This window comes from Sphingopyxis sp. H050 (genome assembly GCF_001468265.1).
In the GTDB taxonomy this organism is placed as follows: domain Bacteria; phylum Pseudomonadota; class Alphaproteobacteria; order Sphingomonadales; family Sphingomonadaceae; genus Sphingopyxis.
Window position 1 is genome coordinate 1 of record NZ_LNRZ01000011.1, and the last position, 55,590, is coordinate 55,590.

Genomic DNA, 55,590 nt, shown 5'->3' on the forward strand with positions numbered 1-55,590 from the left:
ATGGCGGGACGTTCGAGCAGCTCCAGTCGGCGACCGAGCGCCTCCAGATCGTGGTGCCGCTCGTTCTGCTGCTGATCTTCGGCCTCTTGTTCATGCTGTTCGGGTCGGTTCGCGATGCGGCCATCGTCTTCTCGGGCGTGCCGCTGGCGCTGACGGGCGGGGTCGCGGCGCTGGCGCTGCGCGACATTCCGCTCTCCATCTCGGCGGGCGTCGGGTTCATCGCACTCTCCGGGGTCGCGGTGCTCAACGGCGTGGTGATGCTATCCTTCATCAAGGATCTTCGCGAACGCGGAAAGGCGCTCGTCGATGCAATCCGCGAGGGCGCGCTGACCCGCCTCAGGCCGGTGATGATGACCGCGCTGGTTGCGTCGCTCGGCTTCGTACCGATGGCGCTCAATGTCGGGGCAGGATCCGAGGTGCAACGGCCGCTGGCGACCGTGGTCATCGGCGGGATCATCTCATCGACGATCCTGACGCTGCTCGTCCTGCCCGCGCTGTACCTCATGGTCCACAGTCGCAGCGCGAAGATCGAAGAAGAGGAAGTCGCCGGGCCGCGGCGTGAGCCCGGCCTTGCGACCTGAAGCCAGGCCCTCACGGTTTGCTGCAGCGCTTGGGCGCAAGCGGCCGGCCGCGAACAGGGGCGGAACCCTGAGGGGTTCCGCCTCCTTTTAGGGATGCTTGGTATGAGGAGCGTGAAATGATAGACAAGACAGGCAGCACCGACCGCGAAAAGCAGACCCTCCAGATCGTTCTTTTCCTGAACGCGGCGATCGCCATCGCCTTTCTCATAACCGGCGCGCTGGGAGATTCGAGCGCCCTCATCGCGAATGGCCTCGACAATTTATCGGACGCGGCGGTCTATGCCCTGAGCCTTGTCGCACTAAGCCATGGCATCAAATGGAAGACCCGCGCGGCTACAGCGTCGGGCGTTATGCTATTGATCTTCGCGGCCGGCGTCCTGTTCGATGTCGGGCGGCGCTACTTTCAGGGTAGCGAACCGATCGGCGCTACGATGATGATCATGTCGGCGGTCGCGGCGGTGGTGAACTATGCCTGCCTGAAGCTGCTTCAGCGCATTCAGAATCCCGACGTCAACCTTCGTGCGGCAACGACCTTCAGCTTCAACGACTTCGTTTCGAACGGCGGCATCCTGATCGCCGGCGTCCTCGTCTGGTGGCTCGGCACGAACTGGCCCGACTTGCTCGTCGGGTTCGCCACTGCGCTGATTGCCATCAAGGGCGGCATCGAAATTCTGCGCGATGCCCGAAAGGAGACTCGCGGCGCCGCAAGCGACGACCCCTGAATTTGAGAAATAACAAGGTGAAGACCGAATGATGAGTGCGAGGAAACCACCGCTAGACCGCGGACGGCAGCGTCGCCTCGATCGCCTCAATCACCCGGCAATCGGCTATGCGGCCGCCCTCACAGAGCTGGACGATCCGGGCGAGTTCTGCGCGAAGGCGCACCATGCGTTCCAGACGCTCGTCGACGTCGAGCAAATGTCGCGCCGCCAGAGCGCGAACCTCGGCGCAGTCCTGCTCGGGTCCTGCCGCGAGGGCTTTCAGTGAACGAATTTCGTCGATCGAAAATCCCAGCCCCCTCGCACTCCGGATAAACGCCAGGCGCCTGACATCCTCGGGACCATAGCTGCGACGTCCGGAGGCGGTGCGCGCCGCCGGTGGTAGAAGCCCGATGTCCTCGTAGAAGCGGATTGTATTGACCTTCGTACCCGTCCGGCTCGCCAGCGCTCCGATGGGAAGTCCTACCTCACGGCCCATATGCACCTCAGAAATGCCTTGCTTCTACAGCTACTGGAGAATGTAGGACAATGCGATGAGCGAAAGCAACGACAGTAACTGTGGCTGTACGGGCGATACCGTGCGTGCCGAGCGTGATCCCGCCTATCGACGGGCGCTCTGGATCGTGGTGATACTCAACCTCGGTTTCGGTGTGTGCGAAATCATCGGCGGCTTCATCGCCAACAGTCAGGCCCTCAAAGCGGATTCGCTCGACTTCATCGGCGACGGTTCGATCACTTTGGTGGGATTACTGGCGCTGGGATGGTCTGCTGCAAGCCGTGCACGGATCGCGCTAACCCAGGGACTGTTCCTCGGTGCGCTCGGGCTGGGAGTGATTGCCTTTGCCGTGGCGCGGGCCTTAAATGCCGAGCCACCCGAAGCCGAACTCATGGGCGTCATCGGCATAGTCGCCTTGGCCGTGAACGTGACCGCGGCGCTGGTTCTCTCGCGATTTCGGGACGGCGATGCCAATGTGCGGGCCATCTGGCTGTTCAGCCGAAACGATGCGATCGCGAATATCGCCGTCATCGTCGCGGCCATATTGGTCGGCTGGACGGGCAGCGCCTGGCCCGATCTTCTGGTGGCGGGCGTCATCGCCCTTCTCTTCCTGCATTCGGCCACGGAGATCGTGCGCAATGCACGCGCCGAGCTGCGCCCTTCGCAGGCATAGCAAAATGAGGGCATATTCCACGCTTCGGCGCGCTGCGGCAATCTTGCTTGCCATGCTGGTGCTGCTTCCGGCCGTGGCACGCGCCGACACGACGTCGGTGCAGACTACCTGGCGCCTGCTCGATTATGTCGCGGTGGACTATGGCGGTGCGGTACATGACGGCCGGGTCATCAGCCAGGCAGAATATGCCGAAATGCTCGAGTTCACCGATTCGGCCGCCGCGAATATTGCAGCGCTGCCACCCAAAGGCGCACGTGCGCAATTGGTGGCTGACGCGAAGCGGCTGAAGGCAGCCGTTGTCGCCAAGGAAAGCCCACGAGAAGTCGCACGGCAGGCCCGTTCGGTCGCAGCGGCGTTGCTCAACGCCTATCCGGTGCCACTTGCGCCGGCGCGCAGCCCAGATCTTGCGAGGGGCGCTACTCTCTATGGGCAGAATTGCGCATCGTGCCACGGCATGTCGGGCGATGGCCGCGGCCCCGATGCAGCCAGGCTCGATCCACCGCCGATCGCCTTTTCCGATGCTGCGCGCGCTCGCGAACGCAGCGTCTTCGGGCTTTACCAAGTGATCGAGCAAGGCCTCGACGGCACGGCAATGCAAAGTTTCGCCGACCTTCCTGCCGCCGATCGCTGGGCTCTCGCCTTCTACAGCGGCCGCTTCGCTTTCCGTGATACGACGCAGGGCGAGCGGATCTGGCAATCCGACGCTGGTGTGCGCCGCCTGGTGCCTGACATGCCTACGCTGACGGCAATGACGCCGGCGGCGCTCGGTGCGAAGATCGGACAACCGGAGGCCGACGCCGTGATGGCCTATCTCAGGGCTAATCCGCAGGCCGTCACGGGGTCGGGGGCTGGGTCGCTGGCGCTGGCGCGGGAACGGCTCGAGCAGAGCTTCGCTGCATATGCTGCGGGGAAGAGGCAGCAAGCCGGAGAACTTGCGTTGTCCGCTTATCTCGACGGGTTCGAACCCCTGGAACCGCTCCTCGCGTCGCGTGATGGCGCCCTGATGGCGCGGATCGAGACGGCGATGGGGGCAGTGCGCGCGGCCATCCAGAAGGGCGCGCCCGTCGCCGAGGTACGCCACGAGATTTCGGCGCTCGACACGCTCTTCACCGATGCCGAGCAGGTGCTCGCCCCCGAACAGGCGAGCAGCACGTCGGCCTTTGTCGGCGCCCTGACGATCTTGCTGCGTGAGGGCCTGGAGGCACTCCTCGTCGTCATCGCGATCGTCGCCTTCCTGCGAAAGGCCGAGCGCCCGGAGGCGCTGCGTTATGTGCATGCCGGCTGGGTTGCGGCCCTTGCCGCAGGGGGCCTGACTTGGGCGCTCGCGACCTATGCCATCGGAGTCAGCGGGGCGAGCCGCGAATTGACCGAGGGCTTCGGATCCTTGCTCGCGGCTGTCATTCTCCTGTCGGTCGGCATCTGGATGCACGGAAAGTCTCAGGCCGACCAATGGCAGCGCTATATTCACGCAAAGCTGAGCGCGGCGCTCTCGAAACGCTCGTCCTGGTTCCTGTTCGGGCTCGCCTTCCTGGCCGTCTATCGCGAGGTGTTCGAGACCATCCTGTTTTATGCGGCGCTGGCATCGCAGGGCAGTGGCGGGGCTGTCTTCGGCGGCTTCGTGACCGGCCTTGTCCTGCTGGCCGTCATCGCCTGGGCGATGCTCCGCTACAGTCAGCGGCTGCCAATCGGCAAATTCTTTTCGTATAGCTCTGCCCTCATGGCGGTGCTCGCCGCCGTACTGGCGGGCAAGGGAACGGCGGCGCTGCAGGAGGCAGGCATGCTCTCGGTAACGCCCGTGAGCGGCTGGCCTCGAGTAACGCTCCTGGGTATCTATCCGACGCTGCAGGTCATCCTCATGCAAGCCGCCGCGCTGGTCATCATAATCCTTGGCTTCTGGTATAATCGCCGGGCCATCGAAGCCGGGCGGCCTGCCAAAGCCGGCAATCAGTCTGCGTAGAATTGCGACACCCGACCGGTTGCCAACCCGCCCACATCCGCGTCATAGGCCGATTGTGGGCCTCGCCGAACCGACCCATCGCATATTCCCGATACAAATTGACAGACATGAACATATCGGATAATCCCGATGCATGCAAATTGATGCCGCCTTGTCCGCCCTCGCCGCTCTGGCGCATCCCACCCGCCTCGATGCCTTTCGCTTGATCGTCCAGAATGAGCCCGAAGGGCTATCGACGGGACAGCTCGTCGAAGCGTCGGGGCTCAATCAGAGTAGTTTTTCGACGCACCTCGCGGTTCTGGTGAAGGCGGGCTTGGTGATACCGGAAAAGCGCGGCCGGCAGATCATCCAACGAGCGGATATCGACGCACTTCGCGGCCTGATGCTCTTCCTCGCAAAAGACTGCTGCCAAGGACGCGCTGAACTGTGTGAGCCGCTGCTCGCCGAACTTGCCTGCTGCTGATCGGCCCATTCAGCGCTTGAGGGAGAAGTCGATGACCGACAAGATTTATAATGTGCTGTTCCTTTGTACCGGCAACAGCGCCCGCTCGATTCTAGCCGAAGCTCTGCTGAACCGCATGGGCCAGGGGCGGTTCCGTGCCTATAGCGCCGGGAGCTTTCCCAAAGGCAAGGTCCATGCACAGGCGCTCGCGCTTCTCGATGAGCTCGGGTTCGAGACCGAGGGTCTGCGCTCGAAAAGCTGGGACGAATTCTCGGGCCCGGACGCGCCCAAACTCGATTTCATCTTCACCGTCTGCGACAATGCCGCCGGCGAGACCTGTCCGGTCTGGCCCGGCAAGCCGATGACCGCGCACTGGGGGATCGAAGATCCCGCCGCGGTCGAAGGCCCGGGCCAGCGCGAAGCTTTCGAACGTGCGCTGCACTATCTCTCGAACCGGATTTCGCTCTTCCTCGCGCTCCCGCACGAAAGCATCGACGAGATGGCAATGGCGCGCAGGTTGAAGGAAATCGGCGGCATCGAGGGCGCGACTGGCGAGCGGGAGACAGGCGCATGACCGCCGACATCATTATCTATCACAATCCCGAGTGCGGGACGTCGCGCAACACGCTCGCGCTCATTCGCAACGCCGGCATCGAACCGCATGTCGTCGAATATCTGAAGACACCGCCGTCGCGAGCCCTGCTCGAGCGGCTGATCGAGCGCGCCGGTATCACGCCGCGCGAGCTCCTCCGCGAAAAAGGCACGCCCTATGCGGAACTCGGCCTAGGCAACCCCGATCTCACCGATGGCGCACTCATTGATGCAATGATGGCGCATCCGGTCCTCATCAATCGCCCGCTCGTCGTCACATCGCTCGGGGTGAAGCTCTGCCGCCCGTCCGAAGCGGTGCTCGACATCATCCCTGCCCGCCAGCTTGGCGCCTTCGCCAAGGAAGACGGTGAACAGGTGGTCGATGCCGGCGGCAACCGCGTCCATGCCTGAGGGGATCATCATGATTGCCGCAAAGCGTGAACGCCTGTCCTTCCTCGATCGCTATCTGACACTCTGGATCTTCCTTGCAATGGCGCTCGGCGTCCTCTTGGGATCGCTTTTCAAGGACCTCCCCGCTGCGATCGACGCGATGTCGATCGGAACGACGAATATCCCGATCGCCATCGGGCTCATTTTGATGATGTATCCGCCGCTTGCACGCGTGCGCTATGACGAGCTGCCGCGCGTGTTCGAAGACAAGCGCGTCCTAGCCATCTCGCTGATCCAGAACTGGATCATCGGGCCGGTGCTGATGTTCGCGCTCGCGGTCGTCTTCCTCGCGGACAAGCCTGAATATATGACTGGCCTGATCCTGATCGGTCTCGCGCGCTGCATCGCAATGGTGATCGTGTGGAACCAGCTCGCAAAGGGCGACAATCAATATGTCGCTGCGCTCGTCGCGTTCAATTCGATCTTTCAGATCCTCTTCTTCAGCGTCTATGCCTGGTTTTTCCTCACGGTCCTGCCGCCGCTCTTCGGCCTCGAAGGCAGCGTCATCGACGTCAGCTTCTGGACGATCGCCGAGGCGGTGCTCATCTATCTCGGCATCCCGTTTATGGCAGGATATCTCACCCGCAAATGGCTCGCCAGCGCCAAGGGCAACGACTGGTACGAGACGCACTTCCTGCCGAGGATCGCGCCGATCACCCTCGTCGCACTGCTCTTCACCATCGTCGCGATGTTCAGCCTCAAGGGCGGCGAGATCGTCACCATCCCCGGCGACGTCATCCGGATCGCGATCCCGCTGACCATCTATTTCGTCGTGCAGTTCCTCATCAGCTTCTGGATGGGCAAGCTGATCGAGGCTGATTATCCACGCACGACCGCGGTCGCCTTCACCGCCGCGGGCAATAATTTCGAGCTCGCGATCGCGGTCGCGATCGCCGCCTTCGGCCTCGCCTCGCCGGTCGCCTTCGCGGCGGTCATCGGCCCGCTTGTCGAAGTGCCGGTCCTCATCCTCCTCGTCAGCGTCGCATTCCGCCTCGGACGTCGCTGGTTCCCGGCGAGCGTTCCTTCACAAGTCTGAGTATCATGACAGAACAGACCCACAGCCGCCTGCGCGCGCTCTCCGACGCAGACCATTTTCCCGCATTGAGCCCCGAATATCTCCACGCACAGCCGGCGTTTGGTCTGGGGCCGCTCGATCCCGCGCCGCGCATCCTTCTTCTGTACGGATCGCTGCGCGAGCGCTCCTACTCGCGCCTCGTTGTCGAGGAAACGGCGCGTCTGCTCCAGCTTTTCGGCTGCGAGACCCGCATCTTCGATCCTTCCGACCTGCCACTGCCCGACCTCATCGCCGATGACGATCATCCCGCGGTCGAGGAACTACGCCAGCATTCGCTCTGGTCAGATGGCCAGGTCTGGTGCAGCCCCGAGCGCCACGGCCAGATCACCGGCATAATGAAAGCGCAGATCGATCACCTGCCGCTCGCCTATAGAGGTCTGCGTCCCACGCAGGGCCGCACTCTCGCCGTGATGCAGGTCTCGGCGGGATCGCAGTCGTTCAACAGCGTCAACACGCTGCGCATCCTCGGCCGCTGGATGCGGATGATCACCATCCCCAACCAGTCGAGCGTTGCCAAAGCTTATGCGGAGTTCGACGAGGCAGGCCGCATGCTGGCGTCGAGCTATTATGACCGGATTGTCGATGTTGCCGAGGAGCTGGTGCGGTTCACCGTGCTGACGCGCGGCCACGCCGACCAGCTTGTCGATCGCTATTCGGAGCGCAGGGATCGCAACGCCCCTATCCTGACACCCGCACAGCTGGCCAAATTGCCGGGGGCGTGATGTCTTGTGGCCGCGAACTGGTGCCGATCAGGATCGACGCCGCAGCTTGCCGAATTCGCGGTCACCGCTCATGAAGCGCTCGATCATCGGGGCAATCAGCCGCTCCGCCGGCAAAGGCTCGGGGAGCCCATTGGCCCTGGCATGGATGCGGGCATAGTCTGCAAGATCGCGCATAATGCCTCCCGACAGTTCAACCGTGACCTTGACCGGCCGATCCTCGGCGATGGGTCCGAGCCGCAGCTTGCTCATCGGGATTCGCCACTGAAAAGCGGCTCCAGCACCAGGTCACGGGTCACGATGACCCGAAACGCGAAACCGGGGCGGATGGTGATGGTCGGCGGTATAGCGAGTTGCCGTTCGACGATCTGCCGGCCGGTCTGACCGATCGAATCCTGCGATCCCGACCGGATCGCACGAACGAGCCGATCGTCGTCGTCCGCTCCGAGCTCGGCGCCGACACCGAGCAGCGTCGATATGAGCGCAGCCTTGAACATATGGCCCCAATGATAGTCGGTGCGATCCGCCAGCCCCGCCATTCCGCCGGCATCCGCTCCGGGGAGCCGGCCAAGTGCGATCGAGCGACCGCCGGGAAAGGTCAGCCGATCCCACGCGAGCAGCACGCGATTCTGCCCCGACACGATCTCGCTGTCATATTCTCCGACCAGGCGCGCGCCTTGGGGAATCAGGAGAATGCGTCCCGTCGGACTGTCATAGATATTCTGCGTCACCTGCGCTGTGATCTGGCCCGGAAGATCGGACCGAATGCCGGTGATCAGCGCCGCCGGAATGATATTCCCGGCTTGCACGACATAGGGTGAAGCGAGCGGGACAATGCGTTCGCCGCTGTCTGTCCGGCGCGGACCATCTCCGCGCAGAAAGGGACGAGCCGGGGCTTCTGCGCCCGGCGGATTGATCGCCTGTACCGCGGGCGGCGCAGGTTGTTCCGCGGTACTGGCCGAGGCGCTGCCTCCCCCGCTCGCCAGGAAAAGATTGCTGGAACGCGCCGCGTCGCTTTCCTGGATCCGGCGCTCACGCGCCTGATCCACCGCCCGCTGTCGTGGATCGGCCGGCGGTGGAACAGCCGCCATGGGCGGCGGCGTTATCATCACGCCCTCTTTCTGCGCCGAGACGATCGGCCGGCCGAGGTCACCGGGAAGCGGCGGCCCGAGTTTCGGAACCGCGCCATAATCCGCAGGCGCGCCAGTAATGACCTCCGAGCGGTTGGGGCGATCGGTCTCATAGACATTCTCGCGGGGGCCGGGTTCCGGCGTCCGCAGCGCCCAGAGCAGCGCGCCCGCGATCGCCAAGCCCGCCGTACCACCGATGATCGCGAGCGTGCGCGGTGAGAGGCGCATGACGGATGGCATTTCGCCCTCGAGCCGGAACCCGTCGGGACTGGGCGGCGCGACGGCGCGTTCCGCAGCCCCGGGTTCGGTGGCCAGCTCTGCCTTCTCCTCCCGTTCCGGCACGCTCATGACCGCCCCCGACGGCGCTTGTCGTCGCGCTCGATCCGTATCTTTTTCGCGCCACGCCCGCTGCCGAGCCGCAGTTCGGCGCGCTCGAACAGGCGGTCGACGATGAGGAACCGACCTTTCACGCGGTAATTGACGAGCTCCGCACCATCCTTGTCGCCGAGCACGAAGAGCGGGGGCATATCGCCCTCGGCAATACCGTCGCCAAACTCGACGAACAATTGGCGGCCGTCGTCGAAGATGCGCAGCGGGCGCCAGGACACCTTGTCGCCGCTGATCCGATAACCAAAATTGAGCGCCGCAAAGTCGATGCCGCTCGCAACGGGAGCAGCGCGCTCCCGCTCGGTTTCGGCCGCTCGCAATGCGATCAGCTCATCGGCCGGGTAGGACCAGCTGACTGCAGCCATATAGGTCGCAGGCGTTGCGCGCAGTTCGAGATGATAGGTGCGGCGGTTGGTGTTGATAACGAGGTTCGTCATGATGTCGGGGCGGGTCGGCTTGACGAGAATATGAACGCGCCGCGACGTACCGGCGCCGCTCAGCGTGTCACCGATGATCCAGCGGACCGTATCGCCGGCGGCGACCGGTCCGGGTCCGACGAGCTCCTCGCCTTCCTGGAGCGCGATGTCGGTGACCTGCCCCGGCGCCGTATAGATCTGGAACAGCGCGCCGTCGGCCCAGGCATATTTCTGGATCGCGTTGAGGAACGTGGCACGGTCCGGCTGAACGCGCGCCGCGTCATTGGCTCGGCCGACCTGCGTTTTGACATCGGAGGGGGCGGCGACCGCAGGAAATGCGAGCGCGGCTGCGGTCACGAGAAAGATAAAACGCGTCACTGGCTGAGCTCCTTCGACCAATTTACGGCGGTGACAAAAATTCCGAGCGGGTTGCGCCGCAGGGCATCGGGGGTGCGGGGCGGCTGGACCGTCACGGTGACGATCGCCGACCAGCGCGACGTTTCGAGAAGGCTGCCGTCCTGATAGCGGCGCTCGGTCCAGGCGATACGAAAGCTATCCTTGGAGGCTCGGATCACGCTCGACACATCGACCGCGACCTGTCGCTTGCCGATCTCCGCGAAAGGATCGTTCAGCCGGGCATATTCATTGAGTATCTGCGCACCGCTCGCCGTGGTGAAATCATAGGCGCTGAGCCAATCCTTGCGCAGCACGATCGGGTCGGCCGGAATCGACCGGACATGCTCGATGAAGCGCGCGAGATGGAAGGCGATCTGCGGATCGGTCGGCGACCAGTCGGCGTCTGCGGGCGCGACGGCCCTTGCCTCGCCGAGCTTGTCGACCTCGACCACCCAGGGCGTGATCGTGCCGCGCACCGACTGCCAGACGAGCGCCGAGGCGAGGCCGCCCGACAGAAGCAGGGCGCCGAAAAAGGCGAGCCGCCAATTCTTCGCCTGGACGCGCGCCGAGCCGATGCGATCGTCCCAGACCTGCGCCGCGCGCTGATGCGGCGTGACCGGGACGGGCGAGATCCCATAATGATTGGAGGGCCTGCGGAAAATCATATCAATCCCTTTCGCTGATGTCGGGTGCGGAGCCGGCGCCGTGGCTATCGCCGCCCTTCAGGGTCTGCGCGCCGACCATCGCGCCCTGCGCGACCGCCTGCCGCTGCCGCATCGCGGTCGCCCAGGCGGGCGGCGTGTCGGCAGCAGGTGCCGGCCCGGCCTTCGCCGCCTGACCCGCGCGGCCGGCCGCAAATTGCTCGCGGGTCCGCTCGGCGGCACGCCGAAGCGGGGACGCCGCAGCGCTCGCCGCCGAGCGCGCGACATTGGCGAGACCCGCACCGACCGCCTGCGCCCCGCTCTTCCCGGCCGCGCCTGCGGCGTAGGAGCCCGACGCGCTGCCCGCAGTGCGGGTAGCACCGGCTGCAGCGCCGCGCGCAAAGCTGGCGGCGGCACCGGTAGCCAGCGTCGCACCCGCCGCGCCCGCGGCGAGCGTGGCGCCGGCGGCGACGGCCGTGCCGGCCGCAGCGCCTGCGCCGAGCTGGGGGCCGCCCGCGACGATGCCATTGGCGATCGAAGGACCGAAGATACCGAGACCCAGCAATGTGAGCGCGCCAAGCGCGATCGCCATCACCTGCTCGATGTCGGGCTCGGCGCCAATCTGGGCACCCATGAAGCGATCGAAGAGGGTCGTGCCGATCCCGGTGATGACGGCGAGCACCAGCACCTTGATGCCCGAGGAGACGATGTGGCCAAGGACGCGCTCGGCCATGAAGGCGGTGCGGCCGAAAAAGGCGAAGGGAATGAGCACGAAGCCCGCGAGCGTGACGAGCTTGAACTCGAGGATCGTCACGAAGACCTGCACCGCGAGGATGAAGAAGGCGAGGACGACGATCACCCAGGCGATCAGCAAAACCATGATCTGCACGAAGTTCGTGAAGAGCCCGACAGGCCCCAGGAGGTCCTTGCTCGCATCAAGAAGCGGCTCGGCGGCATCAAGGCCCGTCGCCGCGACGACGCCCGGGCGCATGAAGTCGCCGATCGCCATGGCGCCGCCGCTTGCCTTCAGCCCAAGACCGGCAAAGCTTTCGAGCATGATCGTCGCCAGGCTCTGGAAGTTGCCGATGATGAACGCAAAGACGCCAATATAGAGCGTCTTCTTGACGAGGCGCTGAAGGACATCCTCGTCGGCGCCCCACGCCCAGAACAGCGCGGCGATCGTCACGTCGATGACGATGAGAGTCGTCGACAGGAACCCGACTTCGCCGCCGAGCAGCCCGAAGCCGCTATCGATATAGGTCGAAAAGACCGACAGAAATTGGTCGATCACGCCCGTGTCGTTCATCGCTCGTTCCTCCGCTCACCGAAAAACCGGCGACGCTTCGCTTCCCATGCCGCTTCGCAATCGGGGTCGGCCGTCGTGACGGTCCGGCAGCGGCGAAGCCCATCGTCCGGCGCCGGGTGTGCGTCCGCCCCGGAGACCTGGGGGGCGGACGCACGGGGCGCGGGCGGCAGGGTCGCGGCGACGAGCGCGAGCGTCATGGCGATTCCGCCCAGCACTGCCGCGCCGGCGATCCTGGCCGCCCGGCCCATCTCAATTGCCCTTGAGGAAGCGGCGGAAGCGCTCGCGTCCTTCGGCCTCGGCAGCCGCCGCGCGGGCGGCATCGAGCATCTGCGCACGCCCCTGCGCGGCGATCGCGGCGGCAAGATCACCGAGTTGCTGCGACTGGAGCGCGAGCAGCTGATTGCCCGCCTGTGCCGCCTGGAGGGCGCCGGCCGCCGACTGGCTCGCGGTCACCAGCGTCGTGATCGAGCGGCGCGCATCGCCCATATTGCCGACGACGCCCGCCTGGACCTTCATCGCATCCTGAAAGGCGCCGACGCTGTCGCTCCAGCGCGCCTCAGCATTGGCGACCATTTCCGCCTGCGTGCCCGTCAGCGCGCCGCCCTTGTAGCGCGCGTCGAACGCCTTCTGGATGTCGCCGACATCAAAAGCGACCCGCTGCGCTTCGCCGAGCAGGGCGCGGGTGCGGTCGACCTGGCCTTGCAGCTCCTCGAGCGTCGAGACCGGCAGGCCCGACAGGTTGCGTGCCTCGTTCGCGAGCGACGTCGCCTGATTCTGCAGCTGCTTGATCTGATTGTTGATCTGCTCGAGCGTGCGCGCGGCGGTCAGGATGTTCTGGGCGTAATTGCGGGGATCGTGGACGATCCCGCCCACCTGGGCCGCGGCCGGGACAGACACTGCCGCTGCCGCGATGCCGCACCCGGTGACAAGCAGCGCGGCGGCGCAATGGAAAATCGGGGTCTTCATGGTCATTCACTCCTTCAGGGTGGAAAATTCGAGATTGGCGAGAAGATCGGCCGCCCAGTCGAGGCGGCGCTCACGCAGCCAGGCGGCGGCAAAGCCATCGCTCCCATGTTCGGCGACGAGTTCGCCGATGCGGATCTGATCGGTCTTGGAAGACGCGGCGGCGAAGGCGAGCGCGATCTCGCCGAGGCCCAGTTCGAACAGCCGGTTCCCGCGGCGCGACTGGCAATAATAGTCACGCTTCGGGGTCGCACGGCTCAATATCTCGATCTGCCGGTCGTTGAGGCCGAAGCGCTCATAGACCCGCGCGATCTGCGGCTCGGCGGCGCGCTCATTGGGAAGGAAGATGCGCGTCGGGCAGCTCTCGATGATCGCGGGCGCAATGCTCGAACTCTCGATGTCGGCGAGGCTCTGCGTCGCGAAGATGACGCTCGCATTCTTCTTGCGCAGCGTTTTCAGCCATTCGCGCAGTTGCGCGGCGAAGGCTGGGCTATCGAGGATAAGCCAGCCCTCGTCGATGATGATCAGGGTCGGCGAGCCGTCGAGGCGCTGACCGATCCGGTGAAAGAGATAGGCGAGCACGGCGGGAGCGGAGGCGGCGCCAACGAGGCCCTCGGTCTCGAGCGCTTGCACGCGCGCGTCGCCGAGGCGTTCGACCTCCGCGTCGAGGAGGCGTCCCCAGGGTCCGCCGACCAGATAGGGCGCCAGCGCCTGTTTGAGTTCCTGCGATTGCAGCAGGACCGCGAGCCCCGTCAGCGTCCGCTCCACGACCGGCGCGGTGGCCAGCGACGTCAGCGCCGACCAGAGATGCTCCTTCGCGGCCGGATCCACCGCGACGCCTTCGCCCGCGAGGAGCGCGGCCAGCCATTCGGCGGCCCACGCGCGTTCGCCCGCCTCGTCGATGCGCGCGAGCGGCTGCAGCGCGACGCCGCCGCCGTCATCCTGCAAGGCGCCGCCCAGATCCTGCCAGTCGCCGCCCATGGCGAGCGTCGCGGCGCGGATCGAGCCGCCGAAATCGAAGGCGAAGATCTGGCCATGCTCATAGCGCCGGAATTGCAGTGTCATCAGCGCGAGAAGCACCGACTTTCCGGCGCCGGTCGGGCCGACGACGAGGCTGTGGCCGACGTCGCCGACATGAAGAGTTAGGCGGAACGGCGTCGAGCCTTCGGTCTTGCCATAGAGCAAGGGGGCATCACCGAAATGCTCGTCCCGTTCCGCCCCCGCCCACACCGCTGACAAGGGTATGAGGTGGGCGAGATTGAGCGTCGAAATGGGGGGCTGGCGGACATTGGCATAGACATGACCGGGCAGGCTCCCGAGCCAGGCGTCGACCCCGTTCATGCCCTCGACCGTGCAGGTGAAGTCGCGGCCCTGGATGACCTTCTCGGCGAGCCGCAGTTTTTCGGCCGCGATGGCGGGATCCTGATCCCACACGGTCAGCGTCGCGGTCACATAGGCGATGCCTGCATGGTCGGCGCCGAGTTCCTGCAATGCCATGTCGGCGTCGGCCGCCTTGTTCGAGGCGTCCGAGTCCATGAGCACCGACGCCTCGTTGGTCATCACTTCCTTGAGGATCGCGGCGACCGATTTGCGCTTGGCGAACCACTGCCGCCGGATTTTGGTCAGCAGCTTCGTCGCGTCGGTCTTGTCGAGCATGATCGCGCGCGTCGACCAGCGATAGGCGAAAGCGAGCCGGTTGAGCTCGTCGAGCAGGCCCGGCCAGGTCGCGGTCGGAAAGCCGGTGATCGTCAGCGTGCGGAGATGATGCTCGCCGAGCCGCGGCGCGAGCCCGCCGACGAGCGGCTGGTCGGTCAGCAGCGCGTCGAGGTAGACGGGTGTCTCGGGAACGCGGACGCGTTGCCGATTGGTCGAGACGCAGCTGTGGAGATAGGTGAGTGTCTCGCCGTCGCCAAGCCATTCGGCCTCGGGAACGAAGCCTTCGATCAGATGGAGGAGCCGCCCGCTGCGGTCGACAAAGCCCTTCAGCAGTTCTTTCGGATCCGCGCCCGCCTCCGAGCGCCCCTCATAAAGCCAGGCTTCCGCACGCGCGGCCTCTTCCGCGGGCGGCATCCAGAGCAGGGTCAGATAATAGAAGCTTTCGAAATGCGCGCCTTCCTCGCGGAACTGTTCGCGGCGCTCGACATCGACCAGCGCCGAGACGGCGTCGGGAAAATCGGAGACCGGATAGGATATCGCGGGAACACGCTGCGCCTCGACGAAGACCGCCCAGCCCGAGCCCAGCCGCCGCAGCGCATTGTTCAGCCGCGCGGTCACCGAGACGAGTTCGGCCGGGGTCGCGCTGTCGAGGTCGGGGCCGCGAAAGCGCGCGGTACGTTGGAAGGAGCCATCCTTGTTGAGGACGACGCCCTCGGCGACGAGCGCCACCCAGGGAAGATAGTCGGCGAGGGCAGCGGATTTGGTGCGATATTCGGCGAGGTTCATCATGGGCGCATCCAGACAGGAAATTTGAGGTGACGGCGGGCGACGTCGACGAACTGCGGGTCGTGCCGCGCCGCCCAGACCGAAAGGGCATGGCCGATCGCCCAGAGAGCGAGGCCGGCGATCCAGAGCCGAAGGCCAAGCCCGATCGCACCGGCGAGGGTGCCATTGACGATCGCGAGGCTGCGCGGCGCGCCGCCGAGCAGGATCGGCTCGGCGAGCGCACGGTGGACCGGCGCGAAGAAGCCCGGAATGTCGGCCTCCTGTCCCATCAGACGAGTGCCCCGCCGCCGAAGGAGAAGAAGGAGAGGAAGAAGCTCGAGGCGGCGAAGGCGATCGAGAGGCCGAAGACGATCTGGACCAGCCGGCGGAAACCGCCCGAGGTATCACCGAAGGCAAGGCTCAGGCCGGTGACGATGATGATGATCACCGCGACGATCTTGGCGACCGGACCCTCGATGCTCTCGAGGATCGACTGGAGCGGCGCTTCCCAGGGCATCGACGAGCCGCCCGCATGGGCCGGGACGGCGACGATCATCGCGACGAAGATCGCGGTCGAGGTGAGGATGGCGCGGCGGGCGCCATGCCGGGCGGCACGGATCATGAGCTTTCTCCTTCTTGTGTGTGCGGGACAAGGCGATATTCGCCGGTGGCGGGATCGAGCCCTTCGACCCGCGCCAGTTCGGACAGGCGCCGGCCGGTCCCATCGCGGACGAGGACGGCAACAAGGTCGATCGTTTCGGCAAGCAGCGCGCGCGGCACGGTTACGACCGCCTCCTGGATGAGCTGCTCCATGCGGCGGAGCGCCCCGAGCGCGCTTCCGGCGTGGATCGTACCGATCCCGCCCGGATGGCCCGTTCCCCAGGCCTTCAGCAGATCGAGCGCTTCGGGGCCGCGCACCTCGCCGATCGGAATGCGATCGGGCCGGAGGCGGAGCGACGAGCGCACGAGGTCGGTGAGCGATGCGACCCCGTCCTTGGTGCGCATGGCGACGACATTGCGCGCGGCGCACTGCAACTCGCGAATATCCTCGATGAGGATGATCCGGTCATCGGTGCCGGCGATCTCGGCGAGCAGCGCGTTGGCGAGCGTCGTCTTGCCTGTCCCCGTTCCGCCGGCGACGAGAATGTTCAGCCGGTCGGCGACCGCATGCCGCAGCGCCGCGGCGGCGGCCGGCGCCATGATTCGCGCGCCCACATAATCGTCGAGCGTGAAAACGGCTGCCGCCGGCTTGCGGATGGCGAAGGCCGGGGCGGTCACCACGGGTGGCAGCAACCCCTCGAACCGCTCGCCGCCGCCGGGCAGTTCGGCCGATACGCGCGGACTTCCGGCATGAACTTCGGCGCCGACATGATGCGCGACGAGGCGGATGATGCGTTCGCCATCGGCCGCGCTCAGCCATGTACCGCTGTCCGCGAGGCCCTCGCCGAGCCGGTCGACCCAGAGGCGGCCGTCGGGATTGAGCATGATCTCGACGACTTGCGGGTCGGTAAGCCAGCCGGCGATCGCCGCTCCGAATGCGGTCTGCAACATGCGCGCGCTGCGATTTAGCGCTTCGAGCCGGATCGGTTCTGCAGCCATGAGAGGACCCCGTTTCGCGGCGCCGGACCGGAGTGTCCGTGCGACGGGGCCGAGTAAGAGACGCAGGGATTGCCCCAATTCAACAAGCTTTTGAGCGCGTCGCACCGTGGCGTTGAAAGACAGGCTATGGCGTAGGCGCCGTCATCGCGGGAGAGCGGCCGCGCCTCCGCGAATCACTCCCGGGGCTTGTGCCGGAGGCGATTTTGACAAGAGTGTGAACATGAGTGATTCGAGGTCGCACACATTTGAGGACGCCGAACGCTGGGCGCGCCTCACTGACAAGCAGCGGGCCTGCCTCGATCTCCTGATCGAGCGACAGACCTCGAAGCAGATTGCGCGGCAGCTCGGAATCGCCAAGCCCACCGTCGATCTCCGGCTGACCAAGGCGCGCGACATATTGGGGACGGCGAACCGCGACGAGACCGCGATCGTCTATGCCCGCCTCAAACAGACCTATGATCGGATCACATGCGATCCGATCGACCTTCCGCCGCCGCCTGCGCTCGTGCCATCCCACTTCCCGGACGGAGGCCCGGCCGACGCGATGGCGCTGAACGACAGTGTCCTGGCGGCGGACGGGCCGATGGAGGCCAGCCCGCCGTTCAGGGATTTCTGGAGGCATGACCATGCCCGGACAAGGCGAGCGCTGATCATGGCGGCCATGCTGGTCGCACTGGTCCTGCTCATCTTATCGGGGCTCGCCATCGCCCAGGCGCTGACGACGCTGATCTCCGGCTGATCCCTTTCCCTTGTGCCCAAGCAATCGCCGGATCGCCCCCGCTTTCCGGAAAAGGAGAAGTCATGTCCAAAGAAACCAGTTTTGCAGCAGCTCGTCTCGAGCGCGACGTCCCGGCTGCGGAAGGCAGAGTCGACGATGCCCTCATCGCGGTGTCCTCGCTGATGACAAGTGTCGTGACCGCACGCCGCGATACCATCGGGGTGCCGGCCACCAGCGGCCATGCAACGATCCGGCGGCTCGCGAAGGCACAGATGGCGCTGGTCGATGTGAGCGGTGACATCCTTCGCGTCCATGGCGATCTCGTGCAAATCGGACGCGAGACGGCGGGCTATGACCTTCATGAATGCCCGGCGATCGCCGGTGCGGTTTCCGAGCCTCTTCCGGCGGCCGCCTGACCCCGATTGACCCGGAGCAATCAGCATGAAAGGTTCGGGCGATGCGCATGGCATTTTTCCTCGCTTTCTTGCTGGTTGCTCTTGGCTATGCCGCCTGGCGCGGGGGCGGACCCGAACGCGCGATGGCCGCGATCGCGCTGACCATGGTGGGAGCGGACAAGATGCTCCACGCTTTCGTACCGGTCGAGTTCGCATCGCTGGACACGGGCCATCTCGCGATCGACCTGTTCGGCGCGACCGCAACCACCCTGCTCGCGCTTTTTGCGCATCGCTTCTGGCCCATGTGCGTCGCGGTGCTCCATATACTCCCGCTCCTCGCGCACACGAGCCGGTTCCTCGATGTGGAGATTCATCCGGCGGCTTATCTGACGATGCAGGTCGCGACCTCGTGGCTGGTTCCGCCGATCCTCATCCTCGCAACCTGGCGGCACCAGCGACGCCTGGCGCGCGGCGACAGCGAGCCGTCCTGGTACATCTCGTCGCGTCGATCGATCCCGAGAACAGCCAATCGATAGCCGAAACGCTACTTGCCGAGTTTCATAGTCTCGATCGCATCTGGTCGCGGTCACCCGAGGCGCTGGCGCGAATTCTCGGCAAGCAGAGTCCGGTCATAGGCCTTCTGCTTGCCGCGCGCGAGGCCGGCCTCGAAGCCATGCGCGCCGAATTGCTCGGTCGCGTGATCGAACCCTCCAGCCCAAAACTGATCGAATATTTCAAGACCTCGATGGGCGCGCTGCCCGAGGAAATTCTTCGCGTGCTGTTTCTGGACGCGTCGCGCCGGCTCGTCGCCGACGAGCAAATGCAGCATGGCTCGGTTCGGCAGCTGGCACTTTATCCGCGCACGATTTTCCGGCGCGCGCTCGAGCTGGATGCGGCAGCTATCCTGCTGGTCCATAATCATCCAAGCGGTGACCCGACCCCGAGCGACAGCGATATTCGCGTCACCGAACTCCTGCGGGGCATCGGCCGGGCGCTCGACGTCGAACTCATCGACCATATTATCGTCACCCAGCGCGAGCACCATAGGCTGGCCGCCGGCAAAGCTCCGCCGAGGGGAAGACCGGGACCGCCGTTGACCCTCGGGGACGGGCACCGCGACCGCATCGAGACAGAGAAGGGAGTTGCCGACCTCGCACTCGCCAATGCGCGCCGGACCTTGCGCCGGCGGTTGCTGCGCAAACAGCTTCTGGGCAATGATGAGCTATTCGGCGAGCCGGCGTGGGACATGCTCATCGACCTCTTCATTCATGAAGGCGAGGCGAAGCCGGTGTCGACGAGCAGCCTCGGCATCGCCTCGGGGCTGGGGATGAGCAGCGCGCTGAGGCTGGTCCAGCGGCTCTGCGACGCCGAGCTCCTGGTCCGCACATCGGATCCCGCCGACGGACGGCGAAACTTCATCCAGCTGGCGCCCGAAGTCGCGCACCGGCTTACCGCCTATTTCGCGGCCGGCGAGGAATGAGTGCCGGGCCGTGTGCCCAGCGATACTTCCTCCTGGAACTTCGGCCCAAGTTCCATCCGGCGCGCGAGCGTATCGACGAAAGCCTCCCACCGTTTCTTGCCGGTGGCCTGCGCCGCCTGCAGCGCCGCATCGGGGAGCGGCGGATTGTTCGTCAGCCAGGACCGGATGAACAGCGCGGCGGTCTCGTTCGACAGCTCGATATGCCATTCGAGCCGCTCGATCTGCCGCGACAGGCGGTCGAGGCGCCGGGCAAGCACGGCCTCGAGCCGCTCCTCCTGATCGGGTGTGAGCAAGGATGCGAGCGCCGCTTCGACGATATCGGTTCGCGTCATGCGCCGGCTGCGTGCCCGCTCGTCGAGCTCGCGGCAAAGCGCGGCATCGAGGCGGAAGGTCCGTTTGACCGCGGGCTTTTTCACAGATCGATTCCATCGCCCGGGTCGAGCGATGCGTTGCGTGCATTGCGCTGCATCGCCCGGTCCATGGCGCGCCGGTCGCGCGCCGCGTTGCTCCCTTTGCCGTCGCGGTCGAAATCGAACTCGTTGACCTCGGGCACGGGTTCGGGGGCCACATCCTCATGATCGGCAAGGCCCGGCTCCCGCCGAATCCCCGAATTGGCCCCCTGTTCCTCCGTTGCTTCCGCCTCGGCTGGCGCAGCCGCTTTCGGGTCGCCGTCCTCCGCTGCCGATGCGCGGCGTCCGGCAGGCCCGGGTCCGGGAAGCAGAAGGACGGGCGCCGGCTCCTGCGACCGCGGCGTCCAGTCGTCGTCCGCCCGTTTCGGCGCCCGGGCAGGCGGTGGCGGCGCGAGAATGCGGCTCGTGAACCGGGGGTCGACATAATAGCGTGCCTTCGCAGCCCGGATCGGCGGCACGCCGGCGGCCATGACGATCTGTTCGCCGGGCGGCAGCTGCATCACCTCGCCCGGCGTGAGCAAGGCGCGGGCGGTTTCGGTGCGCGAGACCATGAGATGGCCGAGCCAGGGCGAGAGACGGTGGCCGGCATAATTTTTCATCGCGCGCATTTCGGTCGCAGTCCCGAGCGCATCGGAAATGCGCTTGGCGGTGCGCTCGTCGTTGGTCGCGAAGCTCACTCGGACATGGCAATTGTCGAGGATCGCATTGTTCTGACCATAGGCCTTTTCGATCTGGTTGAGCGACTGGGCGATCAGGAAAGCCTTGATGCCGTACCCCGCCATGAAGGCGAGCGCGCTTTCGAAGAAATCGAGGCGGCCCAGCGCCGGAAACTCGTCGAGCATCAGGAGCAGGCGCCGCGGCCGCGCGCCGGGATTGAGATCCTCGGTGAGCCGCCGTCCGATCTGGTTGAGGATCAGGCGAATGAGCGGCTTCGTCCGGCTGATGTCGCCGGGCGGCACGACGAGATAGAGCGAGGTCGGACGGTCCCCCGCCATCAGATCGGCAATCCGCCATTCGGAGCGGCCCGTCACCGCCGCGATGACGGGGTCGCGATAGAGGCCGAGGAAGGACATGGCGGTCGAGAGCACCCCCGAGCGTTCATTGTCCGACTTGTTCAGCAATTCCTGCGCGGCCGCGGCGACGACGGGATGCACGCCCTTGTCCCCCAGATGCCGGGTCGTCTGCATGCGGCGCAGCGTCGAGACGATCGGTCGCCGCGGATTGGAGAGAAAGGCGGCGACACCGGCGAGCGACTTGTCTTCCTCGGCGTATAGCACGTGCAGGATCGCGCCGACGAGCAGCGCATGGCTCGTCTTCTCCCAATGGTTGCGCTTCTCGAGACTGCCTTCGGGGTCGACGAGCACGTCGGCGACATTCTGGACATCGCGCACCTCCCATTCACCGCGGCGCACTTCGAGCAGGGGATTATAGGCTGAGGATTTGGCATTGGTCGGATCGAAGAGCAGCACGCGGCCGTGCAGCGCGCGAAAGCCCGCGGTCAGCTGCCAATTCTCGCCCTTGATGTCATGGACGATGCAGCTTCCCGGCCAGGTGAGCAAAGTGGGCACGACGAGCCCCACGCCCTTGCCCGACCGTGTCGGCGCGAAGCAGAGAATATGCTCGGCGCCGTCATGCCTAAGATAGTCGCTACCGAACCGGCCGAGCACGACCCCTTCGCCCCCGAGCATCCCGGCAGCGCGTATCTCGCGCCGGCCCGCCCATCGCGCCGAACCATAGGTCTCGGCCTTCCGCCGTTCGCGGGCGCGCCATACCGACATGGCGATCGCCACGATGATGGCAGCGAACCCGCCCGACGCGGCGATCAGCGCGCCCTTATAGAAGATCGGCGGCGCATAGGCGTCGAAGGCGAACCACCACCAGAAGAAGGCCGGCGGCGGATAGACGGGATAATCGCCAAGGCGGAACCAGGGCTCGCCGAGCTCGGGCTGGAAGGCGAGCGCCGCCGCCGTCCATTGCGTCGCGCCCCAGACCGCAAGGAGGACGATCAGAAACACGGCCGTTATCTGGCCCCAGAGAATCCTGTCGTTCACGCTCGCCTCCCATGATGGATGCCCGGCCTCACAGCCCGATGCCCCTGCCGCGCCCGAGCGCCCAGTCGACGGTGCCGCCGGGCGTCATCGTCCCGGTGACATGCTGGCCAAGATGCTTGTCGAGCGCCGGGCGCCAGGGAACGAGCTGGAAACCGAGCCCGTCGTCGATCATCGCGAAACGGCCCGAAGACAAAGTGACGCGTTCGCGGTAGATGCCGCTTACATGGTCATCGGCTCCCGAGGGCCTGTGCGCGAGGCCGGTGCGCTCGGCGATCGAGCGGAACGCCGCGTCGAGGTCGCGCGCGTTCAAGGTCTCGATGAGACCCTGCGCGAGAATGACGCGCTGACCCTGGCGGCTCGCCAGTCCCTGCTCGGCGAGGTGGCGCGACCGCGCATCCATCGCATCGCGAATTTCGCGTCCGAAGCCTTGATGGCTCGCCGCCGGCTCGCGGGCGACGAGTTGACGGTCGAGCCAGGTCGCACCGGGCGCCGTCACTTGCGCACCCAGCGGCAGGTCCGATCGCGTCACGAGCGACTGCCGCATCTGCCCCTTCGCGTCGGCCCAGGATCGAAGCTCGACAATGGCGCCGGGCCGCGCGTCGCCGGTCATCTCCATGTCACCGAACCGCAGATGGTGCGTGCGCCCGTCGGCGCCGTCGATAATCGCATAGGCGCTGCCGGCGAGTTCGTCGTGAAGCCCGCGATCGACGAGGCGGCCGATGACCGGATCGGCGGGCACGTCGTCGTGGAGAGCAAGCACCGACGGGTCGAAGCGGCCGCCATCGCGGGTCAATGCGCGGTGCATGGTCTTGATGATGTCGCCGCGAACCGAGAGGTCGCGTAGCACGGCTTCGGCATCGCCGCGCATCACCCAGATGCCGGACTCGATCTGCTCGGCAAGACCGAGCGCCTCGAGCTTCGCTGCCCGGCCGAGCAGCTGCCGATGAAGATGCCCATCGGCCCGCCCATCCGGTCGAAGATCGATCTCGCCTGCCCCCTCGGCGGCCATCCGCTCGAGCGTCCGGTCGAGGCCCGTCCAGCGTTCGGCGTCGACCTCGCGCGCGAGCGCATCGGCGATGTCGCGCGCGCTGCGCGGCCCGAGCTCGAGCGTGGCGAGATCCTCGGCGCGCCAGCGCAGCCCTTCGCTCATATAGCCGCGATCGACGACAAGATCCTTCCCGTCGTCCGCGACGCCGCGCACGAGGATATGGATGTGCGGATTGTCGGTGTTCCAGTGATCGACCGCGATCCAGTCGAGCCGCGTCTCGAGATCCCTTGCCATGTCGGCCATGAGGTCGCGGGTGAAACGCCTGAGGTCGCCGATCTCCCCGGCATCTTCCGGACTGACGATGAAGCGGAAATGATGACGATCATCCTCGCAGCGCGATGCGAATTCGGCGCAGTCGGCGCTGTCCCCCTCCGCGTCGAACATCGATGCGTCGCGCCCGTCGCGAGTGACGCCGTCGCGTTCGAGATACTGGATATGGCGCGCGAGCGGCGCCGAGCGGAAGCGCTGCCCCTTGTGGCGGACGATCCGCGCCTTGATGACGACGCGGCGGCCATCGGCACGGAAGCGCGCCCGCGCGAGCGCGCGGCGGCCGCGGCCATGACGCCCGGTGCCGCCGCCGGACCCCGGCGGCCGACGCGCGAAACCCTTGCGCGCCATCGAGCGACGCACCTGCCCGGCGAGGCTACGCCCCCGCCGCGACGCCCCGGCCCCGCGGTCCCGCACCCTTCCCGGCCGGACCTTGAACTCACCGTCGTCACCGCTCACGGCGGGCCTGCCATATTACAAGATGCTGTATTTGCTGAGTAATGTTTGCGATCATATGGCCGAGCAATTGCGAGCCATATGAATTTTCCCCAGATTTGTGCCCTCCTTCGACCAAATGGCTGGCAGCCCTTTTATCTCGCCATACTTCCCTTCCATCCCATCCAACCCTGCCATTCGCTGCCGGCTTTACCCCACAAGGCGCAGACGAACGCGGCGGAGCGAGCGAGGCCATCATCGACGGTCCTGACCGGAAAGCGGGACGAAGAGCGGGTGCCGCCCGGCGCCAGTGGCTGGCGCGGCGGCCGTCGGACTATCGGGCAGACTGTTCGAGTCCGACACGGCCGGCGCGCGATCTTCGACGACAGAGGCATTGTCGCCCCGCGCGGCAAAGAGCGTCGATCGCTGCCAGCCCGGCGCGGCCGAAGGCGGCGCGGCGGCGCGCGAAGCAATGCCGGAAGCGCCAAGCTCGGGCGCGATCCGCGCGACATAGGCGCGCGTCTCGGCAGGCAGTCCGCGCCGTCCGGACGCATAGGCGTCGGCGCGGCCCGGTCCCGCATTATAGGCCGCGAGCATCAGCGGCACATCGCGGTAGCGATCCCACATCGCGCGCAGATAAGCGGCACCCGCAAGGATGTTCGAGCGCACATCGAACGGGTCGCTACCCAGTCCGTGGCGCGCCGACAGCATCGCCCAGGTCGCGGGCATGATCTGCATGAGCCCCATCGCGCCGGCGTGCGAAACGGCGCGCGCGTTGCCCCGGCTTTCGGCATGCATGACGCGCCAGATCCAGCGTTCGGGGATGCCGAAACGCTGCGACGCCTCGGCGACCGACGCCGCATAGGGATGGACATCGGCGCGCACCGCCGGCGCGGCGACGGCAGCGGATGCGCCGCCGAAGGGCGCGCCGAGTGCGCCGCCGAGTGCCGCCCAGCGCAGCGCGAGCGCAATGGCGGTGCAGGACGATCGCGGCCCGTATGCCATGGTCTAGCTCCGCTCGCGCGCCGACGGGCGCGACCAGAGCAGATGATGTTCGCCCTCGTCGTGCGACGCGCGAAGCAAGTTCGCGCGGAGCGGAACCGCGAAGGCGGGGTCGTCGATCTGCACCGCGATGAATGCTCCGGCACGCTCGCCGGTGCGGTTCCAGCCCGCACCGATTTCGATTCCGCTTGCAGCGTCGCCGAGGAACAGCCGCCATTCGGGGGCATGTTCAGCCGCCGACGGCTGCGCCCGAACGATGGTGATCGCGGCATCGCAGGTGAGGGTGCGCAGACGGCCGGCATAGCCGTCGCCGCACATTTCGAAAGTTCCGATGAGCATCGATATCACTCCATTTCGCTACGGGGAAAAGCAAGATCGCGGCCCGAAGGGCGCCAGCGCAGCGGCGCGCCCGAGGCGTCGCGGGTCAGGATCGGGTGCGCCGGTCCGAGCAGGCCGGTGGTCGGAAGCGGCCCGAAGTACCGCCCGTCGAGACTGTCCGGCGCCGCATTGATCAGGAAGATTTCGCGGGGCCGGACGATGCGGCAGCCGAGCCAGACCGGCAGCGGCCGGCCGGCCCGGTCGCGCGCCAGCGCGCGGGCGACGGCCCGGCCATCGACGGTCACGAAGACGCCCGAGCGACAGAGGCGCGCGCCGGGGAGCGCGGCAACGCGCTTGATAAGCGGCACGCCGCGAGGCAGGTATTTGCGCCGCGCCATGTAGGCGGCGAGCTCAGCTGGCGGTTCGATCGCGACCCAATCGCCGACCATGGGCGCGGCGCCGGGATCGATGCGATACAGACCGACCGGCGCGCTTTGGCTCGCATTCCACAGCAGGCGCGGCGCCGGCGCGAACCAGGCTGAGAGACTGAGCAATGTCACAGCGGTAGCGGCAACATGGAGGTAGCCGCGGTTCATGATTCGATCGCCCGGCGGCGTAGCCATGCCGCATGGCGCGCGGCGCTATAGGGACGAAAGGGCATCCCGGCTGCGAGACGGTCGGCGACATGACGCCAGTGATCGGGCGATGCGTCGCACGGATCGACCCCGGCGGCCTCGACTGCATCGACCGCTTCGAGCACCCGCGAAACCTTCGGCCAGCTCTCGATGTGCAGCAGAATTTCGCCGCCGGGCCGGACGAACGGCAGCGCCGTATGAGGCTCGCCGACAGCGACCGCGGTGACGATCTGGATACTCGAGTGGATGGTGCCGAAGTCGTTCGAGGACCAGCGCAGATAGGCGAAGGTCGCTCCCGGACGAAACATGACGATGCGCTTGCGGCGGCTGACGATCCGCTCGGCGGCGACGCGGCCAAAGCGGATCCACTGCTCGGTGCGGCCTTCGATCCAGGTCAGTTCGACCTCGGTCAGCGGCGGCTGCGCCGCTGCCGTGCTCGCCGCCGCGATGCGATCGCGCGGCATCATCGGCGCACCGGCCGCGCCGGATGGACGGTTCCCTTGCCCGGATCGGAGGTCGAAGAGCGCCGGCCGATCTCAGCCCAGGCGTCGAGATCCTCGATCCCATAGACGACGCGTCCGCCAAGCTTGCGATAGGCGGGCCCGGTCCCGTAGCAGCGATGCTTCTCGAGGGTGCGGGCCGACAGCCCGAGATGCAGGGCGGCATCGGGCGTTCTGAGATAGCGCGGGCCAAGGGCGGGCAAGGGGGGATTCATTCGCGTGCTCCTTCCAGCCGCCGGGCCGAAAAAAGCCGGTGCGGCGGGTCGTGGAGCGTGGTGGCGCGAAGATGAGCGAGAGCCGGAGCGGCTAAAATTCAGGGCAATTTTTGTCGCCCCGCAGGGCCGGCGAGCAGCGCCCGATAACCGCCCTGCATCAGACCGCGTGCTTCCTCGATCAACCGCTGCGTTCGCCTTCGTTCGGACGAGGACTTCCATTCGGCGCCGCGGCCGACCGACAGGCGTGGATAGATGATGAGGCGCGCGACATCATGAGAGGTGACGCCGGCGCCGCCCGGTTCCTGGAGGAGATCGAGAATGGCGAGCATCATGCCGAGGCGGCGCGCCTGATAGGCGGTCGGCAAGAAGCCGGCAGGCGGCGGGCCGGGCCCATCGCCGAGCCACCGATCGAACCGCACAGCCGCCTCGTGGCGCAGGCCGACCAACGAATCGCGCAGGATCAGGTTCGCAAGCGGGACGCCGGGCCTGTCGGTGCGGAGCCACAGGCGGTGCCAGGCCCGGTCGTCGGCGAAGACGAAGTGCCGGCCATCTTCCAGGCGGCGATCGGCGACGACAAGATGGGACGGCGGAACCGCAAAGGCGTCAGCCGCCGGGCATCCCGGCGGCGCCACGTCGAGGATGTTGGTGTAACCGCAGATCGCCGCCGACCAGAGCGCAGGACTTTCGCGCGCCGAGCGGAACGGCGGACATGGGAAAGCAAAGACCCCAACGCCGGGCCATCGCCTCCCGCGCGGCAATATCGCCGCGGCGCCCGCCGGTCATAACGCAGTCATAGTCGCGGACATAAGCAGGGTTGCGGCGCAGAAATTCCTGCGCGAAGCCCGGAAAATCGAGCAGCGCCCGCTGCGTCACCTGTAATCCGGCCGTGCCTGCCACCGTCACCTCCATTGGGATGACGGCAGCATCGCGATCGGAGGATATCGGCCTATTCCAACATCGCGGAAGGCCGATCCCCAGAAATGGGTATCCCGCCCGGCTGCTGCCGGGCGGGATAGGGGGGCTCAATCGCCGCGGCGGGCCTGGCGGTTCCAGACCAGATCATGTTCCTCGCCTTCGCCGGCGAAGAGCTGGGCGAAGATGGGGGCGGCAAATGTCGGATCGTCGAGCTTGACCGACAGATAGGGGCGCTTGTCCTGCGACTTCTTTTCCCAGGCGGCGCCGACTTCGGCCTCGCCGATGAAGACGCGGTGGCTGGGGGCGTTGCCGCTCGGATTGTCTTCCGGAACGATGCGAACCAATTTCGCTTGCACCGAGAGAGTGACGATCTGTCCCCGATACTCGCCGGAAACCTTCTTGAACGTGCCGATCCTGGCCATGATGCTTATCCTTTCCTTGGGCTCGGGCCGCACCAGCGCGGCCTCGATGCGCATCGATGGTCAGCAAGGGGCCGGTGCCGCAGCCGCCAGGCCCGCAGCGCAGCGGAGGACGGACACGGGCCGTCTTTCTTGTCTCGCGAGGAACGGCGGCACGCCGGGGGAAGAAAGTCGGTCATGGCCGTTGCGGCGTTCCGGACCAGCGCAGCGGCTTGCTGACAGATGGCGCATTCCGGGAGGCCGTGCTGGCGTGGCCAGCGACCGGGAAGCGCAGAATGGCCAGGCCGTCCGCGACGAAGAAACACCGGCGGGTCCGGATATCGCGCTATCGAACGGTCGGCTCGTCTCGCATCGCGCCGATTGACGACCGGTCTGCCGCCAGCGACCGCCAACTCGCAGAGGCCGCCGCGACCCCGACAAGAATCGCGAGACAAGTTCGCCAACCGCCGTCGATACCGAGAAGGCCCGCCAGCGCCGTTCCCGCTCCCAGGCCCGCAGCGCCCGCCGGAGCCATGAAAAGCAATCCGATCAGGAGCCGGATATTTGCCGAGGTCGTTCGAGAAAACAGCCACCGCGCTGTCAGATGGAGCCCGATGCCGGTAAGCAGTCCCATCGCAAGTGCTGCGCCCCATCCATATCCTTGATCGCGAAGGAGGTGGAAGGCGCAAAGGCCGAGGCAGACGGGCAAGGCCAAGGACGCCAACCGGAACAGCAGCCCGATCAGATAGAGCGCGGCGATACCGCCGAGGATGATCATCAGCGTCATGGGCGTCGCCCCGCCGGGCGCGCCGACCACGACCTCGACGGCGTGATATGCCCGCCTGTCTCCACAGCAATCGGGCCAGGACAGTGCCGCGAGCGGCGCTGCCCCGGACCGGGATGGACGCGATCAGCGGCCGAAGGGGTCATATTCGCACACGATCGTGTCGGGATCGCCGTCGAACTCGTCGAGCGGCATCACCGAATAGCCTTTGACGGTTTCGATGAGGACGATGATGGTCATCATCGTGCGGGCAAGGTTCCAGCCGAGCGATTGGGCAGTGGAAAGCGGCATGGGTCAAGCTCCTGTCGTTGGGAGCGGGCCATTCCCGCTCGACAGTCGCCCCGCCGGTCGGGGGCAGGCCGCAATCACCGCGAGCGAAGCTGCGGCCGCACGCGGAGCGTAGCGGACCCTTTACGGGTTGATTGAAGGAGGTCTGGCCTCGCACCCAGGGATCAGCGGCATTCGAGCGGGGATGGCCCGCACCCGCGGGCGGCGCCATCCCGCACCTCCGAACCCATGCTGGAAATTGACAAATGACTTACAAGAACGTCATAATGTGGATTATGGCTTATGTGTAAGGCAAAACTTGACTTTTGCGACGATTACGACCAAGGAAAACGAAAGGATGGTCGATGGCCGACGAGACGACAAAAAAAATCCCACGCAGCTATTCGCGCTACACCCGCGAGGCTGTGCGCCTGCTGGGCGGGCTCATTCGCGCCCGGCGGATCGAACGGCGGCTGAGCGTTGAAGACCTCGCGACGCGCAGCGGCGTGTCGCGCGACATGATGCGCCGTATCGAGCAGGGCGACCCGCGCTGCGCCATCGGCCTCGTCTTCGAGGCGGCAGCGATCGTCGGGGTCGCGCTGTTCGACAGCGACCGGGACCGTCTCGCTGGACATCTCGCCGAGCAGGAAACGAAGCTGCGCCTGCTTCCCAAGGCCGTTCACAAGCCGCGATCCGAGGTGAAGGATGACTTCTGACGTCGCGCCAGCCGGCGAAGCCTTCGTCTGGATATGGCTGCCCGGGGCAACCGAGCCGGTCGTCGCGGGCAGGCTCGCGCGCGCGAGCGATAGCCGGCTCACCTTCAACTATGGCCAAAGCTATCTGGCCCGCGCGGATGCCATCGCGATCTACGAGCCCGAATTGCCGCTGCGCGCCGGCCTGATCGAGGCGGCGAGCAAGATGCAGCTGCCAAGCGCGATCCGCGACGGATCGCCCGACGCATGGGGCCGGCGCGTCATCATCAACCGGATCGGCGGGCGCGACGAAGGCGAGCTGGCTCCAGCCGAGCTGGACGAGTTGACCTATCTCCTCGAATCCGGCTCCGACCGCATCGGCATGCTCGATTTCCAGGCGTCGGCCACCGACTATGTACCGCGCCAGCGGCAGAATGCGACGCTCGCCGAACTGATGGAGTCGGCCGAGCGCGTCGAGCGGGGCGTGCCGCTCACGCCCGAGCTCGACCAAGCGCTGCAACATGGCACATCGCTTGGCGGCGCGCGTCCCAAGGCGCTGATCGACGATGGCGCGCGCAAATATATCGCCAAATTTTCTGCGGCAGCCGACATCTATAATGTCGTGAAAGCCGAATATGTCGCGATGCGCCTCGCCGCGCGCGCGGGCCTCGATGTCGCACCGGTCAAGCTTGCGCGCGCGCTCGGCAAGGATGTGTTGCTCGTCGAGCGCTTCGACCGCGCACCCAAGGAGGACGATTGGACCCGGCGCGGCGTGGTGTCGGCGCTCACCCTCCTTGCCCTCGACGAGACCGAGGCGCGTTATGCGAGCTATGAGGATCTCGCGACCGTGATCCGTCACCGGTTCGTCGATCCCGCAGCGACGCTCGCCGAACTTTACGCGCGCATCATATTCAACATTCTGTGCGGCAACACCGACGATCATGCGCGCAACCATGCCGCCTTCTGGGACGGCGGGACGCTGGAGCTTACGCCCGCCTATGACATCTGCCCGCAAGGCCGCACCGGCGGCGAGGCGACGCAGGCGATGCTCATCCTCGGCAACCGGCGGTTCAGCCAATTGTCGCTGTCTCTCGAGGCCGCGCCCGTCTTTCACCTCGACGATGCGCGCGCACGCGCCATCATCGCGGGTCAGCAGGCTGCGATCGAGGCCCATTGGGATGCGGTGTGCGACGAAGCAGCACTCGGCGGCGCCGAGCGCGCGTTCCTGTGGCGGCGGCAGTTCCTCAACCCGTTCGCCTTCGAGGGTTTTGCCGCCGCCCCAGGCTGATCGTGGTCGCAGCATACCCCGATGCAATTGCACAAATCAGGTCGGCCCCGCTCGAAAGCGGGGCCGGCACGGGCCGTCACGACGGCGGGTTCCAGATGATGACCTTCTTCATCGGATCGTCGCCCGGCGCATTGGCGATATTGCCGTAGATGGTGCCGAACTCGGGTGCCGAAAGCGACACCGACACATATTCGGCACCGGTGTTCTGCGAGAAGCGCTTCCAGCCGGCACCGAGCTCAAAGCCGTTCTTGCGGCTGACGATGCGGTAATCGGGCTCGCTGTCCTTGGCTTTGCGACCATTCGAGACGATCGCGATTGGCGCGGTGACGTTGAGGGTGGCGAGCGTGCCTTCGAAGCTGCCGTCCGCCTTGACGGTGAGATTTGCGATGGTGGCCATGATTAAGTCTCCTGGGTTCGATCGGGACCATCCCGATGGCGCTTGCACGAGGGGCCGGGAGCCGCCGTCACCGGAACATCGTGACGGGGAACCCCGAACGGGGTTGACGGCCGGAGGCGATCCGAGGCCCATAGAAAAGCGCCCTAGAGGGGTGGACGATCGACCGGGGAGGCTTGCTGCCGCCGTCATTCATCGGCTATTGGACAAGGGCACTTGTGGCATCGGGCGCTACCTGTCTTTCCGCCACGACGATCCGCTGCAGCTCGGTAGCGCCTTGAAAGCGGCAGGCGCGTTTAAGGGGTCAGAGCTTGTCCTGACTCATTGTTGCCGGGATTGAGGATGCCGCCATGGGCAAATATGATGCGCTTGGGAGCTTTTTGCGAAGGTGGAAAGTCCGCAACGACGCCCCTGGTGTCGAACTGAGCTTTGCCCAGATCGAGAGCATCGTCCGCGGCTTGTTGCCGCGCGCTGCGGCAGACCCGCAATGGTGGTGCATGGACGAGCAGGCCGAGCCTCCCCACCGACGGGCTTGGCGCGAAGCGGGCTTCGATGCGATCGCCGACATGGCGGCCGAGCGTGTCTATTTTCAGCGGCGATAAAGCCCAATCCGGGAATCGGGGTGCATGAATCCCGGCAATACTCGTGATGAAGCGGGCTGGTCCCTCATGGATAGCGGCGACGTCGGTGCTCGGCTTGTCAAGCGAGCGCCGCGCAATTACACGCGGGACCGTGCTCAAGTCGATCGCCCCCGCTCTGGACCGTCTCATGGCCGCGCTCTGCGTCGCATTGCTGATGTTCTATGTGGCAACGCTGCCCGCCAAAGCGGCTGATCAAATCCAGCACGCTCCGGCGCTGATGGTCGCGCACGACCATATTGGTCTGGGCAATTTTTCCGTCGATGCCGTGCACAACAGCGATGACGATCACGCCAATCATACCGATCATCATGGCAGCGTGCCCGACGATGAGGATCAGCCGGGCGATCATCTCGCCGGCGGGCATCACCATCACGGCGACACCGGCCCAAACCTCCTTGTTCCCGACACCGCTTCCGCATCGGCCTTTGCACCGGTTGCCGGTCTCCATGGTATCGGCGAGGATCCGCATATCGCGGGGCTGCGAGCTATTGGACCCGAACGCCCGCCCAGAACCACCTCGCTGAACGCCTGAGTTCCCGCGCCTGCTGACACGGCGTGGGATGTTCCCACGCCTTTCAGCGAGGCTGCTATCACATGTATTCCATATCTCGAGCGCGCTTCGGCGCGCATGCTATCCGCAGGGCCTTGCTCTGCGGGGGCGTCCTGCTGGCTGCCGCCGCGCAGCCCGTTTGGGCGCAAAATCTAAGTCTGGACGACGCACTATCGCGGGTTGCAACCAGCGATCCCGCTATCGTCGCCAATGCCGCTCGCCTCGAAGCCGCGGACGCCGCCATCTTGCAGGCCGATGTTCGGCCACGCGACGTGGTCGGCGCCGATTTCGAGGATTTCGCTGGCACCGGCCCCTATTCTCCGCTGAACCGGTCGCAGACGACCGGCTGGTATGAGCGGACATGGGAGCGCGGCGGAAAACGCGAAGCGCGTATCGGCGCCGCGCGGGCAGATGTTGCCGTCGTCGGCGCCCAGAACAGGGTTCGCCTGCTCGACCGTCTCGCACGCGTCCAAGCGGCGTGGGTGGAGGCCCTTGCCGCCGAAGCCGCGATCCCGGTCGCCGAGACCCGGCTGGCCGACCTCAAGCGCGTCGAACTCGATGTCGTGAAGCGCGTCACCGGCGCGCTCGACCCATGGTTCGCAGCCGAACGCGCACGGACCAATGTCGCGCAGGCCGAGATCGCCGTCGAACAGGCGCGCGAGAATGCCCGCATTGCGCGCGCGAATCTCGCAGCCTGGTGGGGCGGCACGGGTGACTTCAAACTCGATCCAGCCCTGTTCCAATCGTTCGAAGTGACGGTTCCGCCCGGTGGAGACTCGGCGGATGTTGCCGTTCTCGATGCAGAACGGGCCGCAGCCGAAGCGAAAGTGAAGCTCGCGGAGACCGGCAATGTCGCCGATCCGAGCGGCCGGGTCGGGTTTCGTCACTTCGGCGAAGGCAATGATTTTGCCGTCATGGTGGGTGGCTCGATCCCGCTCGGAACCAAGGCTGCCAATCGCGGCAATATCGTCCGGGCCGAGGCCGAACAGCGGGCGATCGAAGCGGACATTGCGGTGACGCGCGTCGAGATCGGCCGAGAGATCGACCGGCTCGTTGCCGAGCGAGGCCTGATCGCGGCGGAAATCAAACGGATCGATGCCGAGGTGTTGCCAAGCGCCAGCCGCGCCGTTCGCCTCATCCAGGACGGGCTCGCCCGTGGCGGCACCGCTTTCACGTTCCTCGAATTCAGCCAGGCGCAGACAGCCTTGAGCGAAGCGCGTTCGCGCCGCGTCGAGCTGCTGCGCCGCTTTCACCTTCTGGGCGTGCGGCTCGACCGGCTCACCGGCCGCCATGCGCCCCTTCTCGCGACGATGGAGACTGCGCGATGAACAAGAAACATTTGATACTGGCCTTGCCCTTGCTTGCCATCGCGCTGCTCGCTTCGTGCAGCGACAGCCCAGCAACCAAGGAGGGCGGCGAAGAGACGGCCGCCGCCGGAGAGTATGAGCGCGGCCCACACCGTGGACGCATGCTGCGCGACGGCGATTTCGCCCTTGAGATTACAATCTTCGAGGACGGCGTCGATCCCGAGTTCCGCGTCTACGCCTATCGGGGCGACAAGCCGGTCAAACCGGGCGAGGTCCAGCTGTCGATGCAGCTCGTCCGCCTGGGGGGCAAGATCGACACGTTCGCCTTTACCCCGCAGGAGGATTTCCTGCGCGGCAGCGGCGTTGTCACCGAGCCGCACAGCTTCGATGTCCGCGTCGCTGCGGCGGAAGGTGGGCGAAACCATAAATGGTCCTACCAGTCCTATGAAGGCCGCACGGTGATCGATGCCGCGGCCGCAAAAGCCGGCGGGATCAAGACCGAGGCGGCGGGCCCCGCGACGGTGAGCGATCTGATCGACATGGGCGGGCGGATCGAGATCACGCCCGAGGGCAAGGCCGATGTTCGTGCCCGTCTGCCCGGACTGATCGTCTCGCTCAGCGGCAAGCTCGGACAGCAAGTCCGACGCGGCCAAGTGCTGGCCCGGGTGGAATCGAGCCATTCGCTTCAGGTCTATACGGTCACCGCGCCGATCAGCGGCACGATCGTCGAGAAGAATGTCAATGTCGGCGACACCACTGGCGATCGCGCGCTTTTCGTCATTGCCGACCCGACGCGGCTCCATGCCGAATTCTTCGTATATCCGCGCGATGCCGAGCGCATCGGCGTCGGCCAGCCGGTGACGCTCAAGAGCCTTTCGGGCGAAGGGCAGTTCGCCGGCGAAGTCGAGGCGGTGCTTCCGACCGCCGATGTCGCGAGCCAGACGATGATGGCGCATGTCCATCTGCCTCCGGCAGCGTCGCGCGAGTTCCGGCCGGGCATGGGGGTCGAGGGCAGCTTTGCGGTCGCGCAGACGAATGCGCCGATCGCAGTGCGGACAAAGGCGATCCAGCGCTTCCGCGATTTCGAGGTGGTCTTCGCCAAGGTCGGCAACACCTATGAGGTGCGGATGCTCGAAATAGGGCGCCGCACGCCCGAATGGACCGAAGTGCTCGGCGGGCTCGCGCCCGGCGAGGTCTATGTTACCGACGGCGCCTTTCTGATCCGCGCCGACATCGAGAAATCGGGGGCCAGCCATGACCACTGATAGTACCAACCCGCCGGGCCAGCTTCCCTTGCTCGAGCGGATGATCGCCGGTGCGATCCGGTTCCGCTGGGCCGTCCTCTCGGTCGTACTCCTCCTGTGCGCGATCGGCGTCTGGAGCTTCCAGCGGCTGCCGATCGACGCCACGCCGGACATCACCAACGTCCAGGTCCAGATCAACACGTCGGCACCGGGCTTCTCGCCGCTCGAAGCCGAGCAGCGCGTGACCTTCCCGGTCGAGACGGCAATCGCCGGCCTGCCCGGACTCAAATATACGCGCTCGATCTCGCGCTACGGCCTCAGTCAGGTCACGGTCGTGTTCGAGGATGGTACGAGCATCTACTTCGCACGTCAGCTCATCAACGAACGACTCCAGACCGCGCGCGAGCAGCTTCCACCGGGCATTTCGCCCGAAATGGGGCCGATCGCGACCGGGCTCGGCGAGATCTTCATGTACACATTGGAGGCCGAACCGGGCGCGAAGAAACCAGATGGCAGCCCTTATACGGCCGAAGATCTGCGCACCTTGCAGGACTGGGTCATCCGGCCGCAGCTGCGCAACACGCCGGGGGTGACCGAGGTCAACAGTATCGGCGGCTATGAACGCCAATATCATGTGACCCCGATCCCGGCGCGGCTCTCGGCCTATGGCCTGGCACTCGACGATGTGGTTCGTGCTCTGGAGCGCAACAACGACAATCGCGGCGCGGGCTATGTCGAGCGCTATGGCGAGCAATATCTGGTCCGCACCCCGGGGCAGGCGGCGGGGATCGACGATCTGAAGTCGATTATCGTCAGCAATCGCAACGGAATTCCGGTCCGAGTTGCCGATGTCGCCGACATCGGTCTCGGTGAAGAGCTGCGGACCGGCGCTGCGACCGAGAACGGCCGTGAGGTCGTCCTGGCAACCGTGATGATGCTGGCCGGCGAGAATAGCCGTGTCGTCGCACGCGCTGCGGCGGAGCGGCTGGAGGTAGCGGCAAAGGCGCTCCCCGCGGGCGTGAAGGCCGTGCCGATCTACGACCGCACCGACCTCGTCGAGCGGGCGATCTGGACCGTCGAGAAAAATCTTCTCGAAGGTGCCCTGCTCGTTATCGTCGTGCTGTTCCTGCTGCTCGGCAATGTTCGCGCGGCGCTGATCACAGCCGCGGTCATTCCGATCACCATGCTGATGACGATCACCGGCATGGTGCGCGGCGGCGTGTCGGGGAATCTGATGAGCCTCGGTGCACTTGATTTCGGCCTGATCGTCGATGGTGCGGTGATCATCGTCGAAAATTGTCTGCGCCGCTTCGGCGAAGCACAGCATAGGCTCGGCCGGTTGCTCGACCGGGGCGAGCGATTCACGCTCGCCGCCTCGGCGACGTCGGAGGTGATCCGCCCGTCGCTGTTCGGCGTGCTGATCATCGCGCTCGTCTATGTTCCGATCTTCGCCCTGACCGGCGTCGAGGGGAAGATGTTCCATCCGATGGCGATCACCGTCGTGATGGCGCTGACTGCTGCCCTCATCCTCTCGCTTACGTTCGTGCCGGCGGCGATCGCGCTGTTCGTTACGGGCAAGGTCGAGGAGAAGGAAAGCCGGCTGATGGGCTGGGCGCGACGCGCCTATGCTCCCGCACTCGACAAGGCGATGAAACTTCGCTTCGCCTTCGTCGCAGCAGCAGTAGGCCTTGTGCTTATCTCGGGTTTTGCGGCGAGCCGCATGGGGTCCGAGTTCGTGCCGAACCTCGACGAGGGCGATATCGCGCTGCACGCCCTCCGCATCCCCGGCACCAGCCTGTCGCAGGCCGTCGGGATGCAAACTGCGCTCGAAGCGCGGATCAAGCAGTTCCCGGAAGTCGACCGGGTGGTCGCAAAGATCGGCACGGCGGAAGTCGCGACCGATCCGATGCCGCCCTCGGTCGCCGATACCTTCATTATCCTGAAGGATCGCAAGGACTGGCCCGATCCGAGAAAGCCGAAGACCGAGCTCGTCCGCGAAATGCAGGCGGCGGTCGCGAAGATACCCGGCAACAATTACGAGTTCACCCAGCCGATCCAGATGCGGTTCAACGAGCTCCTCTCGGGAGTTCGCGCCGACGTTGCGATCAAAATATTCGGCGACGATCTCGATACACTGCTCGAAGTCGGGCGGCAGGTCGAGGGCGTCGTCGCAGGGATCGACGGAGCGGCGGATGTCAGCGTCGAGCAGGTAACCGGGCTGCCGGTGCTGCAGATCACGCCCGATCGAGCGGCGCTCGCCCGGTTTGGTCTGAATGTCGGCGACATTCAGGACACCGTTGCGGTATCGATCGGCGGTGTCGAGGCCGGGCAGATATTCGAAGGTGACCGGCGTTTCCCGATCATCGTCCGGCTGCCCGAGAGCGTTCGCGAGCGGGTCGACGAGATCGGCCGTCTGCGCATTCCGCTCCCCGCCAACAGCTTCTCGCCCGACGTGACGCTGGGCGGGGCGCCCGAGGCGGGGCTGCGCGGTTTCGTGCCGCTCGCCGATGTCGCGAAGGTCGAGGTCGTGATCGGTCCCAACCAGATCAGCCGCGAGGATGGCAAGCGCCGGGTCGTGGTCACAGCCAATGTGCGCGGCCGCGATCTTGGCTCCTTCATCGAGGAACTGCGCGCCAAGGTCGATGGCGAGGTCGAAGTGCCGCCCGGCTACTGGATCAGCTATGGCGGCACCTTCGAGCAGCTGATCTCGGCGGCGAAGCGCCTCCAGATCGTGGTGCCTGCGGCGTTGCTCCTGATCGTCGGACTGCTGTACGCGCTTTTCCGCTCGGGCAAGGACGCGGCGATCGTCTTTTCGGGTGTGCCGCTGGCACTCACCGGAGGCGTCGCCGCGCTCCTCATTCGCGGGATGCCGTTGTCGATCTCGGCGGGCGTCGGTTTCATCGCGCTCTCGGGCGTCGCGGTGCTCAACGGCGTCGTGATGCTGAGCTTCATCCGCCAGCTTCGCGAAAGCGGGGCGAATCTCGAAGACGCAATCCGCGAAGGCGCGCTCACCCGCCTCCGCCCCGTGCTGATGACCGCGCTGGTGGCGAGCCTCGGCTTCGTGCCGATGGCGTTCAATGTCGGGGCGGGCGCCGAAGTGCAGCGACCGCTGGCGACGGTGGTGATCGGCGGGATCGTCTCCTCGACGATCCTCACCCTGCTCGTGCTGCCGGCGCTCTACCGCATGGTTCATGGGCGTAAGCCGAAGGGGGATGCGGCTTCGCCCGCATCCACGTCCGAACCGCTACCTGCCTGACCTTGATACCCCGCGCGCTTCGCGCGCGCGGGATCTTCCCATTCACGGAGAATATTCGCATGTTCGCAGCACAGTTCGCCCCGCCAGGGACGACCACTCGGAGGCTCCTGCTTGCGCTGAGCCTGATCCTTCTTATCCTCGCCGCCGGCGCCGACGCTTGGGCCCACAATGTCGCCGAGGGCGACAAGGGCTATATCCAGGAAAGCAGCGGCATCCTCTTCTGGCCCTTCGTCTATCTCGGTGCCAAGCATATGGTCTCCGGCTACGACCATCTGCTCTTCCTGTTCGGCGTCATCTTCTTCCTCTACCGGATGAAGGACATCGGCCTCTACGTGACGCTGTTCGCGATCGGCCACTCGACGACGATGCTGTTCGGCGTGCTCACCGGGACCAGCGCCAACGCCTATGTCATCGACGCGATCATCGGCCTGTCGGTCGTCTATAAGGCGCTCGACAATCTCGGCGCCTATCAGCGCTGGTTCGGCTTCCAGCCGAACACCAAGGCCGCGACGTTGATCTTCGGCTTTTTCCACGGCTTCGGCCTCGCCACCAAGATCATCGAGTTCGAGATCGCCAATGAAGGACTGATCCCCAACCTCCTCGCCTTCAATATCGGAGTCGAGATCGGGCAGCTGCTCGCGCTCGGGACCATCCTTATTCTCATGGGCTTCTGGCGCCGCACCCCCAGCTTCATGCGCCACGCCTTCGCCGTCAATGTGCTGCTGATGACCGCGGGCTTCGTGCTCGTGGGCTACCAGCTTGCCGGCTACGCCATCAGCTGATTCAAAGGAAATCCATCATGTTCAACAGCCAGAAACCCCGCCTCGAAGATCTGCCGACCACCGGCCAGCTTCTTCGCGCCACCGCTCTTGCCATCGTCGCTGCCGGCGCGATCCTCATCGCCGTCGTTCTCCCCAGCGAATATGCAATCGACCCGACCGGAGTCGGCCGCCAGCTCGGTCTTACCCAGATGGGCGAAGTCAAGACGCAGCTCGCCGAAGAGGCCGCGCGCGGCGCCGCGAACGCAGCCGCCGCCCCCGTTATCGCCATCGCCGAAGGGTCCGGGAAAAAAGCGTCGCCGCCGACGACGGGCGCCGTCCAGCGATCCGACGTCACAAAGCTCACGCTCGCGCCCGGCCAGGGCGCCGAGGTCAAGGCCGTGATGGCGAAGGACGCGAAGATCGCCTTCGACTGGTCGGTCGAGGGCGGTCATGTCAATTTCGACACCCACGCCGACGCGCCGGGCGTCGACTATCATAGCTATGGCAAGGGCAAGCAATCGACCGGAGAAAAGGGCGAACTTGTCGCCGCCTTCGACGGCAAGCACGGCTGGTTCTGGCGCAACCGCTCGGGCGCGCCCGTGACGATTACGCTGCGCACCGAAGGCGCCTATACAGACATCCGTCGCGTCGCCTGACGCGGCACCGGACCTCCGGTCGGCACGCGCGGCCGGAGGTTCCAACGAGGGTCTATCCTATGCTCGACGTGCTTGCGAACCGCACCTATCGCCACCTCTTCCTCGCGCAGATCATCGCGCTCGTCGGGACCGGACTCGCGACCGTTGCGCTCGGACTGCTCGCCTACGAGATCGCAGGTGCGAAGGCCGGCGCGGTGCTCGGCACGGCGATGGCGATCAAGATGGTGGCCTACATCGGCGTCGCGCCCGTCGTCGGCGCCTATGCGAACCGGCTGCCGCGCAAGGCTTTCCTGATCTCGATGGACGTCGCGCGCGGGCTGATCGCCCTCGCCCTGCCCTTTGTCGACCAGGTCTGGCAGATTTACGTGCTGATTTTCATCCTTCAGTCGGCGTCGGCCGGGTTCACGCCGACCTTCCAGGCGACGATCCCCGACGTGCTCCCCGAGGAGAAGGATTATACCAAGGCGCTGTCGCTCTCACGCCTCGCTTATGACATGGAGAGCCTCGCGAGCCCGGTGCTTGCCGCGGCGCTCCTCGGAATCATGAACTTCCACTGGCTCTTCTCGGGCACCGCGGCCGGTTTCGCGGCCTCGGCGCTGCTCGTGCTGTCGGTAACCTTGCCGCGAACCGGAGCCAAGGCGGAGACCCGCGGCATCTACGACAAGACGACGCGCGGCATCCGCCAATATCTGAAGACGCCGCGCCTGCGCGGCCTTCTTGCCGTCACCCTCGCGGCCGCCGCCGCAAGCGCAATGGTCATCGTCAACACGCCGGTGCTGGTGCGCGGCGCGCTCGGCCTCGGGCAAAGCGAGGTCGCGATCACCCTCGCCGCTTTCGGCGGGGGCTCGATGATCGCGGCGCTCCTCCTTCCCCGCCTGCTCGACCGCATCGCTGACCGCAGCATCATGATTGCGGCGGCACTCTCCATGACCATGGTGCTCGCGGCCCTCGCCATCGCTTGGCGGTTCACCGACGAGACCAGTCATTGGCCCATCATCCTCGGCGGCTGGTTCGCGCTCGGCCTGAGCTATGCGGCGAGCATCACACCGGGCGGGCGGTTGCTGCGCCGCTCCTCGGGCGCCGACGATCGTCCCGCGCTGTTCGCGGCCCAGTTCGCGCTGAGCCATGTCTGCTGGCTCATCGCCTATCCGCTCGCCGGACAGGTCGGCGCTCGCGCCGGCATGGAGATGGCGCTCGGAGCGAGTGCTGCGCTCGCCTTTATCGGCACGCTGGTTGCGGTCCGCATCTGGCCGCGTGAGGATCCCGATGTGATCGCGCACAGCCACGACGACCTCCCGGACGGGCACCCGCATCTTGTCGAAGGGCACGCCAAAGGTGCCGCGACGCATGGCTTTGTTGTCGATGAGTTGCACCCGAACTGGCCGGGTCGCCAATAAAGGCTGGAACGTAAGGCTCCGATGATCGGCTGAATGCCGATGGTTCGATGATGTGACCGAGTAAGGCCGACGGCGACTTGTGCGCTCAGGCGGCTTCCGTCCGCCGGAAGGCGCACCAGCAAAAATGCTGCACACTTCCCCAAGGAGTGACATGATCTTCCTGCCAGTCGCCGGCGATTTCGAACGGGGGGCCGAATTCAGCGGCAAGCATCTCGGGATCGTAGCGCCGGACGGGAAGTCCGCTGCACCGCTCCGGGCCATCAAGCGCAAATGTGGCGATGATGAGCGTACCACCGGGCTTGAGCGCCTGTAGCAATGTCTTGCGATAGGCGTCGCGCTGCCACTGCTCGGTAAGAAAATGAAACACGGCGCGGTCATGCCAGATGTCGAACGTGCGCGCAGGGTTCCATGCCGTCACATCGGCGACTTGCCAATCGACTTCGTCCCGCGCCTCACCCAATCGCTCGCGAGCAGCATCCAGCGCGGACGCCGCAATATCGAGAATGGTAATGTCGCGAAATCCGCGCGCCAGCAACGCAGCGGGGAGCCGCGATGCCCCGCCGCCGACATCGACGATCGAGGCGTCCGCACCTAGGCCCATGCGATCGAGCGCGACAAGCGACATCGCGGGCTCGGATTGGTGCCAGCTGACGTCCTCAGGCACCTTGCTGCGATAGACGCCGTTCCAGTGCTCCGATTCCGTGCCCATTTTTTAGCCTTGCAGCGGTAAACCGGTAACGAGGTTGGAGCATCTCATTCGTTTCGTCCAGCTCGACCGGTGTCCGTCATCTTTGCCGGGACGGCCGGCGCAAGGGTGCTCACGCGGTAACGGACGGTGTTTTCGAAGAAACGGATCGACGACTTTACAGGGCAAAGCAGAGCGAACCGAACCGGGTGAACGCGACCGCGCATTAACGACATTTGGCCGATTTCTGTCGGTCGGCTTTGGGACGAAAAATTGGAAAGAAGACACCTGCAAAGCTTTGCTCCGCGTCTAAAGAACTTGCCAAATTCCAGTCTACTGAGCGCTATAACGCTCGGAAAGCTTAGTCAGATGCGCGTTAGGTCCAAGAATGTCAGACGGTTCGCGACAAAAAAGCTCATGCTGATAAGAGGGCGCATTCGCCCGCATGGCCTCGTCTAGAACAGTCGTAACCACTTCCACACCGAGCGACTGCAAAGCGCCCCTGGCACCAGCGAAGCGACAATTCAACGCAGCAAGGACCTGGCCTCGCCGCAACCCGTACAATGCTAGATCCGGAGTTGGAATTTCGCCTGTCCAATCATCCAGGATTGCTGCAATCAGAGCGCTCGATACGGCGTCCCCGGCACCGGCGGAGTCGACCACCCCTTCAATCAGCACTGCAGGAAGGTGGTGGAACTCTGAATCTTCCGCTCCGCCAAGCCGGACATCCAATCCTCGACGGCCATCCGTCAAAATCTGAATTGGGCTCGAATAGCGAAGCCGACCCCCGAACTCGTGCGCTCGTTGGGCAGAGATTTTCAGGATATCGACGAACGGCTCTACGTCAGTCATCGAGATGTCGCCCGAAATATCCGACGGCTCGAAGAAAGTGATCGCGCCGTTTTCCTTCAACTGTCTGGCAAGGTCGATAATCCCCGGAGACAGACGGTCGAAGTAAAAAACCTTTGGAGCGAGCAGCTTGGCTGCGTGAATGTCTAAGGGATCAGGCGGGCTGTAACGCGGCAGCCGTGCTCCTGTTTCAGGGTCATTCAACAAGAAACGGTGATCTCGCGGCCCTTCAAGTATCTCGTGGATTACGACCGGCGTCTCCGTCCGGCTGTCACGCCTGAGGAGATGGGGCCGAACTCCGGCGCGAACGAGGTCATCGATTACCGCAGCGGCTTCAGCATCCGCTCCGAGCTTGGCGACCAAAGCCACGTCGTTCCCAAAGCTTGCGAGGGTCGCTGCAACGTTACCGCATGAACCCCCAGCGGCGAGCGATGCGCCCTTTCTGCCGGGGCGCCAGATCACGTCGAGCGCAACGAACCCTGTTGCAAGAATGTCTGGATCGGTCACGACCGCGGAGTCTCCTTTGCGGTAGGTGCCAAACAACTAGCAAGAGAACAAAGAGGGAACAAGTGAATATCTCTCACAATGTCATAAGGTCGATCGCAAAGCTACCGTCCTCTGAGTTAATCCGGTCCAAATACGCGACCAGCCCGTCGGGGCCCTTGACCCCCGGTGGAAGGAGATTCCAGCACCCATTTGGATCGTCACTTACCCGGTCGACGCTGAGGCCGATGTCCTCCTTGAGCAAAGCGAAATCATTTCCTGGATAGCCGCCGGAATCGCCGATCCTGAGAAATTTAGCATCGGCTGTATTGACCGCATCGGCCAATCTCCGCGCAACATTTTCCTTATCGACCCCAGGAGCAAGGACGTCGATGGAATGGCCCGACACGTAGGTCCGGAGACGCAAACCATTCTCTTCAAGTATCTTCAGGACAAAATCGCGGACCGGCCCAAGCGGCCGACCGTCGACTGCGGTCAAGCAAAGCTGTACGCGTTGGCGTCGAACCGATATCCCACATGATGGCGCGCACTGCTCGATCACCTCGGCAAGTCGGGAAAGACCTACATCCTCGTCGATGCTGGATTTGTCGACGGCCTCGTCGAGCCGAATGCATAGGCCGCCATTGTAATAGCCGACCAGAATCTCTGGCCAGTGTCGCTCCGGCAAAACCTTTCGCAGCATGGCTCCCACCGAGTCCCCTCGACCTGTTGCAAAGGCAAGCCGCCCTCCCTCGTCCAGAAAGCGGATCAGCCCTGCAAGAACGGCATCGCGAGGCGGTTGTCGGCGCTCGCTCGACCGGACAACGGTTCCGTCATAGTCGAGAACGAGGCCATGGAACCGCATGGAAGACCCTCGCTCGCGAAAGGCCTGTTCGGCGTCAGCCCACTCCTCCGCCAACCCCGAAATTCCAACTAGCCTGCGACGAGCTGCAGCCTTCCGCAACGACGGCGACATGCCACGGACCCCTTGGCTTTGCAGGAGTAGCGATGGGACGTGATAGATTCTGCGTCCGAAATCTGGGACACCCGGGCGCCCAGGGTCGACGCCCAAAATTTCGCCGGCCTGACCCGTCAACTCCATTGCAGACATCAGTCCGTCGATGGGAAGAAACTCGCGCGGCGCGCCAAAGTCGAGTTCTGCCTTTGCTACCTCAGCCGGTAGCTCACCTGCTATATCAGCCCAGAGAACCCTCGTCTGGTCTGTTAGCAGCGCAATCAGACCCAGTTCACCACCTCGTTTTGCTGCCCAAAGATGACGACCATGAGCAAAGTTTCGAAAGTCGACTGCCTCGACATTGATCAACGCCGCTTCCCAAAAATTCGTCTCGATCAGCCTTGCAGCGTCAACGAGAAGCGGATCGAAAGCGATTATCACTGTCGATCGGGACAACACGTCCGTTGCCGCGCTTCGGCCAAGCCGCAAGACGGGGTCAACCCAACGTGGCGGCACAGGTGATCCAGCGATCTGCCCAGCAGCTCTGCAGATTAAAGTAGCAGACAACAACAAGGTGTGCGTTGCCAGAAAGCCGTCCTTTTGGCTGTCGGTCTCATACAGCAGAACCGTCGAGCCATAATCACGCGCGGCCTCCACGAGCATGGACGCCTCCCGGTTGCAGAGTACCGTGATGCTGGATGCCTCTGATTTCACTGCGGCATCTAAAGCCGCCAAGATATCGGGATTCGTCCCTTCGGCACTTATAAGCCAGACATGCTTTCCGTTGCCAAGCGTTGGCGCAGCAATAAATTCCAGCGGCGTCAAAGACCGAGCGACGTTACCGTGGAGGCCCTCGATGGTCCGAGCCAGCAATCCCGCGGTGACCAATGAGCCACCGGACCCAATAGTCAATACGGACAGATCGCCCGAGGCCTGCAGCGCCTCTGAAATTGCTTTAACATCGGCAGAAAGTGCAAGCTTGATGGTCAGTGGGAGAGAATCAACGCGGTCGCGGAAATGGTTCATCAGCTCGCTCTTGCCGAAACAGGAGCAGAAGAAAAGCCCTCACCCCTGAGCAAATAGCTTCATGTCTGCAGGGTCGGACAGCTCGGGTGCTGATCGGACCTCAAGCTCGCCACTTCGCAAAGCGTCACGAACCTCCATCAGCATGATCCCTAGCATATTTTGCCCGCGGCCGTTCACCTCGCCCCAAGTGCGGTTTACGGCGTTGTCGACAGTGGCGGATTCCACCAGCCGGCTCTCACCCGTCGACAGCAGGAGGTCAGCGAGGTCTGCGTGCTGCGAGAATTTCGCGGCAACGATGTGGCGCATACGATCGAACTTCGTTGCCGCCCAGTCAGGCACGATATCCCACGTGTAAAGCCCATGAGCCGCCATCGCCACGAGAGCCGGCGAAGGCGCAGCCAAGAGCCACGCGCGGACTTCGGGCTTTCTAGCCTTTCCGGCTTGGTACGCATGCTCCGACGTCGGGAAGATGGTGTCTTCGAAGAATACAGGCCGCCGGAACAAATTACTGAAGGCCCCATAAGGCTTCTCATTAGCTCGATAAAATCGGATTTCGCTTGCGCCCATTTTGTCTCTTGCCAATTTTGTAATAACTTCATTAAAAACATTATGCAGAAATGAAGGCCGGGTCAACTTCGAAATCGCCTCGCGGGCGTCCAGCGTCACCGACGGAGGGCGCGACGGAGGCGGTTGCTTCAATCAGGTCGCTTATAGCCGCGAATGGATGGAGTGAGGCTCGACTTGCACGCAAAGCCGGCGCATCTCAATCGGCTGTCCACAGGACCCTTCACGACCCGTCGCCGAAATGGACGCCGACCCTCCGGCAATTAATGCATTATGTAGAAAACCCCGAGCTGACCCCGAAGAAACCGATCGAGGCACAGCTGCCGGCGCCACTTTTGAAGGCTGCAAGGGCACTCTGGGATGGCACTTCGACCGATGCGGAACGAATTACCAAACTGTTGACGCTTGTCCGCGACCTCAGGACGTCTAAATAGGATCCGGGGGGAATAGGCTGCCATCCGGCTGCTTGCTCCGAAATATTCTATCCAGGCGAGAATTGACTGAAGACGCATGAGGAAGTTGCTCGCCGAAAGCCTCCTGAAACGGGTGATGGATTGGGACCAAGCGCGCCTCGCAGAGGAATTGCCGCTTCTCGATCGCATGGCAGGTTTCAAGTATGACGAGTACCAGCAGTTCGGGCCTGGCAGGAAATTCGTCGAGACGCTAGGCCTGTGGCTGGAGCAATTCCAGCCTGACGAACGAGAGGCCGCATTCGACTTTGTCAAAAATCGGCTAGTTTACATATCCGAAGGAGAGATGCGGCATCTCGTAGAAGCCGCGTTCGCCGACCATATCAAGCCGATGCTGATCCGCGCGGCTGCGGAAACGCTCGGCTTGCCAGCACACAGCTTAGGTGCCGTTACCGAAAGTACAGCATTTCGCCGCTCCCTCAGATCCAGCCTGTTCTTCGGCCTGAGCGACGGTGCCCGTATGGACGTCTTTCGCCGGTCTGCAAATCTCGACAATGAGCAGGTTTGGCAGGCCTATGAGCCAAGCGAGGCGAAAACGACCGGCCTTATCGAGGATTTGCGCAAGATCTACCCCGAGTCCTATTTCGAGCGTGTATTCCTAATCGACGACTTCACCGCGAGCGGGATCAGCTATATCCGGCAGGAGCCCGATGGAAGCTGGAAAGGCAAGATCAAGAAGGCACTGACACAGTTTGGGGGAGACGCGGCCAAACTATTTTCGCCGGACGGATATCAGATGACGGTAGTGATTTACGTCGCCACCCCGGAAGCGTCGCATCACATTCGAACCCAACTCGCGGCCTATTGCGAAAGCATTGGCAAACCAGTCCCTGAAGTCATCATCGTCTACGAATTGCCGCAATCGACGAAGCTCGAAGACGCGAACGAGGGCGATCGACCGTTCCTGGCTCTGGCGGATCAGGATCGATACTATCGAAACACCCCGATGGACACACATGAACAGAAGGGCAGGACGGATACAGTGAAGCGGGGATTCGCAGGATGCGGCCTGCCCTTGGTACTGGGCCACAACACCCCGAATAATAGCCTTTATCTCCTGTGGGGAGATCAGGCGGTCGGTGCGCGCGGCCTGTTCCCGCGGATTGTCCGTCACAAGGGCAACAACTGATGGTTCGCAACGCTTTCGCCGTCCGCACGTCGGAACTGTCGTCGCCCGACGAACTGTTTGCGCGGGATTTCGCTCCCGAGGTCCTCGAGATACTCCCGCGCGACATCTTCGCGACCAGCGCGATGGTCCTCAGGTCTTCGCCCGGCGGCGGCAAAACCTCACTTCTCCGTATCTTCACTCCGGGGCCGATGCTGCAGGTTTTCCGTAACCACACGCGCGAACCCTACGTGGAGATATTCCGGCAGCTTCAAGCCGTGAATGCCGTGGATGGGGACAACATCCGCGCGATGGGCATTCTCATCCCCTGCACCAACGGGTACTCGGAGCTGCAGGCTCCCGAACAGGATCCAGCCGCGCGCGGGATGTTTCGCGCCCTCGTGAACGCCCGGATCATTCTTCGCGCTCTGCGCGCGATCTGCATGCTGCACGGCGTCGAGTATCCGCGCGATCTCGGTCGTCTGCGGATCGATTATGAACGTGGACTACTCGACGAAGGCCCGGTTCCAAGATCCGCCGACGCGGAGAGCTTACGCAATTGGGCGGAGAGCGTCGAGAGTCGGCTGCTAGGATACCTTGACCAACTTGGGGCCGAGCGAGAGGAAACGCCTGTTCACCTTGTCTTCGATGCAGTCACCTGGCTTTCGCAAGCCCGGTTCCTCGTCGATGATGTGCTGAGCGAAGTCAGGCCGATTGTCATGTTCGACGACGTGCAACGACTACGGCCGGGCCAACGTGCGACGTTGTACAAGGAGTTGCTGGATCATCGTGCTGCAGCGCCTGTATGGCTCGCGGAACGCACCGCCGTGCTTGAATCGTCGGAAATTTTCAGTGACGCGATTCAGCGGCGGGATTTCGAAGTCGTTGAGATCGAGAGGGGCTGGCAGAAGCTGTCTGACAAGCGATTTCTCACGTTCGTTACAGGCATCGCAGATCGCCGGATGCGACAGATGCGGGACGACCCCGAGAGTTTTGGCGACCACCTCGGGTCATCACTCGATCCCCTGCAATTTCGATCCCAGCTCGCGACTGCCGTGGACACCTTGCGCGCGCGAGCAGTAGCCCGCGCAACTGACACGGATCGCTACTCTTCCTGGATTCAAGCTGCAGAGGGCTTCCCCAAGGCGGACCTTCTGGCATTGGCCATCGAGTGGTCGAAGACGAACATTCTGATCGAGCGCGACAGAAACAGGATACAAGCTGTCCTCGACCTGGAGCCCTTGCCGATCGAAGAACGGGAAAACCGCGAATCCAGCAAGCTGCCCTCGGCGGCGCTAAAGTTCGTAAGCTCCGAGTTCAAATTGCCGTATTTCTTCGGCATCGACAGAGTCGTCCGATTAAGCTCCTATAATGTAGAAGAATTTCTGCAGATATGCGCGGTTCTTTACGAGCATCTGCATGCAGCGCGAGTGTCACGCACCGATGGGCCCGTCTCCGTCAGTCCGGGCGAGCAGGATCGAGCATTACGCCGGCTGGCCGAGAAGCGATTCAGGGAAATTTCCCGAGCGTTTCCGTTGGGAGCGAAAGCGCAGAGGCTGATCGCCGCAATCGGCAAACTTTCTCACGAGCAGACATTCGCGCCCAATGCCCCTTATGCGCCCGGCGTCACCGGTATCGGATTGGCGATCGTCGACCGGGACGCACTCGTCAAGGCATCAGAGAACGACAAGCATCCGTTCTGCGAAACGGCGAAGATACTGAGCGCCTGTATCGCGTATAACTTGTTCGAGGTTCGAGAACTCAAACAGGACAATAAGCTCTGGACAGTTCTCTATTTGAACAGAATGCTCTGCGTTCATTTCGACCTGGTCTACCACACAGGAGGGTGGAGACCGACGTCGATCGCGCGACTCAAGGCATGGCATCAGGGAACGCCTTCAACAATCTTGTGAAGGCAGGAGGAAATCGATGTGGTGGGGCGAATATAATCTGTTTCGGCAGACCGCTTTCGACGAGTTCTGGCATGGGCATCTTCAGGAAGACCGGAAGATTTTGTTCATTGTCGGTCGAGGCTTCGACCCCAGGGCGCTTGTGTCCCTCAACCGGATTATAGCGCAGCGTCCTGACATCGATCGGCACTGCATCGCAATCGAAATGTCCAACTGCTTCGACACCGATGGCGAAGCGGTCCGCATGCGCGACACGAATGAAGCGGGGCTACGGCAACTGTTTGCCGAAGACCGGATCGAAATCCGAGATCTGACGCCAACCGATACCGACGGAATTAGAGATATTTCCCGGGCTACCGCCCACCTCTTTGCCGACGTCGCGCGCAACGATGCCGGTTTCTCCGATATCGTTCTCGATATCAGCACCCTGCCGCGGCTCGTCTATCTTACGCTGCTGAACCAGTTGCTCGGCGCCTTCGTTCGACCGAACGACCAGGCGCCGTTGGCATCGTCGGTAAATCTGCATGTCGTTTACGGCGAGAGCGCGGTTATAGATCGCGGCATTTCCAAGCGCGAAGTCGATGTCGATCTCGCTCCGCTTGCGAGCCTCGGCATCCGCCTAGAGGAAGAGGCATCACACGACTGGCCCAAGATATGGTTCCCAATACTCGCGGAAGACGTCAGCGAACAACTCGAACGCATACATTCCCGGATCGCGCCGGACGATGTCTGCCCGGTACTCCCGCTGCAGTCTGTCGATCCGAGGCGGGGCGATAATATCATACGCGAGATGGGAGAGCTGGTTTTCGACCGAATGGCCGTTACACCGCGCGACATAATCTTCGCGACCGAGTGGAATCCCTTCCAGCTCTACAGGAGCCTTCTCGAAGCGATGGGTCGCTACGAAGAGAGCCTCAAATTCTTCGGCGGCGCGCGGTTCATCATATCACCGCTTTCTAGCAAAAGCCTATCCATAGGTTGCCTATTGGCGCTAGTCGAAAAGCGGGCGAAGGGTGATCGCGCCTCGATGCGGGTCGGAATGGCGCATATCGAGACGCGTCGTTATGAAGCCAACGACCTCGGAGAAGACTTGCCGATGGTCCCGATTTCCCTTTGGCTAACGGGCGACTGCTACAGAATCCGAACGGCAATCGAAGCGGTTAATCCGGCTGCACCCGAGGAGGTCGAACTACGCGAACCGGAGTCAGAACGAGAGCGCGCGGAAGAAGCGGCTGCTGCCTCTTCACCGCGCAAATGACATCTTTCGGGCGCGAACCAATCGCGGTCCGAAGGGTTAGGATAAGGCGCAAACCAGCCGCATTCGCATATAGCACTTAAAAGCCGGGTTTACGCCATCTGGTACAATTTGGACCACCCGCCCCTTCACAAATCTCCCAGCCGCCGCCGAGAGCGCGGTGGATTTCAACCACAGACAGGAGATGGTCTGTTCGCGCCGTGGCCAACGTCGCTTCGGCTTGGTACAGGCTGCGTTCGGCATCGAGAATGTCTAGATATTGTCCCTCGCCCTCGCGAAATCGCACCGAAGCCATCCGCGCTGCCTCGCGGCTGGCGCCGACCTGCTGGTCGCGTATCGCAAGACCGGTCCGGATTGCGCCGTAGGCCGTCAGCGCGTCCTCGACATCGCGAAGGGCGATCAGAACGGTCCGGTGGTAATCGATCAGCGCCGCATCTGTGCGAGCATCGGCGACGCGGACCTGTGCGCGTAAACGCGACATGTTGAACACCCCCCAATCGAGGCTAGGGCCGCCCGCAAAGCCGAGCGCACCGCCAGTGAACAACGATTCAAACCCGCCGGCGAGGAGCCCAATGAAGCCGGACAGCCGCACCGTCGGAAACAAGTCGGCTTCGGCGACACCGCGCCGCGCGGTGGCGGCGGCGAGTGCGCGTTCGGCGGCGGCGATATCGGGCCGCCGCCGCAACAGGTCGGCGGGAGCGCCGACATCGATCTGTGCGATGTGCGGCAGACTGGTTGTTGCCGTGGCGGGACCGGCGAAGCTCTGCGGCGTCTGGCCGAGCAGCACGGCAAGGGCGTGACGCGCGGTGCCGATGCGCTGCTCGATCCCGGGCAGCGTCGCTTCGACCGCGGACAGCGCGGCCTCTGCGCGAACGACGTCAAAGTGCGCGCCCGCGCCAGCGCGTTCCAGCTTGCGCGTGATGTCGAGCGAACGCCGCTGGGTTTCGATCTGGCGGTGCGCGATCGCAAACGCGGCCTCGCTTCCGCGCAGTTCGAAATAGTGGCTGGCGACATCGGCGGTGACCGCGGCGCGAACCGAGCGCAGCGCCGCCTCGGCGCCGCCGACCTCGGCTTCGGCGGCCTCGACTCCGCGGCGGACGCGGCCGAACAGGTCGATTTCCCACGACGCTTCCGCGCCGGCGCGCAGGGCATCGCCCTCGCGCGGCTGACCGCCCGCACGCTCGACGTCGGCTTCCCGGCGGCGCTGATAGCCGGCAGCGACCCCGCCGCCGGGAAGCCGTGCCGCGCGCGACACGCCGGCGAGCGCGCGTGCTTCGTCGAGCCGCGCGACAGCTAGCCGCGCGTCGAGATTGGCTGCAAGCGCCTCTGCGATCAGCGCGTCCAGCGCCGGGTCACCGAACTGGCGCCACCACGCGGCCTCGGCGGATGCCCCGCCGATGCCCGCCGGCTGCGCGGCATAAGCGCCGGGCGCCTCGATCCGCGGTGGAACATAGTCGGGACCGACAGCGGCGCACCCCGCGAGGCCCACGAGAAGGATGGCGGGTGAAAGCTTGGCGATCAATATCATTGGGTCAATTCCTGCGGCTTGGGATCCGCGCCCGACGGGCGCCGCGCTTCGCGCCGCAAAACGGCGTTGCGGATCACGACGTAGAAGAGCGGGGTCAGAAAGAGGCCGAAAAGCGTCACCCCGAGCATGCCGGCGAACACCGCGACACCCATCGCCTGCCGCATCTCGGCGCCCGCGCCCGCGGCGATCGTCAGCGGAACCGCTCCCGCGATGAACGCGATCGACGTCATCAATATGGGGCGCAATCTCAACCGGCACGCCTCGAGCGCGGCAGCGGGCGGATCGAGCCCTTCCTGTTCCCGCGCGCGGGCGAACTCGACGATCAGGATCGCATTTTTCGCGGCCAGCCCGACGAGCACCACAAAGGCGATCTGCGTGAAGATATTGATATCGCCGCCAGTCAGCCAGACCCCGACGAGCGCGCTCAAGAGACACATGGGCACGATGAGCAGGACCGAGAGCGGCAGCGTCCAGCTATTATATTGCGCTGCGAGGATCAGGAAGGCGAGAAGCACCGCGATCGGGAAGACGTAGAGTGCGGCGTTGCCCGCGGTCTTTTCCTGATAGGTCAGGTCGGTCCACTCGAAGGTCATGCCCTCGGGCAACTCGGCGCGCGCGATCCGTTCCATCGCCGCCACCGCCTGCCCCGAGCTGAAGCCCGGCGCGGGACCGCCGCTGATATCGGCCGACGGAAAGCCATTATAATGGATCACACGGTCGAGACCGGCGCCGGGGGCGGTCGTGACCAGCGCGGCAAGCGGGACCATATTGCCTTGGGCATTGCGGACCTGAAGCCGCCCGACCGCATCGGGCTGCGCCCGCGCGTCGGCTTCGGCCTGGGCATAGACCTGATAGGTACGCCCGAACCGGTTGAAGTCGTTGACGTAGAGCGAACCGAGATAGACCTGCATCGTTTCGAACACATCGGTCATGGCGACCCCCTGGGCGGCCGCCTTGGTCCGGTCGACATCGACCGAAAGTTCGGGCGAGGCGACATTGTAGCTGGTCATCAGCCCGGCGAGCGCGGGTTCCTTGGCGGCCGCCGCCATCACCTTGGCGCTGGCCGCGGCGAGTGCCTCATAACCCGCGCCCGAGCGGTCCTCGATCTGCATCTTGAACCCGCCGGTCGCACCGAGGCCCGGAACCGGCGGCGGCGGGAACACGCCGACGAAGCCGTCGGGGACCGCCGCATATTTGCCCTGCAGCCGCCCTGCGATCGCCCCCGCCGCCATGTCCGGCGACGTGCGCTCCGAAAAGGGGTCGAGCATCACGAACATGACAGCGGCGTTGGGCACGTTGACGAAGCCGTTGATCGACAGGCCCGGAAAAGCGACGACGTTTTCTACCCCGGGCTCGGCCAGCGCGATCTTCGAGACCTGCTCGGCGACCGCCTGCGTGCGGTCGAGCGACGCCCCGTTGGGCAGCTGGACGATGCCGACGAGATAATATTTGTCCTGCGCGGGCACGAAGCCGGCGGGCAGCTTGTCAAAGGCGAACCAGGTCAGACCGAGCAACCCGGCATAGGTCAGCCCCGCCACTGCGCCGCGCCGGATGACCCGCTGGACGCCGCCGACATAGGCCAGCGAGCCGCGATCGAAGGCCCGATTGAAGGGCCCGAACAGCCAGCCGAAGCCCTTGTCGATGGCACGCTGGATGCGGTCGCGCGGCAGGTCGTGGCCCTTGAGCAGCACCGCGGCGAGCGCCGGCGACAAGGTCAGCGAATTGACCGCCGACAAGATGGTCGAGATCGCGACAGTGAGCGCGAACTGGCGATAAAATTCGCCCTGCAATCCGCCCAGAAAGGCAGTAGGAATGAAGACGGCGGCGAGGACCGAGGTGATCGCGATGATCGGGCCGGTGACCTCCGCCATCGCCTTGCGCGCGGCCTCGCGCGGAACTTCTCCGAGACCGATATGGCGTTCGACATTCTCGACGACGACGATCGCGTCATCGACGACGATACCGATCGAGAGCACCAGCCCGAACAGCGACAGGGTATTCAGCGAAAAACCGAACAAATGCATGACCGCCAACGTCCCGACCAGCGAAACGGGCACAGCGACGAGCGGGATGATCGACGCACGCCACGTCTGGAGAAAGAGGATCACGACGAGGACCACGAGCAGGGTCGCCTCGATCAGCGTGACGATCACGCTTTCGATCGACGCCTCGACAAAGATCGTCGGATCATAAGCGATGCGATGCACCAGCCCGTCAGGAAACTCGCCCGAGAGCCGCTTCATAGTCGCCCGGACCTCGGCCGCGGTATCGAGCGCGTTGGCACCCGGGCTTTGCAAGATCTGGAGCGCGATCGCGGGCTCGCCGTCGAGCAGCGAACGCAGCGCATAATCATTAGCGCCCATTTCGATCCGGGCGACCTCACCGAGCCGGGTGAGCTGGCCGTCGGCACCGGTCTTGACGACAATCGCAGCAAATTCTTCCTCGGTCGCGAGGCGGCCCTTCACCTCGAGCGCGACCTGTTGCGCGGCGGCAGGGTTCGGCTGGCGCCCGACGCTGCCCGCGGCGACTTCGACATTCTGCGCGCGGATCGCGGCGACGATATCGCTCGCGGTCAATCCGCGCGAAGCGATCCGCGCCGGGTCGAGCCAGACGCGCATCGAATATTCACCGGCACCCCACACGACCACATCGGCGATGCCGGGGATGCGCGCGATTTCGTCGCGGACCTGAAGCAGCGCATAGTTGGAGATGAAGAGCGGGTCATAACGCTTCGATGGCGACAGAAGATGCACCACCATCAGCGCGTCAGGCGCAACCTTCTGTGTGGTGACGCCGAGCCGCTGCACCGTCTCGGGCAGTCGTGGCAGCGCGCGAGATACGCGGTTCTGGACCTGAACCTGCGCGATGTCGGGATCGGTCCCTTGCGCGAAGGTGACGGTGAGCGTCATCCGGCCGTCGGTGGCAGCCTGGCTCGACATATAGAGCATGCCCTCGACGCCGTTGACCGCCTGTTCGATCGGGCTGGCGACGGTTTCGGCGATAACCTCGGGCGAGGCGCCCGGATAGGCCGCGGCGACGGTCACCGTCGGCGGCGCGACCGCCGGATATTCGCTGAGCGGTAGCCGGAGCAGCGCGAGCAGCCCGGCAATCAGCAGGAGCACCGACAGCACGATCGCGAAGATCGGCCGGTCGATGAAGAAGCGGGGGAAGTTCATCGTGCCGGCTCCCGCTGGACGCTGGTTTTCTGCACGCCGTTGCCGCGCGGCATCGAGACGATCCTGGGTTTGACCGCCATGCCGGGGCCAGCCAGCCCCTTGACGACGACGCGGTCGCCGGGCCGCAAGCCCGTCTCGACGACGCGCAGGCCATCGACGATTGGACCGAGCGTCACCGGCCGATATTCGGTCATATTCTTTGCGCCCAGCACGAGGACGAAGCGCCGCCCCTGTTCGACACCGATCGCGAGGTCGCTGACGAGGATCGCGGACCGGGCCTTGTCGGTCGCGACATCGACTTCGGCGAACAGGCCCGGCGCCAGACGACCACCCGGATTGGGCAGGATCGCGCGCGCGCGGATCGTCCCCGTCGCGCGGTCGAGGCGGTTGCCGATGAAGTCCAGCCGCGCCGTTCGGGTGCTTCCATCTTCGAGGCGAACGCCGACCTTGGCCTCGGCACCGTGGCCGCGACGATCAGCGAGCGAGCGAAGGTAGGTCGCCTCGTCGACATCGAATTCGACATGGAGCGGATCGACCGAGACGATGGTGGTGAGCGGCGTCGCCGCCTCGACGCCGGCAACCAGATTGCCGCGGGTGA

At 64.7% G+C, this 55,590-nt stretch carries 59 protein-coding genes and 1 pseudogene (1 of these 60 only partly in view); 26 read left to right on the plus strand and 34 right to left on the minus strand.

Translation table 11 applies throughout. The features are described from left to right. Positions 1-581 (plus strand): efflux RND transporter permease subunit (locus ATE67_RS18450; RefSeq protein WP_197411992.1); only part of this gene is annotated, 581 nt, incomplete at its 5' end. Between the two features lie 116 nt (positions 582-697). Further along, a complete protein-coding gene (locus ATE67_RS18455; RefSeq protein ID WP_058818126.1) occupies positions 698-1,303 on the plus strand; it encodes a cation transporter in 606 nt (201 codons plus the stop codon). 52 nt (positions 1,304-1,355) lie between these two features. Here ATE67_RS18455 and ATE67_RS18460 read toward each other — a convergent pair whose 3' ends face one another. Then, positions 1,356-1,778, minus strand: coding sequence for a MerR family transcriptional regulator (locus ATE67_RS18460; protein WP_058818127.1), 423 nt, complete (start codon positions 1,776-1,778; stop codon positions 1,356-1,358). A gap of 55 nt (positions 1,779-1,833) precedes the next feature. On the opposite strand from ATE67_RS18460, the gene ATE67_RS18465 reads away from it, so the two are divergent. The 7 genes from ATE67_RS18465 (at position 1,834) to arsH (ending at position 7,706) form a co-directional block, all read left to right on the plus strand. Then, entirely contained in the window at positions 1,834-2,469 is a 636-nt protein-coding gene (locus ATE67_RS18465; RefSeq protein ID WP_058818128.1) for a cation diffusion facilitator family transporter, read from the plus strand. Positions 2,470-2,473: 4 nt separating this feature from the next. Next, positions 2,474-4,426, plus strand: coding sequence for a cytochrome c/FTR1 family iron permease (locus ATE67_RS18470; RefSeq protein WP_058818129.1), 1,953 nt, complete (start codon positions 2,474-2,476; stop codon positions 4,424-4,426). Positions 4,427-4,559: 133 nt separating this feature from the next. Beyond that, positions 4,560-4,889, plus strand: a complete 330-nt coding sequence (locus ATE67_RS18475) for an ArsR/SmtB family transcription factor (RefSeq protein ID WP_058818130.1) — start codon at positions 4,560-4,562, stop codon at positions 4,887-4,889. A 31-nt stretch (positions 4,890-4,920) separates the two neighbouring features. Further along, positions 4,921-5,442 (plus strand): arsenate reductase ArsC, encoded by a 522-nt coding sequence (locus ATE67_RS18480; protein WP_058818131.1) that lies wholly within the window; start codon positions 4,921-4,923, stop codon positions 5,440-5,442. Next, on the plus strand, positions 5,439-5,870 hold the full coding sequence (gene arsC, locus ATE67_RS18485; protein ID WP_058818132.1) for an arsenate reductase (glutaredoxin): 432 nt from the start codon (positions 5,439-5,441) through the stop codon (positions 5,868-5,870). The genes ATE67_RS18480 and arsC overlap by 4 nt, the downstream gene beginning before the upstream one ends. A 10-nt stretch (positions 5,871-5,880) precedes the next feature. After that, complete coding sequence (gene arsB, locus ATE67_RS18490; RefSeq protein WP_058818204.1) at positions 5,881-6,945, plus strand: ACR3 family arsenite efflux transporter; 1,065 nt, start codon at positions 5,881-5,883, stop codon at positions 6,943-6,945. A gap of 5 nt (positions 6,946-6,950) precedes the next feature. Then, the gene (arsH, locus tag ATE67_RS18495) at positions 6,951-7,706 is read left to right on the plus strand and encodes an arsenical resistance protein ArsH (RefSeq protein WP_058818133.1); all 756 of its coding nucleotides are present in this window, start codon (positions 6,951-6,953) and stop codon (positions 7,704-7,706) included. Positions 7,707-7,733: 27 nt separating this feature from the next. On the opposite strand, the gene ATE67_RS18500 is transcribed toward arsH, so the two are convergent. The 11 genes from ATE67_RS18500 to trbB are packed head-to-tail and all read right to left on the minus strand — an operon-like array spanning position 7,734 to position 16,962. Then, a complete protein-coding gene (locus ATE67_RS18500; RefSeq protein WP_058818134.1) occupies positions 7,734-7,955 on the minus strand; it encodes a DUF2274 domain-containing protein in 222 nt (73 codons plus the stop codon). Further along, on the minus strand, positions 7,952-9,181 hold the full coding sequence (locus tag ATE67_RS18505) for a TrbI/VirB10 family protein (protein ID WP_082660499.1): 1,230 nt from the start codon (positions 9,179-9,181) through the stop codon (positions 7,952-7,954). The genes ATE67_RS18500 and ATE67_RS18505 overlap by 4 nt, the downstream gene beginning before the upstream one ends. Then, a complete protein-coding gene (gene trbG, locus ATE67_RS18510; protein ID WP_425442439.1) occupies positions 9,178-9,993 on the minus strand; it encodes a P-type conjugative transfer protein TrbG in 816 nt (271 codons plus the stop codon). Before trbG ends, ATE67_RS18505 begins: the two co-directional genes overlap by 4 nt. Positions 9,994-10,010: 17 nt before the next feature. Continuing rightward, a complete protein-coding gene (gene trbF / locus ATE67_RS18515; RefSeq protein WP_058818206.1) occupies positions 10,011-10,694 on the minus strand; it encodes a conjugal transfer protein TrbF in 684 nt (227 codons plus the stop codon). Between the two features lie 4 nt (positions 10,695-10,698). Continuing rightward, a complete protein-coding gene (gene trbL / locus ATE67_RS18520) occupies positions 10,699-11,979 on the minus strand; it encodes a P-type conjugative transfer protein TrbL (RefSeq protein ID WP_058818135.1) in 1,281 nt (426 codons plus the stop codon). Continuing rightward, entirely contained in the window at positions 11,976-12,299 is a 324-nt protein-coding gene (trbK-alt, locus tag ATE67_RS22070) for a putative entry exclusion protein TrbK-alt (protein WP_331458781.1), read from the minus strand. The genes trbL and trbK-alt overlap by 4 nt, the downstream gene beginning before the upstream one ends. After that, positions 12,229-12,945: a P-type conjugative transfer protein TrbJ gene (gene trbJ, locus ATE67_RS18530; protein ID WP_082660511.1), complete on the minus strand. Its 717-nt coding sequence runs from the start codon at positions 12,943-12,945 to the stop codon at positions 12,229-12,231. Before trbJ ends, trbK-alt begins: the two co-directional genes overlap by 71 nt. Before the next feature lie 6 nt (positions 12,946-12,951). Continuing rightward, positions 12,952-15,387 (minus strand): conjugal transfer protein TrbE, encoded by a 2,436-nt coding sequence (gene trbE, locus ATE67_RS18535; protein WP_058818137.1) that lies wholly within the window; start codon positions 15,385-15,387, stop codon positions 12,952-12,954. Then, positions 15,384-15,653 carry a VirB3 family type IV secretion system protein gene (locus ATE67_RS18540; RefSeq protein WP_058818138.1) on the minus strand — a complete coding sequence of 90 codons (270 nt, stop codon included), beginning with the start codon at positions 15,651-15,653 and terminating at the stop codon, positions 15,384-15,386. Before ATE67_RS18540 ends, trbE begins: the two co-directional genes overlap by 4 nt. Next, a complete protein-coding gene (locus ATE67_RS18545) occupies positions 15,653-15,985 on the minus strand; it encodes a TrbC/VirB2 family protein (RefSeq protein WP_058818139.1) in 333 nt (110 codons plus the stop codon). The genes ATE67_RS18540 and ATE67_RS18545 overlap by 1 nt, the downstream gene beginning before the upstream one ends. Continuing rightward, positions 15,982-16,962: a P-type conjugative transfer ATPase TrbB gene (gene trbB, locus ATE67_RS18550; protein ID WP_058818140.1), complete on the minus strand. Its 981-nt coding sequence runs from the start codon at positions 16,960-16,962 to the stop codon at positions 15,982-15,984. Before trbB ends, ATE67_RS18545 begins: the two co-directional genes overlap by 4 nt. Before the next feature lie 220 nt (positions 16,963-17,182). Here trbB and ATE67_RS18555 point away from each other — a divergent pair, with 220 nt between their 5' ends. The 5 genes and pseudogenes from ATE67_RS18555 (at position 17,183) to ATE67_RS21930 (ending at position 19,555) form a co-directional block, all read left to right on the plus strand. Continuing rightward, complete coding sequence (locus ATE67_RS18555) at positions 17,183-17,701, plus strand: LuxR C-terminal-related transcriptional regulator (protein ID WP_058818141.1); 519 nt, start codon at positions 17,183-17,185, stop codon at positions 17,699-17,701. Between the two features lie 62 nt (positions 17,702-17,763). Beyond that, a complete protein-coding gene (locus tag ATE67_RS18560) occupies positions 17,764-18,096 on the plus strand; it encodes a hypothetical protein (protein WP_058818142.1) in 333 nt (110 codons plus the stop codon). A 41-nt stretch (positions 18,097-18,137) separates the two neighbouring features. After that, positions 18,138-18,611: a hypothetical protein gene (locus ATE67_RS21750; protein ID WP_058818143.1), complete on the plus strand. Its 474-nt coding sequence runs from the start codon at positions 18,138-18,140 to the stop codon at positions 18,609-18,611. Between the two features lie 209 nt (positions 18,612-18,820). Further along, a pseudogene (locus tag ATE67_RS22115) lies at positions 18,821-19,060 on the plus strand (JAB domain-containing protein); the annotation flags it as partial. Positions 19,061-19,168: 108 nt separating this feature from the next. After that, complete coding sequence (locus tag ATE67_RS21930) at positions 19,169-19,555, plus strand: MarR family transcriptional regulator (RefSeq protein WP_058818208.1); 387 nt, start codon at positions 19,169-19,171, stop codon at positions 19,553-19,555. Here ATE67_RS21930 and ATE67_RS18575 read toward each other — a convergent pair. From ATE67_RS18575 to ATE67_RS21765, 13 genes are all read right to left on the minus strand, one after another. After that, a complete protein-coding gene (locus ATE67_RS18575; RefSeq protein WP_058818144.1) occupies positions 19,531-19,971 on the minus strand; it encodes a ribbon-helix-helix protein, CopG family in 441 nt (146 codons plus the stop codon). The two genes, ATE67_RS21930 and ATE67_RS18575, sit on opposite strands and share 25 nt — an antisense overlap. Beyond that, positions 19,968-22,016 (minus strand): conjugal transfer protein TraG, encoded by a 2,049-nt coding sequence (locus tag ATE67_RS18580; RefSeq protein WP_058818145.1) that lies wholly within the window; start codon positions 22,014-22,016, stop codon positions 19,968-19,970. Before ATE67_RS18580 ends, ATE67_RS18575 begins: the two co-directional genes overlap by 4 nt. Positions 22,017-22,044: 28 nt before the next feature. After that, complete coding sequence (locus tag ATE67_RS18585) at positions 22,045-23,790, minus strand: relaxase/mobilization nuclease domain-containing protein (RefSeq protein WP_058818146.1); 1,746 nt, start codon at positions 23,788-23,790, stop codon at positions 22,045-22,047. A 231-nt stretch (positions 23,791-24,021) separates the two neighbouring features. Next, positions 24,022-24,771: a lytic transglycosylase domain-containing protein gene (locus ATE67_RS18590; RefSeq protein ID WP_082660503.1), complete on the minus strand. Its 750-nt coding sequence runs from the start codon at positions 24,769-24,771 to the stop codon at positions 24,022-24,024. A gap of 3 nt (positions 24,772-24,774) precedes the next feature. Further along, on the minus strand, positions 24,775-25,107 hold the full coding sequence (locus ATE67_RS18595; RefSeq protein ID WP_058818210.1) for a DUF736 domain-containing protein: 333 nt from the start codon (positions 25,105-25,107) through the stop codon (positions 24,775-24,777). 5 nt (positions 25,108-25,112) lie between these two features. Continuing rightward, positions 25,113-25,682: a S26 family signal peptidase gene (locus ATE67_RS18600; RefSeq protein ID WP_058818147.1), complete on the minus strand. Its 570-nt coding sequence runs from the start codon at positions 25,680-25,682 to the stop codon at positions 25,113-25,115. Further along, a complete protein-coding gene (locus ATE67_RS18605) occupies positions 25,679-26,188 on the minus strand; it encodes a DUF2840 domain-containing protein (RefSeq protein ID WP_058818148.1) in 510 nt (169 codons plus the stop codon). Before ATE67_RS18605 ends, ATE67_RS18600 begins: the two co-directional genes overlap by 4 nt. Continuing rightward, positions 26,185-26,436, minus strand: coding sequence for a helix-turn-helix transcriptional regulator (locus tag ATE67_RS18610; RefSeq protein WP_053555711.1), 252 nt, complete (start codon positions 26,434-26,436; stop codon positions 26,185-26,187). Before ATE67_RS18610 ends, ATE67_RS18605 begins: the two co-directional genes overlap by 4 nt. Before the next feature lie 98 nt (positions 26,437-26,534). Beyond that, the gene (locus tag ATE67_RS18615) at positions 26,535-27,068 is read right to left on the minus strand and encodes a DUF2285 domain-containing protein (protein ID WP_231728227.1); all 534 of its coding nucleotides are present in this window, start codon (positions 27,066-27,068) and stop codon (positions 26,535-26,537) included. Then, a complete protein-coding gene (locus ATE67_RS21760; protein WP_197411994.1) occupies positions 27,040-27,333 on the minus strand; it encodes a transcriptional regulator domain-containing protein in 294 nt (97 codons plus the stop codon). The genes ATE67_RS18615 and ATE67_RS21760 overlap by 29 nt, the downstream gene beginning before the upstream one ends. 125 nt (positions 27,334-27,458) lie before the next feature. Then, positions 27,459-27,773, minus strand: a complete 315-nt coding sequence (locus ATE67_RS18625; RefSeq protein ID WP_058818212.1) for a DUF736 domain-containing protein — start codon at positions 27,771-27,773, stop codon at positions 27,459-27,461. 322 nt (positions 27,774-28,095) lie between these two features. Then, on the minus strand, positions 28,096-28,536 hold the full coding sequence (locus ATE67_RS18630; protein WP_156417108.1) for a hypothetical protein: 441 nt from the start codon (positions 28,534-28,536) through the stop codon (positions 28,096-28,098). A gap of 123 nt (positions 28,537-28,659) precedes the next feature. Next, positions 28,660-28,824, minus strand: coding sequence for a hypothetical protein (locus ATE67_RS21765; RefSeq protein WP_170935594.1), 165 nt, complete (start codon positions 28,822-28,824; stop codon positions 28,660-28,662). 341 nt (positions 28,825-29,165) lie between these two features. Here ATE67_RS21765 and ATE67_RS18635 point away from each other — a divergent pair, with 341 nt between their 5' ends. Beyond that, complete coding sequence (locus tag ATE67_RS18635) at positions 29,166-29,516, plus strand: helix-turn-helix domain-containing protein (RefSeq protein WP_058818151.1); 351 nt, start codon at positions 29,166-29,168, stop codon at positions 29,514-29,516. Next, positions 29,506-30,780 carry a type II toxin-antitoxin system HipA family toxin gene (locus ATE67_RS18640; protein ID WP_058818152.1) on the plus strand — a complete coding sequence of 425 codons (1,275 nt, stop codon included), beginning with the start codon at positions 29,506-29,508 and terminating at the stop codon, positions 30,778-30,780. The genes ATE67_RS18635 and ATE67_RS18640 overlap by 11 nt, the downstream gene beginning before the upstream one ends. Before the next feature lie 76 nt (positions 30,781-30,856). Here the strand turns inward: ATE67_RS18640 and ATE67_RS18645 are convergent, their stop codons facing one another. Then, complete coding sequence (locus ATE67_RS18645; protein ID WP_058818153.1) at positions 30,857-31,177, minus strand: DUF736 domain-containing protein; 321 nt, start codon at positions 31,175-31,177, stop codon at positions 30,857-30,859. Between the two features lie 293 nt (positions 31,178-31,470). Then, positions 31,471-31,914 (minus strand): hypothetical protein, encoded by a 444-nt coding sequence (locus ATE67_RS21510; RefSeq protein ID WP_156417109.1) that lies wholly within the window; start codon positions 31,912-31,914, stop codon positions 31,471-31,473. On the opposite strand from ATE67_RS21510, the gene ATE67_RS18655 reads away from it, so the two are divergent. The 7 genes from ATE67_RS18655 (at position 31,907) to ATE67_RS18685 (ending at position 40,986) form a co-directional block, all read left to right on the plus strand. After that, on the plus strand, positions 31,907-32,347 hold the full coding sequence (locus ATE67_RS18655) for a hypothetical protein (RefSeq protein ID WP_141134012.1): 441 nt from the start codon (positions 31,907-31,909) through the stop codon (positions 32,345-32,347). The two genes, ATE67_RS21510 and ATE67_RS18655, sit on opposite strands and share 8 nt — an antisense overlap. Positions 32,348-32,409: 62 nt before the next feature. Beyond that, complete coding sequence (locus ATE67_RS18660) at positions 32,410-33,693, plus strand: TolC family protein (RefSeq protein WP_058818156.1); 1,284 nt, start codon at positions 32,410-32,412, stop codon at positions 33,691-33,693. After that, a complete protein-coding gene (locus ATE67_RS18665; protein ID WP_058818157.1) occupies positions 33,690-34,937 on the plus strand; it encodes an efflux RND transporter periplasmic adaptor subunit in 1,248 nt (415 codons plus the stop codon). Before ATE67_RS18660 ends, ATE67_RS18665 begins: the two co-directional genes overlap by 4 nt. Next, positions 34,927-38,172 (plus strand): efflux RND transporter permease subunit, encoded by a 3,246-nt coding sequence (locus tag ATE67_RS18670; protein WP_058818158.1) that lies wholly within the window; start codon positions 34,927-34,929, stop codon positions 38,170-38,172. The genes ATE67_RS18665 and ATE67_RS18670 overlap by 11 nt, the downstream gene beginning before the upstream one ends. 59 nt (positions 38,173-38,231) lie before the next feature. Next, entirely contained in the window at positions 38,232-38,954 is a 723-nt protein-coding gene (locus ATE67_RS18675) for a HupE/UreJ family protein (RefSeq protein WP_058818159.1), read from the plus strand. Positions 38,955-38,971: 17 nt separating this feature from the next. Then, positions 38,972-39,589 carry a hypothetical protein gene (locus ATE67_RS18680; RefSeq protein WP_058818160.1) on the plus strand — a complete coding sequence of 206 codons (618 nt, stop codon included), beginning with the start codon at positions 38,972-38,974 and terminating at the stop codon, positions 39,587-39,589. Between the two features lie 59 nt (positions 39,590-39,648). After that, positions 39,649-40,986, plus strand: a complete 1,338-nt coding sequence (locus ATE67_RS18685) for an MFS transporter (protein WP_058818161.1) — start codon at positions 39,649-39,651, stop codon at positions 40,984-40,986. Positions 40,987-41,071: 85 nt separating this feature from the next. On the opposite strand, the gene ATE67_RS18690 is transcribed toward ATE67_RS18685, so the two are convergent. The 4 genes from ATE67_RS18690 to ATE67_RS18705 form a co-directional block, all read right to left on the minus strand. Continuing rightward, entirely contained in the window at positions 41,072-41,611 is a 540-nt protein-coding gene (locus ATE67_RS18690) for a class I SAM-dependent methyltransferase (protein ID WP_197411995.1), read from the minus strand. 393 nt (positions 41,612-42,004) lie between these two features. Then, positions 42,005-43,027 (minus strand): carbohydrate kinase family protein, encoded by a 1,023-nt coding sequence (locus ATE67_RS18695; protein ID WP_170935595.1) that lies wholly within the window; start codon positions 43,025-43,027, stop codon positions 42,005-42,007. Between the two features lie 73 nt (positions 43,028-43,100). Then, positions 43,101-44,984 carry a hypothetical protein gene (locus tag ATE67_RS18700; RefSeq protein ID WP_058818164.1) on the minus strand — a complete coding sequence of 628 codons (1,884 nt, stop codon included), beginning with the start codon at positions 44,982-44,984 and terminating at the stop codon, positions 43,101-43,103. A gap of 39 nt (positions 44,985-45,023) precedes the next feature. Beyond that, complete coding sequence (locus ATE67_RS18705; protein ID WP_231728228.1) at positions 45,024-45,650, minus strand: NADAR family protein; 627 nt, start codon at positions 45,648-45,650, stop codon at positions 45,024-45,026. A gap of 408 nt (positions 45,651-46,058) precedes the next feature. Between ATE67_RS18705 and ATE67_RS18710 the strand changes: the two genes are divergently transcribed. The 3 genes from ATE67_RS18710 to ATE67_RS18720 are packed head-to-tail and all read left to right on the plus strand — an operon-like array spanning position 46,059 to position 50,291. Beyond that, complete coding sequence (locus tag ATE67_RS18710; RefSeq protein WP_058818166.1) at positions 46,059-47,147, plus strand: phosphoribosyltransferase-like protein; 1,089 nt, start codon at positions 46,059-46,061, stop codon at positions 47,145-47,147. Further along, positions 47,147-49,036: an ORC-CDC6 family AAA ATPase gene (locus ATE67_RS18715; protein ID WP_058818167.1), complete on the plus strand. Its 1,890-nt coding sequence runs from the start codon at positions 47,147-47,149 to the stop codon at positions 49,034-49,036. The genes ATE67_RS18710 and ATE67_RS18715 overlap by 1 nt, the downstream gene beginning before the upstream one ends. Positions 49,037-49,052: 16 nt before the next feature. Continuing rightward, positions 49,053-50,291, plus strand: coding sequence for a hypothetical protein (locus tag ATE67_RS18720; RefSeq protein ID WP_058818168.1), 1,239 nt, complete (start codon positions 49,053-49,055; stop codon positions 50,289-50,291). A gap of 76 nt (positions 50,292-50,367) precedes the next feature. Here ATE67_RS18720 and ATE67_RS18725 read toward each other — a convergent pair whose 3' ends face one another. The 3 genes in view from ATE67_RS18725 to ATE67_RS18735 are tightly spaced (each overlapping or abutting the next) and all read right to left on the minus strand, a layout consistent with a single transcriptional unit that may run on beyond the window. Further along, complete coding sequence (locus ATE67_RS18725) at positions 50,368-51,816, minus strand: efflux transporter outer membrane subunit (RefSeq protein WP_058818169.1); 1,449 nt, start codon at positions 51,814-51,816, stop codon at positions 50,368-50,370. Then, positions 51,813-54,992, minus strand: a complete 3,180-nt coding sequence (locus tag ATE67_RS18730) for an efflux RND transporter permease subunit (protein ID WP_058818170.1) — start codon at positions 54,990-54,992, stop codon at positions 51,813-51,815. The genes ATE67_RS18725 and ATE67_RS18730 overlap by 4 nt, the downstream gene beginning before the upstream one ends. Then, positions 54,989-55,590, minus strand: partial view of an efflux RND transporter periplasmic adaptor subunit gene (locus tag ATE67_RS18735; protein WP_058818171.1) — the 3' portion only. 565 nt of this gene lie beyond the right edge of the window; the window shows 602 of its 1,167 coding nt (coding positions 566-1,167); its start codon lies off the right edge, out of view — the gene reads right to left on this strand; the stop codon is at positions 54,989-54,991. Before ATE67_RS18735 ends, ATE67_RS18730 begins: the two co-directional genes overlap by 4 nt.

Excerpts from the sequence above, each read along its gene's own strand:
- ATE67_RS18720 (WP_058818168.1), top strand. The coding sequence starts at position 49,053 with ATGTGGTGGGGCGAATATAATCTGTTTCGGCAGACCGCTTTCGACGAG.
- ATE67_RS18595 (WP_058818210.1), bottom strand. The coding sequence starts at position 25,107 with ATGCTCATCGGAACTTTCGAAATGTGCGGCGACGGCTATGCCGGCCGT.
- ATE67_RS18690 (WP_197411995.1), bottom strand. The coding sequence starts at position 41,611 with ATGTCGCTTGTCGCGCTCGATCGCATGGGCCTAGGTGCGGACGCCTCG.
- trbL (WP_058818135.1), bottom strand. The coding sequence starts at position 11,979 with ATGAACGACACGGGCGTGATCGACCAATTTCTGTCGGTCTTTTCGACC.
- ATE67_RS21765 (WP_170935594.1), bottom strand. The coding sequence starts at position 28,824 with ATGCCGCTTTCCACTGCCCAATCGCTCGGCTGGAACCTTGCCCGCACG.
- ATE67_RS18725 (WP_058818169.1), bottom strand. The coding sequence starts at position 51,816 with ATGATATTGATCGCCAAGCTTTCACCCGCCATCCTTCTCGTGGGCCTC.
- ATE67_RS18560 (WP_058818142.1), top strand. The coding sequence starts at position 17,764 with ATGTCCAAAGAAACCAGTTTTGCAGCAGCTCGTCTCGAGCGCGACGTC.
- ATE67_RS18635 (WP_058818151.1), top strand. The coding sequence starts at position 29,166 with ATGGCCGACGAGACGACAAAAAAAATCCCACGCAGCTATTCGCGCTAC.
- ATE67_RS18455 (WP_058818126.1), top strand. The coding sequence starts at position 698 with ATGATAGACAAGACAGGCAGCACCGACCGCGAAAAGCAGACCCTCCAG.
- ATE67_RS18630 (WP_156417108.1), bottom strand. The coding sequence starts at position 28,536 with ATGACGCTGATGATCATCCTCGGCGGTATCGCCGCGCTCTATCTGATC.
- ATE67_RS18670 (WP_058818158.1), top strand. The coding sequence starts at position 34,927 with ATGACCACTGATAGTACCAACCCGCCGGGCCAGCTTCCCTTGCTCGAG.
- trbE (WP_058818137.1), bottom strand. The coding sequence starts at position 15,387 with ATGATGAACCTCGCCGAATATCGCACCAAATCCGCTGCCCTCGCCGAC.
- ATE67_RS18480 (WP_058818131.1), top strand. The coding sequence starts at position 4,921 with ATGACCGACAAGATTTATAATGTGCTGTTCCTTTGTACCGGCAACAGC.
- ATE67_RS18475 (WP_058818130.1), top strand. The coding sequence starts at position 4,560 with ATGCAAATTGATGCCGCCTTGTCCGCCCTCGCCGCTCTGGCGCATCCC.
- ATE67_RS18700 (WP_058818164.1), bottom strand. The coding sequence starts at position 44,984 with ATGAACCATTTCCGCGACCGCGTTGATTCTCTCCCACTGACCATCAAG.
- ATE67_RS18625 (WP_058818212.1), bottom strand. The coding sequence starts at position 27,773 with ATGGCCAGGATCGGCACGTTCAAGAAGGTTTCCGGCGAGTATCGGGGA.
- ATE67_RS18465 (WP_058818128.1), top strand. The coding sequence starts at position 1,834 with ATGAGCGAAAGCAACGACAGTAACTGTGGCTGTACGGGCGATACCGTG.
- ATE67_RS21750 (WP_058818143.1), top strand. The coding sequence starts at position 18,138 with ATGCGCATGGCATTTTTCCTCGCTTTCTTGCTGGTTGCTCTTGGCTAT.
- ATE67_RS18645 (WP_058818153.1), bottom strand. The coding sequence starts at position 31,177 with ATGGCCACCATCGCAAATCTCACCGTCAAGGCGGACGGCAGCTTCGAA.
- trbB (WP_058818140.1), bottom strand. The coding sequence starts at position 16,962 with ATGGCTGCAGAACCGATCCGGCTCGAAGCGCTAAATCGCAGCGCGCGC.
- ATE67_RS18710 (WP_058818166.1), top strand. The coding sequence starts at position 46,059 with ATGAGGAAGTTGCTCGCCGAAAGCCTCCTGAAACGGGTGATGGATTGG.
- ATE67_RS18665 (WP_058818157.1), top strand. The coding sequence starts at position 33,690 with ATGAACAAGAAACATTTGATACTGGCCTTGCCCTTGCTTGCCATCGCG.
- ATE67_RS18545 (WP_058818139.1), bottom strand. The coding sequence starts at position 15,985 with ATGATCCGTGCCGCCCGGCATGGCGCCCGCCGCGCCATCCTCACCTCG.
- arsC (WP_058818132.1), top strand. The coding sequence starts at position 5,439 with ATGACCGCCGACATCATTATCTATCACAATCCCGAGTGCGGGACGTCG.
- ATE67_RS18600 (WP_058818147.1), bottom strand. The coding sequence starts at position 25,682 with ATGAACCGCGGCTACCTCCATGTTGCCGCTACCGCTGTGACATTGCTC.
- ATE67_RS18605 (WP_058818148.1), bottom strand. The coding sequence starts at position 26,188 with ATGATGCCGCGCGATCGCATCGCGGCGGCGAGCACGGCAGCGGCGCAG.
- arsH (WP_058818133.1), top strand. The coding sequence starts at position 6,951 with ATGACAGAACAGACCCACAGCCGCCTGCGCGCGCTCTCCGACGCAGAC.
- ATE67_RS18730 (WP_058818170.1), bottom strand. The coding sequence starts at position 54,992 with ATGAACTTCCCCCGCTTCTTCATCGACCGGCCGATCTTCGCGATCGTG.
- ATE67_RS18680 (WP_058818160.1), top strand. The coding sequence starts at position 38,972 with ATGTTCAACAGCCAGAAACCCCGCCTCGAAGATCTGCCGACCACCGGC.
- ATE67_RS18470 (WP_058818129.1), top strand. The coding sequence starts at position 2,474 with ATGAGGGCATATTCCACGCTTCGGCGCGCTGCGGCAATCTTGCTTGCC.
- arsB (WP_058818204.1), top strand. The coding sequence starts at position 5,881 with ATGATTGCCGCAAAGCGTGAACGCCTGTCCTTCCTCGATCGCTATCTG.
- ATE67_RS18540 (WP_058818138.1), bottom strand. The coding sequence starts at position 15,653 with ATGGGACAGGAGGCCGACATTCCGGGCTTCTTCGCGCCGGTCCACCGT.
- ATE67_RS18555 (WP_058818141.1), top strand. The coding sequence starts at position 17,183 with ATGAGTGATTCGAGGTCGCACACATTTGAGGACGCCGAACGCTGGGCG.
- ATE67_RS18675 (WP_058818159.1), top strand. The coding sequence starts at position 38,232 with ATGTTCGCAGCACAGTTCGCCCCGCCAGGGACGACCACTCGGAGGCTC.
- ATE67_RS18610 (WP_053555711.1), bottom strand. The coding sequence starts at position 26,436 with ATGAATCCCCCCTTGCCCGCCCTTGGCCCGCGCTATCTCAGAACGCCC.
- ATE67_RS18715 (WP_058818167.1), top strand. The coding sequence starts at position 47,147 with ATGGTTCGCAACGCTTTCGCCGTCCGCACGTCGGAACTGTCGTCGCCC.
- ATE67_RS18505 (WP_082660499.1), bottom strand. The coding sequence starts at position 9,181 with ATGAGCGTGCCGGAACGGGAGGAGAAGGCAGAGCTGGCCACCGAACCC.
- ATE67_RS18500 (WP_058818134.1), bottom strand. The coding sequence starts at position 7,955 with ATGAGCAAGCTGCGGCTCGGACCCATCGCCGAGGATCGGCCGGTCAAG.
- ATE67_RS18460 (WP_058818127.1), bottom strand. The coding sequence starts at position 1,778 with ATGGGCCGTGAGGTAGGACTTCCCATCGGAGCGCTGGCGAGCCGGACG.
- ATE67_RS18660 (WP_058818156.1), top strand. The coding sequence starts at position 32,410 with ATGTATTCCATATCTCGAGCGCGCTTCGGCGCGCATGCTATCCGCAGG.
- ATE67_RS18685 (WP_058818161.1), top strand. The coding sequence starts at position 39,649 with ATGCTCGACGTGCTTGCGAACCGCACCTATCGCCACCTCTTCCTCGCG.
- trbJ (WP_082660511.1), bottom strand. The coding sequence starts at position 12,945 with ATGAAGACCCCGATTTTCCATTGCGCCGCCGCGCTGCTTGTCACCGGG.
- ATE67_RS18640 (WP_058818152.1), top strand. The coding sequence starts at position 29,506 with ATGACTTCTGACGTCGCGCCAGCCGGCGAAGCCTTCGTCTGGATATGG.
- trbK-alt (WP_331458781.1), bottom strand. The coding sequence starts at position 12,299 with ATGCCGCCCGCGCGGCGGCTGCCGAGGCCGAAGGACGCGAGCGCTTCC.
- ATE67_RS18590 (WP_082660503.1), bottom strand. The coding sequence starts at position 24,771 with ATGGCATACGGGCCGCGATCGTCCTGCACCGCCATTGCGCTCGCGCTG.